At 64.9% G+C, this 56,321-nt stretch carries 60 protein-coding genes and 1 pseudogene (2 of these 61 cut by a window edge); 30 read left to right on the top strand and 31 right to left on the bottom strand.

Features of this window, described 5'->3' with window-relative positions; genetic code table 11:
• The 5 genes from OXG30_13140 to OXG30_13120 all read right to left on the bottom strand — a co-directional run.
• Positions 1-144, bottom strand: the 5' portion of a protein-coding gene (locus OXG30_13140) for a hypothetical protein (GenBank protein ID MCY4135837.1). 27 nt of this gene lie to the left of the window's left edge; 144 of the gene's 171 nt are visible here — the first part of the coding sequence; the start codon lies at positions 142-144; its stop codon lies off the left edge, out of view.
• A gap of 85 nt (positions 145-229) precedes the next feature.
• Positions 230-592, bottom strand: a complete 363-nt coding sequence (locus tag OXG30_13135) for a helix-turn-helix transcriptional regulator (protein ID MCY4135836.1) — start codon at positions 590-592, stop codon at positions 230-232.
• A 9-nt stretch (positions 593-601) separates the two neighbouring features.
• Positions 602-1,519, bottom strand: coding sequence for a 3-hydroxybutyryl-CoA dehydrogenase (locus tag OXG30_13130; GenBank protein ID MCY4135835.1), 918 nt, complete (start codon positions 1,517-1,519; stop codon positions 602-604).
• Positions 1,520-1,648: 129 nt separating this feature from the next.
• Positions 1,649-1,960, bottom strand: a complete 312-nt coding sequence (locus OXG30_13125) for a hypothetical protein (GenBank protein MCY4135834.1) — start codon at positions 1,958-1,960, stop codon at positions 1,649-1,651.
• 67 nt (positions 1,961-2,027) lie between these two features.
• Entirely contained in the window at positions 2,028-3,791 is a 1,764-nt protein-coding gene (locus tag OXG30_13120; GenBank protein MCY4135833.1) for an alpha/beta fold hydrolase, read from the bottom strand.
• A gap of 62 nt (positions 3,792-3,853) precedes the next feature.
• Here OXG30_13120 and OXG30_13115 point away from each other — a divergent pair, with 62 nt between their 5' ends.
• Positions 3,854-4,834 (top strand): LLM class F420-dependent oxidoreductase, encoded by a 981-nt coding sequence (locus OXG30_13115; GenBank protein ID MCY4135832.1) that lies wholly within the window; start codon positions 3,854-3,856, stop codon positions 4,832-4,834.
• On the opposite strand, the gene OXG30_13110 is transcribed toward OXG30_13115, so the two are convergent.
• The 9 genes from OXG30_13110 to OXG30_13070 form a co-directional block, all read right to left on the bottom strand.
• A complete protein-coding gene (locus OXG30_13110) occupies positions 4,797-5,891 on the bottom strand; it encodes a methyltransferase domain-containing protein (GenBank protein MCY4135831.1) in 1,095 nt (364 codons plus the stop codon). The genes OXG30_13115 and OXG30_13110 overlap by 38 nt on opposite strands.
• A 170-nt stretch (positions 5,892-6,061) precedes the next feature.
• A complete protein-coding gene (locus OXG30_13105; protein MCY4135830.1) occupies positions 6,062-6,742 on the bottom strand; it encodes a phosphatase PAP2 family protein in 681 nt (226 codons plus the stop codon).
• The gene (locus OXG30_13100) at positions 6,739-7,644 is read right to left on the bottom strand and encodes an SDR family oxidoreductase (GenBank protein ID MCY4135829.1); all 906 of its coding nucleotides are present in this window, start codon (positions 7,642-7,644) and stop codon (positions 6,739-6,741) included. The genes OXG30_13105 and OXG30_13100 overlap by 4 nt, the downstream gene beginning before the upstream one ends.
• A gap of 28 nt (positions 7,645-7,672) precedes the next feature.
• Positions 7,673-8,881: a geranylgeranyl reductase family protein gene (locus tag OXG30_13095; protein ID MCY4135828.1), complete on the bottom strand. Its 1,209-nt coding sequence runs from the start codon at positions 8,879-8,881 to the stop codon at positions 7,673-7,675.
• A 13-nt stretch (positions 8,882-8,894) separates the two neighbouring features.
• Positions 8,895-10,880, bottom strand: a complete 1,986-nt coding sequence (locus OXG30_13090; protein MCY4135827.1) for a VanW family protein — start codon at positions 10,878-10,880, stop codon at positions 8,895-8,897.
• A 61-nt stretch (positions 10,881-10,941) separates the two neighbouring features.
• Entirely contained in the window at positions 10,942-11,601 is a 660-nt protein-coding gene (nucS, locus tag OXG30_13085; protein MCY4135826.1) for an endonuclease NucS, read from the bottom strand.
• A gap of 96 nt (positions 11,602-11,697) precedes the next feature.
• A complete protein-coding gene (locus OXG30_13080; protein ID MCY4135825.1) occupies positions 11,698-12,426 on the bottom strand; it encodes a 3'(2'),5'-bisphosphate nucleotidase CysQ in 729 nt (242 codons plus the stop codon).
• Positions 12,423-13,208 (bottom strand): 3'(2'),5'-bisphosphate nucleotidase CysQ, encoded by a 786-nt coding sequence (locus OXG30_13075; GenBank protein MCY4135824.1) that lies wholly within the window; start codon positions 13,206-13,208, stop codon positions 12,423-12,425. The genes OXG30_13080 and OXG30_13075 overlap by 4 nt, the downstream gene beginning before the upstream one ends.
• Positions 13,209-13,259: 51 nt before the next feature.
• Entirely contained in the window at positions 13,260-14,987 is a 1,728-nt protein-coding gene (locus OXG30_13070; protein MCY4135823.1) for a bifunctional sulfate adenylyltransferase/adenylylsulfate kinase, read from the bottom strand.
• An 87-nt stretch (positions 14,988-15,074) separates the two neighbouring features.
• Here OXG30_13070 and OXG30_13065 point away from each other — a divergent pair, with 87 nt between their 5' ends.
• Positions 15,075-16,832, top strand: coding sequence for an SLC13 family permease (locus tag OXG30_13065; protein ID MCY4135822.1), 1,758 nt, complete (start codon positions 15,075-15,077; stop codon positions 16,830-16,832).
• A 10-nt stretch (positions 16,833-16,842) separates the two neighbouring features.
• On the opposite strand, the gene OXG30_13060 is transcribed toward OXG30_13065, so the two are convergent.
• A complete protein-coding gene (locus OXG30_13060) occupies positions 16,843-17,931 on the bottom strand; it encodes a phosphotransferase family protein (GenBank protein MCY4135821.1) in 1,089 nt (362 codons plus the stop codon).
• On the opposite strand from OXG30_13060, the gene OXG30_13055 reads away from it, so the two are divergent.
• Positions 17,930-18,496 carry a methylated-DNA--[protein]-cysteine S-methyltransferase gene (locus OXG30_13055; protein ID MCY4135820.1) on the top strand — a complete coding sequence of 189 codons (567 nt, stop codon included), beginning with the start codon at positions 17,930-17,932 and terminating at the stop codon, positions 18,494-18,496. The genes OXG30_13060 and OXG30_13055 overlap by 2 nt on opposite strands.
• Positions 18,496-19,275: an SDR family NAD(P)-dependent oxidoreductase gene (locus OXG30_13050; GenBank protein MCY4135819.1), complete on the top strand. Its 780-nt coding sequence runs from the start codon at positions 18,496-18,498 to the stop codon at positions 19,273-19,275. Before OXG30_13055 ends, OXG30_13050 begins: the two co-directional genes overlap by 1 nt.
• A 23-nt stretch (positions 19,276-19,298) precedes the next feature.
• Here the strand turns inward: OXG30_13050 and OXG30_13045 are convergent, their stop codons facing one another.
• Positions 19,299-19,565, bottom strand: coding sequence for a hypothetical protein (locus tag OXG30_13045; GenBank protein ID MCY4135818.1), 267 nt, complete (start codon positions 19,563-19,565; stop codon positions 19,299-19,301).
• 356 nt (positions 19,566-19,921) lie between these two features.
• On the opposite strand from OXG30_13045, the pseudogene OXG30_13040 reads away from it, so the two are divergent.
• The 5 genes and pseudogenes from OXG30_13040 (at position 19,922) to OXG30_13020 (ending at position 24,214) form a co-directional block, all read left to right on the top strand.
• Positions 19,922-20,122 (top strand): annotated as a pseudogene (locus tag OXG30_13040) (enoyl-CoA hydratase/isomerase family protein).
• Positions 20,123-20,132: 10 nt separating this feature from the next.
• Positions 20,133-20,906 carry an enoyl-CoA hydratase-related protein gene (locus OXG30_13035; GenBank protein MCY4135817.1) on the top strand — a complete coding sequence of 258 codons (774 nt, stop codon included), beginning with the start codon at positions 20,133-20,135 and terminating at the stop codon, positions 20,904-20,906.
• 120 nt (positions 20,907-21,026) lie between these two features.
• Entirely contained in the window at positions 21,027-22,592 is a 1,566-nt protein-coding gene (locus OXG30_13030) for an acyl-CoA synthetase (protein ID MCY4135816.1), read from the top strand.
• A 3-nt stretch (positions 22,593-22,595) separates the two neighbouring features.
• On the top strand, positions 22,596-22,760 hold the full coding sequence (locus tag OXG30_13025) for a hypothetical protein (protein ID MCY4135815.1): 165 nt from the start codon (positions 22,596-22,598) through the stop codon (positions 22,758-22,760).
• A complete protein-coding gene (locus OXG30_13020; GenBank protein MCY4135814.1) occupies positions 22,757-24,214 on the top strand; it encodes a cobyric acid synthase in 1,458 nt (485 codons plus the stop codon). Before OXG30_13025 ends, OXG30_13020 begins: the two co-directional genes overlap by 4 nt.
• 21 nt (positions 24,215-24,235) lie before the next feature.
• Here OXG30_13020 and OXG30_13015 read toward each other — a convergent pair whose 3' ends face one another.
• A complete protein-coding gene (locus OXG30_13015) occupies positions 24,236-25,195 on the bottom strand; it encodes a cyclase family protein (GenBank protein MCY4135813.1) in 960 nt (319 codons plus the stop codon).
• Positions 25,196-25,247: 52 nt separating this feature from the next.
• Here OXG30_13015 and OXG30_13010 point away from each other — a divergent pair, with 52 nt between their 5' ends.
• Entirely contained in the window at positions 25,248-25,994 is a 747-nt protein-coding gene (locus OXG30_13010) for an SDR family oxidoreductase (protein ID MCY4135812.1), read from the top strand.
• A gap of 5 nt (positions 25,995-25,999) precedes the next feature.
• A complete protein-coding gene (locus OXG30_13005) occupies positions 26,000-26,404 on the top strand; it encodes a VOC family protein (protein MCY4135811.1) in 405 nt (134 codons plus the stop codon).
• A 28-nt stretch (positions 26,405-26,432) separates the two neighbouring features.
• Here the strand turns inward: OXG30_13005 and OXG30_13000 are convergent, their stop codons facing one another.
• From OXG30_13000 to OXG30_12965, 8 genes are all read right to left on the bottom strand, one after another.
• Positions 26,433-26,828, bottom strand: coding sequence for a twitching motility protein PilT (locus OXG30_13000; GenBank protein MCY4135810.1), 396 nt, complete (start codon positions 26,826-26,828; stop codon positions 26,433-26,435).
• On the bottom strand, positions 26,825-27,058 hold the full coding sequence (locus tag OXG30_12995) for a hypothetical protein (protein ID MCY4135809.1): 234 nt from the start codon (positions 27,056-27,058) through the stop codon (positions 26,825-26,827). Before OXG30_12995 ends, OXG30_13000 begins: the two co-directional genes overlap by 4 nt.
• A gap of 24 nt (positions 27,059-27,082) precedes the next feature.
• A complete protein-coding gene (locus OXG30_12990) occupies positions 27,083-27,913 on the bottom strand; it encodes a hypothetical protein (GenBank protein MCY4135808.1) in 831 nt (276 codons plus the stop codon).
• 303 nt (positions 27,914-28,216) lie between these two features.
• Positions 28,217-28,747 carry a NotI family restriction endonuclease gene (locus tag OXG30_12985; GenBank protein MCY4135807.1) on the bottom strand — a complete coding sequence of 177 codons (531 nt, stop codon included), beginning with the start codon at positions 28,745-28,747 and terminating at the stop codon, positions 28,217-28,219.
• A 139-nt stretch (positions 28,748-28,886) separates the two neighbouring features.
• Positions 28,887-29,795: a DNA adenine methylase gene (locus tag OXG30_12980; protein ID MCY4135806.1), complete on the bottom strand. Its 909-nt coding sequence runs from the start codon at positions 29,793-29,795 to the stop codon at positions 28,887-28,889.
• A 214-nt stretch (positions 29,796-30,009) separates the two neighbouring features.
• A complete protein-coding gene (locus OXG30_12975; protein MCY4135805.1) occupies positions 30,010-30,831 on the bottom strand; it encodes a methyltransferase domain-containing protein in 822 nt (273 codons plus the stop codon).
• A gap of 12 nt (positions 30,832-30,843) precedes the next feature.
• Positions 30,844-31,440: a cytochrome P450 gene (locus OXG30_12970; protein ID MCY4135804.1), complete on the bottom strand. Its 597-nt coding sequence runs from the start codon at positions 31,438-31,440 to the stop codon at positions 30,844-30,846.
• A gap of 42 nt (positions 31,441-31,482) precedes the next feature.
• The gene (locus OXG30_12965) at positions 31,483-32,145 is read right to left on the bottom strand and encodes a methyltransferase domain-containing protein (protein MCY4135803.1); all 663 of its coding nucleotides are present in this window, start codon (positions 32,143-32,145) and stop codon (positions 31,483-31,485) included.
• A gap of 78 nt (positions 32,146-32,223) precedes the next feature.
• On the opposite strand from OXG30_12965, the gene OXG30_12960 reads away from it, so the two are divergent.
• The 3 genes from OXG30_12960 (at position 32,224) to OXG30_12950 (ending at position 34,506) form a co-directional block, all read left to right on the top strand.
• On the top strand, positions 32,224-32,517 hold the full coding sequence (locus tag OXG30_12960; protein ID MCY4135802.1) for an antitoxin: 294 nt from the start codon (positions 32,224-32,226) through the stop codon (positions 32,515-32,517).
• Positions 32,514-32,939, top strand: a complete 426-nt coding sequence (locus tag OXG30_12955) for a type II toxin-antitoxin system VapC family toxin (GenBank protein ID MCY4135801.1) — start codon at positions 32,514-32,516, stop codon at positions 32,937-32,939. Before OXG30_12960 ends, OXG30_12955 begins: the two co-directional genes overlap by 4 nt.
• An 85-nt stretch (positions 32,940-33,024) precedes the next feature.
• Entirely contained in the window at positions 33,025-34,506 is a 1,482-nt protein-coding gene (locus OXG30_12950) for a class I adenylate-forming enzyme family protein (protein ID MCY4135800.1), read from the top strand.
• A 114-nt stretch (positions 34,507-34,620) separates the two neighbouring features.
• On the opposite strand, the gene OXG30_12945 is transcribed toward OXG30_12950, so the two are convergent.
• Together OXG30_12945 and OXG30_12940 are read right to left on the bottom strand one after the other, a co-directional pair.
• Entirely contained in the window at positions 34,621-36,330 is a 1,710-nt protein-coding gene (locus OXG30_12945) for a hypothetical protein (protein ID MCY4135799.1), read from the bottom strand.
• A gap of 91 nt (positions 36,331-36,421) precedes the next feature.
• On the bottom strand, positions 36,422-37,342 hold the full coding sequence (locus tag OXG30_12940) for an NAD(P)-binding domain-containing protein (GenBank protein ID MCY4135798.1): 921 nt from the start codon (positions 37,340-37,342) through the stop codon (positions 36,422-36,424).
• Between the two features lie 146 nt (positions 37,343-37,488).
• On the opposite strand from OXG30_12940, the gene OXG30_12935 reads away from it, so the two are divergent.
• Genes OXG30_12935 through OXG30_12895 form a run of 9 tightly spaced genes read left to right on the top strand, consistent with a single transcriptional unit; the run spans position 37,489 to position 46,499 of the window.
• Complete coding sequence (locus tag OXG30_12935) at positions 37,489-39,207, top strand: DUF4143 domain-containing protein (protein MCY4135797.1); 1,719 nt, start codon at positions 37,489-37,491, stop codon at positions 39,205-39,207.
• Positions 39,204-40,433 carry a CoA transferase gene (locus OXG30_12930; GenBank protein ID MCY4135796.1) on the top strand — a complete coding sequence of 410 codons (1,230 nt, stop codon included), beginning with the start codon at positions 39,204-39,206 and terminating at the stop codon, positions 40,431-40,433. Before OXG30_12935 ends, OXG30_12930 begins: the two co-directional genes overlap by 4 nt.
• The gene (locus OXG30_12925) at positions 40,433-41,665 is read left to right on the top strand and encodes a CoA transferase (GenBank protein ID MCY4135795.1); all 1,233 of its coding nucleotides are present in this window, start codon (positions 40,433-40,435) and stop codon (positions 41,663-41,665) included. The genes OXG30_12930 and OXG30_12925 overlap by 1 nt, the downstream gene beginning before the upstream one ends.
• Before the next feature lie 9 nt (positions 41,666-41,674).
• On the top strand, positions 41,675-42,853 hold the full coding sequence (locus OXG30_12920) for an acetyl-CoA acetyltransferase (protein ID MCY4135794.1): 1,179 nt from the start codon (positions 41,675-41,677) through the stop codon (positions 42,851-42,853).
• Entirely contained in the window at positions 42,850-43,269 is a 420-nt protein-coding gene (locus OXG30_12915; GenBank protein ID MCY4135793.1) for a Zn-ribbon domain-containing OB-fold protein, read from the top strand. The genes OXG30_12920 and OXG30_12915 overlap by 4 nt, the downstream gene beginning before the upstream one ends.
• Positions 43,270-43,319: 50 nt before the next feature.
• Positions 43,320-44,120, top strand: coding sequence for an SDR family NAD(P)-dependent oxidoreductase (locus OXG30_12910; GenBank protein MCY4135792.1), 801 nt, complete (start codon positions 43,320-43,322; stop codon positions 44,118-44,120).
• A 20-nt stretch (positions 44,121-44,140) separates the two neighbouring features.
• Complete coding sequence (locus tag OXG30_12905) at positions 44,141-44,764, top strand: TlpA disulfide reductase family protein (protein MCY4135791.1); 624 nt, start codon at positions 44,141-44,143, stop codon at positions 44,762-44,764.
• An 11-nt stretch (positions 44,765-44,775) separates the two neighbouring features.
• Positions 44,776-45,681, top strand: coding sequence for an SDR family oxidoreductase (locus OXG30_12900; GenBank protein ID MCY4135790.1), 906 nt, complete (start codon positions 44,776-44,778; stop codon positions 45,679-45,681).
• 35 nt (positions 45,682-45,716) lie between these two features.
• Positions 45,717-46,499, top strand: coding sequence for an SDR family oxidoreductase (locus OXG30_12895; protein ID MCY4135789.1), 783 nt, complete (start codon positions 45,717-45,719; stop codon positions 46,497-46,499).
• A gap of 124 nt (positions 46,500-46,623) precedes the next feature.
• On the opposite strand, the gene OXG30_12890 is transcribed toward OXG30_12895, so the two are convergent.
• Entirely contained in the window at positions 46,624-47,142 is a 519-nt protein-coding gene (locus OXG30_12890; protein MCY4135788.1) for a hypothetical protein, read from the bottom strand.
• A 15-nt stretch (positions 47,143-47,157) separates the two neighbouring features.
• Positions 47,158-48,615, bottom strand: a complete 1,458-nt coding sequence (locus OXG30_12885) for an AAA family ATPase (GenBank protein ID MCY4135787.1) — start codon at positions 48,613-48,615, stop codon at positions 47,158-47,160.
• Between the two features lie 179 nt (positions 48,616-48,794).
• On the opposite strand from OXG30_12885, the gene OXG30_12880 reads away from it, so the two are divergent.
• The 3 genes from OXG30_12880 to OXG30_12870 are packed head-to-tail and all read left to right on the top strand — an operon-like array spanning position 48,795 to position 50,121.
• Complete coding sequence (locus OXG30_12880; GenBank protein MCY4135786.1) at positions 48,795-49,541, top strand: tyrosine-protein phosphatase; 747 nt, start codon at positions 48,795-48,797, stop codon at positions 49,539-49,541.
• 50 nt (positions 49,542-49,591) lie between these two features.
• A complete protein-coding gene (locus OXG30_12875; protein MCY4135785.1) occupies positions 49,592-49,894 on the top strand; it encodes a type II toxin-antitoxin system prevent-host-death family antitoxin in 303 nt (100 codons plus the stop codon).
• Positions 49,891-50,121: a hypothetical protein gene (locus OXG30_12870; GenBank protein ID MCY4135784.1), complete on the top strand. Its 231-nt coding sequence runs from the start codon at positions 49,891-49,893 to the stop codon at positions 50,119-50,121. Before OXG30_12875 ends, OXG30_12870 begins: the two co-directional genes overlap by 4 nt.
• Here OXG30_12870 and OXG30_12865 read toward each other — a convergent pair.
• Positions 50,096-50,914: an SDR family NAD(P)-dependent oxidoreductase gene (locus OXG30_12865; GenBank protein ID MCY4135783.1), complete on the bottom strand. Its 819-nt coding sequence runs from the start codon at positions 50,912-50,914 to the stop codon at positions 50,096-50,098. The two genes, OXG30_12870 and OXG30_12865, sit on opposite strands and share 26 nt — an antisense overlap.
• A gap of 50 nt (positions 50,915-50,964) precedes the next feature.
• On the opposite strand from OXG30_12865, the gene OXG30_12860 reads away from it, so the two are divergent.
• From OXG30_12860 to OXG30_12845, 4 genes are all read left to right on the top strand, one after another.
• A complete protein-coding gene (locus OXG30_12860) occupies positions 50,965-52,104 on the top strand; it encodes a CaiB/BaiF CoA-transferase family protein (protein ID MCY4135782.1) in 1,140 nt (379 codons plus the stop codon).
• A gap of 69 nt (positions 52,105-52,173) precedes the next feature.
• Entirely contained in the window at positions 52,174-53,277 is a 1,104-nt protein-coding gene (locus tag OXG30_12855; protein ID MCY4135781.1) for a peptidylprolyl isomerase, read from the top strand.
• Positions 53,278-53,292: 15 nt separating this feature from the next.
• Positions 53,293-53,988 carry a hypothetical protein gene (locus OXG30_12850; GenBank protein MCY4135780.1) on the top strand — a complete coding sequence of 232 codons (696 nt, stop codon included), beginning with the start codon at positions 53,293-53,295 and terminating at the stop codon, positions 53,986-53,988.
• 321 nt (positions 53,989-54,309) lie between these two features.
• Positions 54,310-55,239, top strand: coding sequence for a hypothetical protein (locus OXG30_12845; GenBank protein MCY4135779.1), 930 nt, complete (start codon positions 54,310-54,312; stop codon positions 55,237-55,239).
• A 164-nt stretch (positions 55,240-55,403) separates the two neighbouring features.
• Here OXG30_12845 and OXG30_12840 read toward each other — a convergent pair whose 3' ends face one another.
• Positions 55,404-56,321 carry the 3' portion of an ATP-binding protein gene (locus OXG30_12840; protein ID MCY4135778.1) on the bottom strand. It continues 243 nt past the right edge of the window, so only the last 918 of its 1,161 coding nucleotides appear in the window; its start codon lies off the right edge, out of view; its stop codon occupies positions 55,404-55,406.

The following is a 56,321-nucleotide window of genomic DNA, read 5'->3' as shown; positions in this document are numbered from 1 at the left end:
GGGGGAAGATGCGGGTTGGACGGCTGGGGAGTGGCGCTGCAAGGCGGCTCGGGCTTGGGCCAGACCTCGACGCCCGATTTCCTTGGTTCGCTCATCGATCCGCCATTCTGGTGGTGCCTCCAAGAGGGTGAGCTGTTGCTTCATGCTTCCAGTATCCCGATGGGAGTGACAGTTTGGGCCGGGAAGGGGAGGAAGTCTTCGGAAAGCTGCTCTGATGTGGGGAAAGACCCTACGAGTCTTGACTGCTGCCCCTCATGCTCCGGTACACCTCCAACAGGGCAGCCTTCTGCCCATCAGAGAGGTTGGCGTCGGCCCGAATGGTGGTTTCAGTATCGGAGATGCCCTCGGGATTCTCGCCGTTGGCGGCGTTGATGCCGGCGGCTTGGGCCAACAGGGTCTCAGCCGACAGGTTGAGTGCAGTGGCCAGCGACTTGATCACCCGCACCGATGGTTGGTGCAGACCCCTTTCCAGTTGGCTGAGGTAGGGGTTGGACACCTCGGCCAGATCAGACAGCTCCCGCAGAGTGAGTTGGGCCAGTTTGCGCTGGCTGCGCAGATAGTTCCCGAATGCCTCAACGGCGGCTTGGTCCATGATCCAGTCCTAGCTCTCGTACTCGTAGAAGCCCTTGCCGGTCTTGCGCCCCAGATGTCCGGCGGCCACCATGCGCCGCAACAGCGGGGGCGGGGCGTTGTGGGAGCCCTTGAACTCCTCGTAGAGCACGTCGGCCACCGCCTCGATGGTGTCCAGCCCGATGAGGTCGCACAGCGACAGCGGGCCCATGGGGTGGCCGCAGCCGTACATCATTCCGCTGTCGATGTCGGCCGCGCTCACCTTGCCCTGGTCGAACATTCGTATGGCCTCGAGCAGGTAGGGGACCAGCAGACGGTTCACCACGAACCCGGCCCGGTCGCGGCAGCGGATTACCCGCTTGTCCAGTACTTCCACTGCGAAGCGGTCGACCCGGTCGATGGTCTCCAAGGAGGTGCCCAGCGAGCGCACCAACTCCACCAAGGGCTGCACCGGGGCAGGATTGAAGAAGTGCATGCCCAGCACCATGTCCGACCGGCTGGTGATGGAGCCCAAGGTAATAACGGGAATCGACGAGGTGTTGGTGGCCAAGATGGCGTTGGGGGCCATCACCTTGTCCATGGCCCGGAATACCGAGAGTTTCTCCTCCAGCGACTCGATGACGGCCTCAATGGCCAGGTCTCGGTCGGCCAGATCGCCCAAGTCGGTGCTGAAGCTGAGCGAGTCCAAGGCCAACTCTCGGGTGGCGGCGGGCATCTTTTCTCGGGCCACCGCCTTTTCCATCGACTGCTCAATTTTCATGCGGGCGGCGTCGATGGCCCCCTTGTCCACCTCGACAACCAGGGTGTCCAAGCCGACCCGGGCACAGACTTCGGCGATGCCCGAACCCATGGTGCCCCCGCCGATCACTCCGATTCTGTTGATCGGCTCCAGCGACGACTCAAAATCCTGCGGCGGCTGTGCGCCGGAGGAGTCGGCACCCGTAGTCATGGCTTCCCTCCCGTCCACCGAATCCGGTGACCCCTACGTGGGTGTTTAGGATAGTACGCAAGCGATAGAAAAATAAAACGGGGCCGGTCAGCGACCGGCCCCGTTTGCAGGAAAGAGCTGAGGGGGGAATCAGCTCTTCTTGGAAACTGGCTGGGCCGGAGCTGCGCCGTTGGCGGTGGCTGCGGCCAGCAAGTTCTGGGCGAACTCCTTCTGGGTGTTGAGCAGTTCCTGGGCGAACCCGAAGCTGACGTTCATCAGCTCCTTGGGATCGGGAAGGGAGTCAAGGCCGGGCACGGAATCAAGCTTCAAGCTCTCGGGTGTGATGCTGCCGACCGTATCGGTGAGGGTGCGGACACCTTCGACGATGGCGGTCTGGCCCATCTTGAGGGCGCTCAGAACCTGTTCTTGCACGGCTTCGGTGATTTCTTTGACGTCGGTCATGTTGCATACTTTACTTAGCAGGAGCTTGATTGGCAATTCAATAGAGACTTTTTTCGGAGAAATTCGATCAGTCTGAGAATGCGTCATCGGAGCGCATTTTCACATAGAGGCCCGGGGCGTCCTCCATCGGCGTGTAGGCCTCGCTGCCGAGCTGCTTGGGGGCATCGACCTTGTCGCCAGCCCGTTCGCCGATCCATTCGGCCCAGTCCTCCCACCACGTTTCCTGGTGCTGTTCGGCGCCTTCCAACCACCCCTCGGGCGACTCTGGGATCTTGTCGTTGGTCCAGTGGCGGGCCTTGGGGCTGGGCGGGTTGACGATGCCGGCGATGTGGCCGGAGGTGCTGAGCACGAATCGGTTGTGGCCCCCTAGCAGGGTTGCGGTTCGGTAGGCCGCCGTCCACGGCACGATGTGGTCGTCGATGGCCGACAGCACGTAGGCGTCCTGTTTGATGTCGGCGGGGCGCAGAGAGGTGCCGTCGACCTCGAAAGTGTCGTTGGCGAACTCATTGTGGAGGTAGCAGCGGCGCAGGTAGCTGCTGTGCATGCGGGCCGGCATCCGGGTGCTGTCGTTGTTCCAGGCCAGCAGGTCGAACGCCGGCGGGTCCTCGCCCAACAGCCAGTTGTTCACCACGTACTGGAAGATCAGGTCGTTGGCCCGGATGGCGTCGAAGGTGCGGGCCATCTCGCTGGCCTCCAGATATCCCTGGTCGGCCATCTTGCGCTCGAGCCCGGCCACGGTGGGCTCGTCGGTGAACGCTCCCAGCACGCCGGGATCGGAGAAGTCGGTCAAAGTGTTCAAGAACGTGGCGGTGTGGATCGGCTGGTCGCCGGTGGCCGCTCCGTGGGCCATGGCGATGGCGCTGAGCGTGCCCCCCAGACACACGTTGACGGTGTTCACCTGCGTCTGCCCGGTTATCTCCTGCACCACCCGCAGGGCGTCGAGGGGTCCCTGGCGCAGATAGTCCTCGAAGCTGGTGTCGCGCATCGACCCGTCGGGGTTGCGATAGCTGATGGTGAAGCAGGTGTGGCCGTGCTGCACCGCCCATTCGATCAGGCTCTTCTGCGGGGCCAAGTCCATGATGTAGTACTTGTTGATCCACGGCGGGCAGAACAGCATCGGGATCTTGTAGACCTGTTCGGTCTGCGGCTCGTACTGCATGACCTCGATCAGGTCGCTGCGGTACACCACCTTGCCAGGAGTCAGGGCCATGTTCAGACCCGGCTCGAACCCCGAATCGTCCACCTTGGACGGCCACCCATCGTTGTGGCGCAGGTCGTGGAGCATGTTGGCCGCGCCCTTGACCACGCTGGCCCCGCCGGTGGCCGCGGCCTTGGCCAGGGCATCGGGGTTGGTGAGCAGCATGTTGGTGGGGGCCAGGGCGTCGAAGGCGAATGAGGCGGCGAATTTCGCTTTGCGGTCCTCGGCTTCATCCAGGTTGGCCGCGTCGATGAGGTCGTCGGCCAAGTTCCTGGTCAGCAGATAGGTCTGCTGGAGACCGAAGAAATATGGATTGTCCTGCCAGGCTGTGGAGGTCCAGCGGTGGTCCTTGGGTCGGGGCTGAATGGGCGCAGGGGCCTCGGGGTCGGCGGTGTTGGCCGCCTTGGCCATGGTGGCCGCTCCCACCTTCATCGCTCCGGCGGCCGCCTTGAGGAGGGCGGTACCCACCCCCACCGGATTGGCCGCGGCCTTCATGCCCGCGTTCACCAGGGTGCGGGCGAAGTAGACCGGGTCGAGCGTGTCGATGATCTGGTCGCCCACCCAGTTGGGGTCGAGGACATCGGACTCGCCGGCGGTGGCCCCAATTTTCCCTGCTTCGACCTCTTCACTCACGGTTGGGAACTTTATCAAGCAGAACTCCAAGACTCGTCACTCAGGAGCCATAGAGTTGCCGCATGGTTTCACGACGCGACGGGATGACGGTTCCCCTGTTCGGCCCCATCGACCAGCAGGCCGCTCAGATGGCTGAGCTGGTCGAATTGGGCTACACCGACGTGTGGTCGTCGGAGTCCAACTCCCACGACGCTTTCACCCCGCTGGTGCTGGCCTCGCAGTGGGCGCCGACGCTGCGCTTGGGCACCGCTATCGTCCCGGCCTATACCCGGGGTCCGGCCCTCGTGGCCCAGTCGGCGGCGACGCTGGCGTCGCTGGCGCCGGGGCGGTTCTTGCTGGGGGTGGGTAGCTCCTCGGACGTGATCGTGGAACGGTGGAACTCCATTCCGTTCGACGCCCCCTACCAGCGGGTGCGCGACTTGGTGCGCTTTTTGAAGCCCGCCCTGGCCGGCGAGAAGGTGAGCGGCGACTACGACACCTTCTCGGTTCAGGGCTTTCGGCTGGGAATGGTCCCACCCGAGCCGCCGCCGATCTTGGTGGCGGCGCTGCGATCCCAGATGCTGACGCTGGCCGGCAAAGAGGCCGACGGGGCCATCATCAACTGGCTGTCGGCCGACGACACCGCCCGGGTGAGCGAGATCGTCAATGCCCAGGGTCCCGACAAGGAGATCGTGGCCCGCATCTTCGTGTGCCCGAACCCCGACCGGGAGACGGTTATCGCCCAGGGGCGGCGGGCGGTGGCCGGCTACCTCAATGTGCCCGTCTACCGGGCGTTCCACCAGTGGCTAGGGCGTGGCGAGCTGCTGGCCGAGCACTGGGAGCGGTGGGCGGCCGGCGACCGGGCCGGATCGCTGGAGGCCATTCCCGAGCAGGTGGTGGACGACCTGATTGTGAACGGCACCCCCGAGGAGTGCCGCAAGCACATCGACCGATACTTCGATAACGGCGTCACCACCTCATCGCTCATGTTGATGCCTTTGGGCGGGATCGACCCTTGGGAGGCAGTCAGGTCGCTAGCGCCGCGGCCCGCTGGAGGTGGCTGACGTAGTCGGCCATCTGATAGCCGGCGGCTGCCCCGCTGGTGGAGGGCATGACATAGACCGGTCGACCGGCCAACCCTTGAGGTTGCGGCCCGGCCTTTGCCTTTCGGTCCACGGCGGCCCGCCAGCCGGCCAGCCCCACGAAGCACACCGCCGAGGGACTGAGCCACTCCGCTAGCCACTTCAGCCGGTCGAGGCCCCGGCGGTACTCGTCGGCGGTGAGCTCATCGGCCCGGGGGGTGGCCCGCTTGACTAGATCGGTCATGCCCACCCCGTGGTCGATCAGCGCCCGCCGGGGGTCGCGGTCGGCACTCACCAAGCCGGCGGCCAGCACCGCGGGCCAGAACCGGTTGCCCGGTCGGGCGAATCCCGCGCCGGCGTTGGCCGCATACACGCTGGGGTTCAGGCCGCAAATCAATAGCCGCATTTCTGGGCCCACGGTGTCGGGCAGCGTGCGGGCCCGGCGACCTTTGACGATGAGGGTGGCAACCTTGGGGGGCCGGTCCAACCGCTTCAGGGCGTCGAGCTCGAACCCGGCGCCCTCCATGAGGGGCGCAATCCACTCTTCGGGCCACTGGGAGAAGCGGCGGCCGGGGAAGTCGTCGTCGGAGAACGGCTCGAAATCGGCATCCCCCTCGAAGATGTGAAGTTCCACCGGCGCGCCAACAGCCAGAGCTCGGTGCAGGTCGGCCAGCGCCAGCGGTACATGGCGGCGGTCGAGGTGTACGTAGCTGCGCGATGCCCACGCCCCGGCCAGCGACCCGGTGGCCAAGGGCAGCGCGGCCAGATCAGCCCGGCAGCGCAGGGCATCGGGGGCGTGTTCGGGAACCATCTCCAGCATGGACCGGGCCGCGTCGATGGCCAGCGCGGGGCTGGGCAGGGCGGGGCCAGCCAGCGCGGCGGTGTGCCAGCCGGGGCCGCAGCCCAGATCGGCGGTGATTCCGTCAGGGCGATCTAGGGCGGCGAAAGCTTCGACCGCTGAAGTGGACTTGGGCTGGCGCTCAGCCCGCCATTCGGCCGCCCGGTCCTCGTAGACGCTGACGGTGTTGTGATCGGCCATGGTCCATTAGTGGTCCGTCTGTGAATTGGCTGGCGCGGATTGCGACGGCATCGGCGTTCCTCGCAAGGCGCACCGACGCAGCCATACCCGGAGCGTACGGCAAGGAGGAGCAACGCCGCGAGGGGCGTCGATGGCTAGCAGGACGCCCTGACCAATTTGCAGACGGACCACTAGCGAAGCGGCCAGATCTTCTTGAACAGCCGGGCGATCACTGCGCCCACCAGGGCGCCGACCACCACGTCGGAAGCGTGGTGGATGCGCACATGGACCCTGCTGGCCGCCACCACTGAGGCGGCCGCCCAGAACGGCCAGCGGCGGCGTCGGGACTCGGCCAAGAGCGCGGCGGCTACCACCGCGGCGCTGGCATGGCCGCTCGGAAAGCTGCTGGTGAGCGGCTGGCGCAGCCGGTGCGGATGGTCGCGCTCAGCCAGCGGCCGGGAGCGGTTGAAGGCTGATTTTATCGGTCCGTTGACCAGCGCTGACTCCACCGCCAAAGCTACAGACACCCGCAGGGCTCGGCGCCGACCCCGCTTGGAGGTCGCACCAGCCCAGGCCAGGGCGTGCCACAGGATGCTGAAGTTGCCCAGTTCTGAGGCGGTGTAGAACACCCGGTCGGCCATCGGATGGCCCCGGAGACGGTTGAAAAGCTGCTCGGCGGCCTCGTCGAATGCCTCCACAGCCGCCGACGTGCCTTCGGGGGTTTCGTCTTCGAACCCCTCCTCGTCTAGCGCCTCGTAGCCGGGCGCTTCGCCGAAGAACGCCACGTCCTGGATGTCCTCGTCGTCGAGGTCCTTTAGCAAGTCGGCCGCGTCAGAAGCGTCATCGGGGTGTTCGGCCATGTCAGCGGTCATTCCGGGGCAGCACGGATCATCTTGTAGGCCACGCCCACCTCGTGGTTGGCGTCGTTCAGAACCTTGTAGCCGGACTCGTCGCGAATCTGATCGAAATTCTCAGCCACGTCCTCCACGGTGAGATCGGGGTTGTAGTAGCCGGGGGTCCGGCCGATGAAGAAACGGGCCACCGTGCCGCCGGCCGCGGAGTACACCTCGCCCGAGACCGGACAGTCCTCATGGGCCAGAAAGCACACCACCGGAGTGACCAGCTCAGGATTCATGGTCTCTTTGACCTCCTCGCCGAGTATGGCCTCGGTCATGCGGGTGGTGGCCACCGGCGCGATGCAGTTGGCCTTGATGTTGTACTTGGCCCCCTCCAGAGCCAGCGTGTTGGTGAGCCCGACAAGGCCCATCTTGGCCGCGCTGTAGTTGGACTGGCCAAAGTTGCCCAGCACTCCTGCGTTGGATGTGGCGCAGACGATGCGGCCATAGCCCTGCTCGCGCATCTGGACGAAAGCCGGCCGGGTGACGTTGAACGCCCCCCGAAGATGGACGGCCAGTACCGGGTGGAGCTGATCGTCCTCCAGCTTGTGGAAGGTCTTGTCCCGCAGGATTCCGGCGTTGTTGATCACAATGTCCACCCGCCCGAACGCTTCCATCGCGGTGGCAGTAATGGCGGCCCCGCCCTCGGAGGTGGCCACCGAGTTGGTGTCGGCCATCGCCTCGCCGCCGCCGTCATTGATCTCGTTGGCCACCAACTGGGCCGGGCCCTCGCTGGCCCCGGTGCCATCAGCGGCCCCGCCCAAGTCGTTGATCACCAACCGGGCCCCCCGCCGGGCCAGCTCCAGGGCGTACAGTCGCCCCAGCCCGCCGCCGGCTCCCGTGACGATCGCAACCCTGTTGTCAAAACTCAATGCCATGACCGGAAGGTTACGGCTATTGAGTGCGCTAGCGGTAAGCGCCGGGGGTGGTGAGGGGTTTGTGGCGCCAGCGGCGGGGGGTGGTGATGATGGACCGGGGGTAGTCTTCGAAGAGCCAGCGGGCGAAGTTTCGCCGGGTCCAAGGGGTGAGCCCGGCGATGCGCACCGCTCCCCGGGCCCCGGGGCGGGTGGCCAAAACCCGGCCCAGACGGCGGGCCATGCGATGGTCGGCGAACAGCTCTTGGCGCACAAAACGGCGGTAGTGGGCCATCACCAGGTTGGCGTCACCGCCGCCGGTGAGCACGGCGTTGGCCGCACCAATACCGGTGATCAGGGCCTGGGCGATGCCCTCGCCGCTCATCGGGTCGGTGGCTGCCGCGGCGTCGCCGGTGAACATGGTTCGACGGGCAGTCAGGGAGATCTTGTCTATACGGGCGGGAATGGGCCAGGCCCGGTGAGACGTCTCAGGGGCGGCGCCATCGCCCAGCACGGCTCGGATGTGGTCTCGCTCCAGCAGGTCTCGCCACAGCTTGCCCATATCGCCCACCGCCACCGGGCCGTCCCGGCGCACGCCGAACCCCACGTTGGCCCGGCCGTCGGGCAGGGGAAACGACCAGACATAGCCAGGCAGGATCTCCTCCTCAAACCACACCCACAATGCCCGGCTGGCCTGAGTGTCCACCCCCGACCAGTACTGGCGGAACGCATGCCAGTCGCCCCGGTATCCGTCGTGGGCCAGCCCCAGGAACTTGCGGGTGGGCGACCACATCCCATCAGCAGCAATGGCGTAGCCAGCGGTCATCGTCCCTGTGCCCTCCAATTCCAGGGTCACTCGGCCGTCATCCTCGGAAAGCCCCTGGCAGGCGGCGCCCTCCGCCAAATCAACGCCCTCGGCCTTGGCCTTCTCCACCAGGGCGTTGTCCAACTCGGCCCGGGGGACAACCGCGGCGAATTGACCGCCCGATCGGGGAAGTGGAAACTCGACAGTGCGGCCTGAGGGCGATCGGATGTAGACGTCCTCCACTGGCATCCACGTGGAGATGGGGGCCGGGTCCAGCCCTAGGCCTTCCAGGATCCTCAGGGCGCCGGCAGTGAGTCCGTCGCCGCACGCTTTGGGACGGGGGAAGCGGGCCTTGTCCACCATCACCACCCGCTTTCCGGCCCGAGCCAAAGTGATGCCCGCCGCGCACCCGGCTGGCCCGGCTCCGATGACGGCCGCGTCCCAGTCGTCGTTCATCGATCTGACGGGCTCACGCGGCCTGGCCCGCCGCTTGCTGGGGATCTAAGGCCTGCGATTGCCCGGGTTGGGCGTCGGGATCTTGAGCGGGTGTCTCTCCGGGTTCCCCCTTTTCCTCGGGAGGAACAGCCTCCCCGGGCTCTACCTCTTCCTCAGGCGGGGCAATAGTGCAGAGATCGGCCCGATTGTCCTCGTTCACGTCAGCGGGGGCATGGGTTCCGGTGCAATCTTCGGGGTCGATGCACTCCTCGGGCAGCCCCGCTTCGTCCAGCTCCACCACGCCATCGCCGTCCGCGTCCATCGGCAGCACCGAAGACGTACACACTCCTTGGCAGTTGATGCCCTCTCGGGGCTGGTAGAGCGCGGAGACCGAGTCGCGCAAAACCGTGCCGTCGGAGTAGGTCCGGCTGCGCTCAGTGGTGCGCCGGGTGCAGTGCCCCCGCGGGGTGTCATAGCGGTTGGTCCACTCCACCTCGGTATAGGCGGTGGAGTAAACGCTCACGGTGACGCTGCCGCTGGTCACGGTGGGCCACAGCAGCACCGCATAGGGGTTGGGGTTTCGGAACTTGAAGTCGGGCTTGGGCCAGGAGATGGTGGCGTCCACACCATCGCGGTAGCGGGCGATGTCGATGCTGTGGGCCTGGTATTCGGGAAACTCCATTCCGGCGTTGAAGGTGGCGGTGAACAAGGTGGTGATGAATTGGGAGATGCCTCCCCCCACGTCATCGGTGTACACCCCGTCGTAGATCACCCCGGCATCCACGAACCCCTTCTCCTCGGTGCGCTCGCCCACGTATTCGTTGACCGAGAAAATCTCACCCGGATACACCACTGCCCCCTGGATCAACTCGGCGATGCGGTGGATGTTGGAGACCCGATCCTGGCCCGGCGTGTAGTGGGTGGTGAACCGCCCGGTCAGCTCCACGATCCCCCGTTCCTCCAGCCAGCTCTGGTCGTTGATCTCATCGGACTCCCGCAGCTCCAATTCCACCGCGGGCTGGGCGGTGTTCAGGGCGGCCAGCACCTCTTGAGACGCGCTCAGCTGGCAGCAGATGTAGGCCGGGACTTCGCTCACCAGCACCGGCACATCATCTTGAATGGTGAGGATCGGTTCGGATGCCACGGTGGCAACCTCGATGAAGAGCTCGGCCAGATCCCCTTTGATCCGCTGCTGGTCGATTCCGTAGGACCACTGGTCGTTCTCGGAATGGAGCGTGAGCCAGGAGCGGAGCTGGGCCGGCTGCACACGCTTGGTGACCTCCTGCACGGTCACCAGGATCCCCTGGGCAGTGCGCTGATTGACCCAGTCCACCGTTTGGAGCATCACCTCTTCGCCCCGCTCGGGGGGGATCAGGCTCACTTCGGCCTCGATCCTCAGGGGGTCGTCGCCCCGGACAGCTGCTTCCAGCAGTTGGGGGAGCGCTGGCGATAGATCGGCAACCTCGCCGGGCACGCCGGGGGCCACCTGGAATATGCCGTTTTCCAGCACTATGTGCGGATCGGCCGGGGCGCGGTGCAGTTCGGCCTCTAGGCGGGCGATCTTGCTTTCTTCGGCCGACAAAGTGAGCAACAGCTCTAACCGCGAGCTCTCGAAGAACGAGGCCGTCCAGCCGATGGGATTGCCCGTCCCACTGTCCAATTCCATGATCGCGTCCACAGTGCCCTCTACGTCCACCTCCAGCCCGGTGTCAGCGGCAGTCACGGTGATGGCTTGGCTGGGCGTTGCGATCTCCACCGGGGTCTGCTGGAAGCGCTCGGCCAGGTCGACAACCACCGCGGTCACGTCGTCCTCGCTCAATCCGCCGATGTCGATGCCGCTGTCGGAGATGATTGGGCTCTCGATCTTCAAGCCCCGGGGAGTCCTGTTGCCGCTGCCGGAGTAGTCGATCAGCCAGATCAACAGCCAAACCACCAGGATCAGCACCGGAACGAACATGAGGACCCACATCCAAAGCGGGCGGGGAGGCCGGCGCAGTTTGAGTGGCGGTTGGCGATCCATGGGGATTAGGGGATCGTAGTGGGAGCTTCCCGCCGGTCGGGTTCAGCAGGCATGGCGGGAGCTAAAACAGCTTGGCCTGGTCGGGCTCGATGCCCCGGAGCAGGTCGTAGTCGATCTCCACGCATTCGATGCCCCGGTCGGCCCCCAGGGCTCGGGCTTGGGGGCGGACGACCTGGGCGGCAAGCATGCCCTGCACCGGGGCCAGGGTCGGATCTTGGTTCAAGAATTGGAGGTAGCGGGTGAGCTGCTCCACCCCGGCAATCTCCCCCCGCCGCTTTATCTCCACCGCGATGGCGTTCCCGTCGGCGTCGCGGCACAGCAAATCCACCGGGCCGATGTCGGTGGGGTATTCCCGCCGCACCAGACGGAATCCGTCTCCCAGCACGTCGGGCGACGCGGCCAGCAGTTCCTGGAGGTGGGCCTCCACGCCGTCTTTGTCCAAGCCGGGGTCGTGGCCCAGATCGTGGTCGGTGTCGGAGATCAGCTCGTGAATGGTGATGGTCAACTTCTCGCCCGACGGGTTGACCACCGTCCACACGCCGTCTTCCTCCGACAGCCGGTTGGGGGCGTTCATCCAATTCAGCGGTTTGTAGGCGCCCCCGTCGGCGTGGATGGCCACACAGCCGTCAGCCTTGATCATGATGAGCCGCACCGCTTCGGGCAAGTGCGCGGCCAACCGGCCGTCGTAGTCCACCGAACACCTGGCAACTACCAGTCTCACAGGGTCATCCCGTCTGCGGAAGCAGCCTCGGAGGGCTTCATCGAGCAATCACCAGCCGCACAGTGGTTCAAATCTACGGGGACGAGGGGGCGGGGGTCATTTGGCCACTACGGCGGCGGCGAAGTCGGGATGGCAGATGACGAAGTCGGACATATAGGTGTCCGACTGGTTGAAGCTCAGCTCGTCGCCGTTGAGACGGGACACATGCAGGCCGGCGGCCGCCGCCACTGCCGCCGGAGCGCACAGGTCCCACTCGTGCAGTCCCGAGGCATGCGCGTACACCTCGGCTTCGCCGCAGACCACCGCGGCGGCCTTGGCTCCGGCCGAGCCCATTTGCACGATGGTGCCCCCGAGGTCGTCGGCGATGCGACGGGCCAGGCGACCGGGCCGACTCCGGCTGGTGATGACCCGAGGGCTGGCCGCGGCCACTGGTGTGGGGGGAGCGGGATCAGTGGCCAGGGTGATCCCCTGGGCGGGCAGCGCCACCGCCCCGGCGATGGGCTTGTCGTCGGCCACCAAGGCCACGTGGACGGCCCAGTCGGTGCGGCCCGGGATGGAGAACTCCCGGGTCCCGTCCAGCGGGTCCACGATCCATACCCGGCTGTGCTCTAGGCGACGGCGGTTGTCCACCGACTCCTCCGACAGCACCAAATCGTCGGGACGGTGCTGGAGGAGGGCTTTGGCGATGTAGTCGTGGGCCAGAGCATCGCCTCGGGCCCCGACGGCGAATGGAGACAACCGCTGAGCGCTCAGCTCGGCCCGCAACTCAACCAGCAGCTCACCCGCTTTCCAAGCCAAGTGAGCGGCGAGTTGGTGGTCGTTCACGGCCTCGGCGTTATCTCGAGCAGGTCCATGACCTGGTCGCACAGGCCGGGGGCAACGGCGATGAAGCCCTCCATCAGCGGGTCGGCCCGGTTGAACACCACATCGGCGCCGTCGGTTCCGAACACCCGTCCGCCGCCTGCTCTCACCAGCGCAGCCCCGCCGGCCACGTCCCACTCGTTCTTGGGCACCAGCGTCCAGGTGGCGTCGGCCAATCCGGCGCCCACCAGGCTGAGCTTGTAGGCCACCGAGCCCATGTTTCGCACCGCGATCGGCGTGGAGAAGAAGCGCTCCCACTCGCCCCGCTTCACCTCGCTGCGGGAGGCCAGCACCAGCGCGCCCCGAATGTCGGTGGTGTCTGTGGTGCCCGCAGGCTGGCCGTTGCACATCACGCCGGTGTCGTCCGACCCGATGATGAGGTTCCCGTTGGGCGGGCTCAGCACGCCTCCGGCCACCGGCACGCCGTCTTCCACCAGCCCTACGGAGACGCACCACTCGGGGATGCCGTCGATGAACTCGCGGGTCCCGTCGATGGGGTCCACTACCCATACCCGGCGCCGGTCAAGGCGCCCTCCGGCATCGGTGGTCTCCTCAGACAGCCAGCCCTCGTCGCCCCCCCGCAGAACCTTGGCCAGCACATCGTTCACCGCGGTGTCGGCCGCGGTCAGCGGGTCGCCGCCGTCTTTCAACTCCGATGCGATCTCTCCGGGCGTGAACCGCTTCAGCACTTCGTCGGCTGCCGATAGCGCCTCGGCAATGCGGTCCAGATCATCGGAGCGGGACATCTCAGCGGCTATCCAATCAGATTGTCGGGGAGAAGCGCCTCGACAACCGATCTATTCGAGGTACCCCTCGGCCACCAGGTGGTCGATGATGATTTGGGCTGCTTCATCAGGCGTCTGGTCCACGGTGGGCAGAACGACGTCGGCGTCGGCCGGTTCCTCGTAAGGGTCGGAGATGCCGGTGAACTCCTTGATGATTCCGGCCCGGGCCTTGGCGTACAGCCCTTTGCGGTCCCGCTCCTCGCACACCTCCAGCGGGGTGGACACATACACCAGCACGTAGCCGCCGTTGGCTGAGATGGCCTCCCGGTTCTTGTACCGGGGTCCGGCATAGGGGGCGATCGGCGCGCAAATGGCGATGCCGCCGTGCTTGGTGATCTCCGAGGCCACATAACCGATTCGGGTGATGTTGATGTCGCGGTGCTCCTTGGAGAAGCCCAGTTCCGACGACAGGTTGGTGCGCACCACATCGCCGTCCAGCAGGGTCACTGGCCGTCCGCCCCGCTCCAACAGCTTGGACATGAGCGCGTTGGCGATGGTGGATTTGCCCGAACCGCTGAGGCCGGTGAAGAACACGGTGAAGCCTTGCTTGGACTTCTGAGGATGGGTACGGCGCAACTCAGCCACCACTTCGGGATAGCTGAACCACTCGGGAATCTCGTCGCCCGATGCCAGGCGGTCCCGCAGCTCGGTGCCGCTGATGCTGAGGGTGGCCGTACCCTCGTCCACTTCGTCCACCGGGTGGTAGCTGTCGCTGTCGGGGACGTACACCATCATCTTGAACGGCACCATGGTCACGCCCAGCTCGTCGGTGTAGTCCTGCAACATGTCCTGGGCGTCGTAGGGGCCGTAGAAGGGGTTGCCCGACGCGTCGGAGCCCGGTCCGGCGTGGTCCCGGCCGACGATGAAGTGGGAAACGCCGTGGTTCTTGCGGATGATGGCGTGCCACACCGCCTCCCGGGGGCCGCCCATGCGCATGGCCAGCGGCAGCATGGCCAGCATGGCGGAATTCTCCGGGTAGCGCTTGATGATGTGTTGGTACACGCGGCCCCGGGTGTAGTGGTCCACATCACCGGGCTTGGTCATTCCCACCACAGGATGGATGAGTAGATTGGCGTCGGCCTCCACTGCGGCTCGTCGGGTGAGCTCCACGTGGGCCCGGTGCATCGGGTTGCGGGTTTGGAAGGCCACCACCCGGCTCCAGCCCGCCGCATCGAACGCGGCCCGCAGCTCGGCTGGGGTGCGCCGCAGCTCGGTGAAGTCGTAGTGGACTGGGAGTTGCAGGCCCTGCACCGACCCGCCCAGGTAGAACCGGGACGTGTTGTGAACCAGGTGGCCCACGCCGGGGTGGTCGGAATCCAAGCTGTCGAAAACCGACTCGGCCTCGGCCGCGGTGTCGGGTTCCCACACGTCGCCCACGGTGAGCACCGCCAACATGACCCCTTCCACGTCTCGCAGGGCCAGCTGGCCGGCAGCCTGGGCCGCCTCGGCGGTATCGCCGTCCACGTCCAAGGTGATGGGCATGGGCCACAGCGTCTCGTCGGCCAGCCGCATTTCGGAGCACACCCGCTCGTAGTCGGCTTGGCCCATGAAACCCCGCAGGGGGGAGAAGCCTCCGTTGAGCAGCAGCTCGAGATCGCACAGGTGGCGAGGCTGGAGGGTGAACGAAGGGAGGTCGCGCGACGCTGCCTTGAGATCTTCAGCGGTGGCGTCGTCGACCATCAGGTCGGTCAGCTCGCCACCGTGGGGTTGGATCAAGTTTGAAGCCACGAGACATTTCATATCGCAATTACCCGTCGGCTGAGTCATCGGAACCAGGGATGGTGGCCAAAGTCCTGTTTCCGTGCCGAGGCCGTAGCATTTCCCTGAATGGATGGCGATGCGGTGCTCACCATTGCGGTGTTGGCGGTTATGGGTGCCGGGCTCATCAGCAACCGGCTCTCGCCCGCCGCTGGGGTACTGGGTGCCACCGGCGGACTGTTTCTGCTGCGGGTGATTGACGCCGACCAGGCCTTCCGCGGTTTCGCCAACCCCGCCCCCATCACCATCGGCGCGTTGTACGTGGTGGCCGGCGCCGTGACCAAAACCAATGCCTTGCAGCCCATGGTGGCCAGAATGCTGGACCGGGGGTCTCGAACCAGGGTGTCGCTGCTCCGGCTTCTGACCCCGGCCAGTGCCGCCTCGGCCTTCTTGGCCAACACCCCCATCGTGGCCATGCTGGTGCCCGCAGTGCGGGGCTGGACCGAGCGCTACGGCCGAGCCGCCTCCCGGTATCTGATCCCGTTGTCGTACGCCACCATCTTGGGCGGGGCGATCACCGCCATCGGCACCAGCACCAATCTGGTATTGGGCGGCCTTTTGCAATCAGTGGGCCAAGACGAGTTGGAGATGTTCGAGCTGGCCCGTTTCGGTTTGCCGCTGGCCGGGGCCGGACTGGCTTTGATCGTTGTTGCCGGCCCCTGGCTGCTGCCCGAACGGCGCGACCCCGAATCTGCTGGGGAAGGTCGCTCCTATCTGGTGTCGATGGAGGTGGTGGATCAGGGGGCATTTGACGGGCAGTCGGTGGAGGCCGGAGGTTTGCGCCATCTTCAAGGGGTGTTCCTGGTTGAAGTGGAGCGGCAGGGCACGGTTATCGCCCCGGTGGCCCCCACTTTCGTGCTCCGAGGCGGCGACCGGCTCACGTTCGCCGGTCGGGTCGACCTGGTAGTCGACCTCCAGGCTATGTCCGGGCTGATCTCGGCTGAAGATCCCCATCTGGAGGCGGTGGACTCCGACGACCACACGTTCTTCGAGGCCGTAGTGGGGGCGGCTTCACCCCTCAGCGGACGGTCGCTGGCCGAGGCCGGATTCCGGGGCCGCTACCAGGCCGCGGTGGTGGGCATCCACCGTTCCGGTGCTCCGGTGGAGGCCAAGTTCGGCCAGGTTCGGTTGCGTATCGGCGACACCTTGCTGGTGCTGGCGGCCGATGGTTTCGACGAACGGTGGCGCAATCACAACGACTTCCTGTTGGTGTCTCGGCTGGGTGGTTCGCCGCCCCGGGTCAGTCGTCGGGCGCCGGTGGCGCTGGCCGCGGTAGTTGCCCTGGTCGTGCTGCCCGCCGCCGGGGTGCTGAGCGTGTTGGAAGCGGCATTGATCGCGGCTGGTGCAGTGGTTGTCGGCGGAGTGCTCACTCCCCGAGAGGCCCGAGAAGCGGTTGACTTCAGTGTGCTCATCACCATCGGAGCGGCATTCGGCTTGGGAGCGGCGCTCGACGAAGCGGGGTTGGCTGAGGACCTGGCCGACGGCATCGTCACCGGCTTCGACTTCCTGGGCGATGCCGGAGTGGTGCTGGGCATCGTGATTGCCACCATGCTGCTCACCGAGATGATCACCAACGTGGCTGCGGTGGCTCTGGTGTTCCCGGTGGCATTGGAGGCGGCCGCTCAATCCGGTTTGGATCCCCGCACCTTGGCATTGGGGGTGGCGGTGGCCGCCTCGGCGTCGTTTCTGACCCCTATCGGCTACCAGACCAACACCATGGTCTACGGTCCGGGCCGCTATCGCTTCACCGACTACCTGCGGTTGGGGGTGCCCATGTCGGTGCTTACCCTGGTGTTGCTCACTGCTCTGGTAGCCGCCGCGGCCTGAGCTCAGCGATCTACAGCACTCCAACGGCCATGTCGGCGGCGTGGTCCAGCATGGCGTCCACTCGGCGGGCGATGTCGTGGACGTCGCCGGTGGTGGCCATGCCCCCGCTCATGCCCTTCAGGCGGCGGGCGTATGCCCCCTCCACAATGCAGGCCTGCTTCCACCAGCTGAACACGGCGTAGTAGGGGAGGTCGGAAAGGTCGAAGCCCGATTGGGCGGCATAGCGGTCGGCCACTTCTTGTCGGCGCACAAAGCAGTCTTGAAGAGTGGGTGGGTCGGTGAGGAAGCTCATCTCGTCGTCGGGGTCGGCCCAGTACTGGAGCGACCAGGCGAAGTCGGCGATGGGGTTGCCGGTGGTGCAGAGTTCCCAGTCCAGAACCGCGGCGATCTTCCACTGGTCGTTGAGCACGGTGTTGTCGAAGCGGTAGTCGCCGTGGGCCAGGGCGGCGGGCGCCTTCTCGGGTGGCTTGGCCGCGCTCAACCGCTCGTGCAGCTCGATAAGCAGGGGCACTTCCCGCACCCCGGCGGCCTCCACTTGGCGGCGCCATCGCTTCAACTGGCGGCCCACGTAGTCTTCCCGGCGGCCCAGGTCGCCCAATCCGACGGCGTCTAGGTCGAGGGTGTGAAAGGCGATCTGAACATCGAGCAGGCTCTGGGTGGCGATCTCGGCCTGCTCGGAGGTCATGGCGGCTGCGGATTCCTGGTCGCGCAAGATCAGCCCCTCCACAAAGCTCATCACATAGAAGTCGGCCCCATTCACGGAGTGGTCGTGGCAGAAGGCCACCATCTCGGGCACCGGAACGTCGCTGGCCTCGCCTAGCGCGGCCATGATGCGCCATTCCCGCCCCATGTCGTGGGCGGTGGTCAGCGCCGATCCCACCGGTGGCCGCCGCAGCGCCCACTGTTGGCCTTCAGAATCAGCCAGCCGGAAGGTGAGATTCGATCCGCCTGCCGCGATCAGATCGAAGGTGAACGGGGGTTCGCTGTCGGCGATGTTGTCGTCGAGCCAGGCAGTAACCGGCGCGACGTCGACTCCCGGTATATCGGCGCTCGAGGACTCCACCGCCTCAGTCTGGTATTCCGCTACGGTCAGTGCCATGTCTCAAACTGCGCTGCTTTCCCGCTCCGACCCTGTTTCCCCTGAGGCCGATGGACTCGGCGTGGCCCTGGGTTCCGTGGACACGCCCATCGGAACGCTGCAATTGGCGGCAACTTCCCAGGGGTTGGTGAGGATCGGATTCGGCTACATGGAAACCAGAGATGACATGATGGCTGAACTCGCCGATCTGCCCTGCTCGATGGGCCAAGGCGACTCCGACTGGCTGGTCGAACCCATCACCCAGCTCCGCGAGTATTTCGACGGGAGCCGCCGCTGGTTCGAGGTGGCCTTGGACTGGCGCCTGAGCCATGGGTTCTATCGCCAGGTGCAAGATGCGCTGATGACGGTGGAGTACGGCACCACGGTGTCGTATGGGGAGTTGGCCCATATGGCCGGTTCGCCGGGCGCGGCCCGCGCCGTGGGAACGGCCATGTCCACCAACCCCATTCCCCTCATCGTGCCCTGTCACCGGGTGGTGCGAAGCGACGGGTCGGTGGGGGAGTTCGGAGGCCGCCCTGAGGTCAAGACCTGGCTCATCGACCACGAGCGCGCCCACCGGGATTGATGACTCGCCTCACCAAGTTGGACCGGTCGGTGGCCGGGCGAGTGGCGGTAGTATCCGGCGCGGCCTCAGGCATGGGCCGGGCCACTGCGTGGCTGTTGGCCGACGAGGGGGCCAAGGTGGCTGCGCTGGACGTCAATCGCACCGGGGTGGAGGAGACGGTGGCCGCCATCGTCGACGCCGGAGGCACGGCGCTGGCGGTGGTGTGCGACCTGGCTGATCCCGCCGTGGTGGAACCGGTCGTGGAGCAGGTGCGGGCCGAACTGGGCCCGGTGGACATCTTGATCAACAACGCGGGAGTGGCCGCGGGTGCCCCGGTGGAAGCAGCCAACTATGAGGATGTGTGGGCTGCCGCCTTGGAAGTGAACCTCACCGCGCAGATGCGCTTGGTGCGGGCCTGCCTGGACGACCTGAAGCGCAACGGCGATGGGCGCATCGTCAACGTGGCTTCCACGGAGGGGGTGATGGCCACTCCCAACACCTCGCCCTACACGGTGAGCAAGCACGGGGTGGTAGGGCTCACGCGGGCGCTGGCCGTTGAGTTAGGCCAATTCGGAGTGACTGCCAATGCGATCTGCCCCGGACCGATCCGCACCGCCATGACCGGCGACATCCCCGAGGAGGCCAAGCAGAAGTACGCCCGACGCCGAGTGCCGGCCCGACGCTACGGCGACCCCGAGGAGGTGGCCCAAGTCACCTTGTCGCTGGTGCTGCCCGCCGCCTCATTCATCAACGGCGCCGTGGTGCTGGTAGACGGCGGCCTTCACGCCAAGTCGAACTGAACCTGCCGCGAGGGCGGGGGGATTCAGGCGCTGCGGCGGCGCCTCTCGTTCCAGAAGACGGCTTGAAGTTCGAACTCGTCGAAGGCCTCGAGGGCTTCGTCTTCCTCGGTGTCCCAGAAGGAGTGGGTCTCCACGAAGGCGGTGAATTCGGACAATTGCTTGGGCTCGGGCAGGTCTGGAACGTTGCGGAATCGGCCGAACAGGTCTTGAGCCACCCCGGACGCGCGCAGCAAGTAGACGCCGAGCAAATGCACGACGAGATAGGCCCCTACTGCAATGCCCAAAGTCATGCCAGAACCGGCACTATAGATATGATCTGCTCTGTCCACAACTGGTTCACAGGGAAATCCGCAATCTGGGCGTGCCCGTTGCTTATAATTCTTGCCCTGTTCAAGGGATTCCCGCTTGTACCAATGCTGCTACCAGGCATTTTGCCCCCACGAAAGAGACTGTATCGCGAGCACAGCAGAACGCAACTCTGGTTGCGTCGCGACCGAGTTCTAGTGTGAGCCCCGTGACTGATGCATCCACCGTCGCGGTCGATTCGCTCGAACCGGGCATCACCCAGATCACGATGTCCCGCCCTGAGCGGCTCAACGCCTTGAGCCCTGAGCTCATCACCGACATGCACGAAACCCTCGAAGCGGCCCGGCTGATCGCAGCCAACAACGAGTACGGGGTATGGATGACCAAACTTGGCGCCAACGCCACCCCCGACACCCCCAGCCTGCGCCATGCCATGGAACTGGAGAACCGCACCCAGGTGTTGGGCACGTTCACCGGGAATATGTCCGAGGCGTCGCAGGCCTTCCGCGACAGCCGCGAACCCCGCTGGAATCCGCTGTAGAAGGAAGTCAATGCTTGAAATCGAAGACCAAGGCCGGGTGCGGCTGCTCACCCTCAACCGTCCCGACGCCCTGAACGCGTTTAGCGAGGCCCTGTACGACGCCACTGCTCAAGCCCTGATCGATGCGGCCGCCGACCCCGATGTGGCCGTTGTGGTGTTGACAGGGGCCGGACGGGCGTTCTGCGCCGGCACCGACTTGGTGGAGATGGGGGCCCGCAATCCCGGCGGAGCTGGCGTCGAGCCCGGCGTCCACGGGTTTCCCGGGCTGATCGACCAGATGGACTCCTTTCCCAAGCCGTTCATCGTCGCGGTGAACGGACTGGCCCTCGGAGTGGGGGCCACCATGCTGGGCTTTGCCGATCTGGCCTTCATGTCGTCGGAAGCCCGGCTGCGGTGCCCATTCTCCAGCCTGGGCGTCGCCCCCGAGGCCGCCAGCAGCTACACCTTCCCGCTGTTGCTGGGCCGCCAGCAGGCCATGTGGACCCTGCTCAGCGCGGAGTGGGTCAGCGCCGAGGAGGCCGAGGACATGGGCCTGGTGTGGAAAGTGTGCCCTCCCGAAGAGCTAATGGACACGACGATGGCCCACGCCCAGAAACTGGCCGCACTGCCGGTGTCGTCGCTGATGGAGTCGAAGGTGCTCATAACTCACGGCTGGCATGACGGAGTGGCCGCCGCCCGAGAGCGGGAGAACGCCGCCTTCTCCCGCTTGATGGGAGCGCCAGCCAACGTCGAGGCCATCGCCGCCTTCATGGAGAAGCGCCCTCCCGACTTCACCGGCATGTAGGCACGGTTTCGGCGATTGATCAGGCTGCGCCTACCATCCTCCAAGCGCGCACGCCGACGGGAGGACAAATGGACATGGCTGATGCTGTCATGACGAAGTTGGCTGCAAAAGGGAGAGCAAATGGCTGAGACCGACGTGCTGGGACTCTGGAAGATCGCCGAGGCCGATCCCGAGCGCCTCGCGGTGGTGGACCCCGCCTACAACGAGATCACCTACCGGGAACTGGCCGAGCTGACCAACCGCATCGTGTACGGACTGCGGGCTGCCGGTCTGGGGGTAGGCGATCAGGTGACCACCGTGCTGCCCAACGGCATCGAGCAAACGGCGGTCTCCTTGGCCGCCTACCAGGGGGGCTTCTACCTCACCACCGTGAACTGGCACCTAGCCGGCCCGGAGATCGCCTACATCGTCAACGACAGCGAGACCAAGGCGTTCATCGTCCATGAAGACTTTGCCGAACAGGCCACCAGGGTGTTGGTGGAAAGCGATGTGCCTGCCGCCAACCGGTTCTCGGTGGGCAGCATCGACGGCTTCCGCCCGCTGTCTGAGCTGATCGACCCCCAGCCGTCCAGCAGGCCCGACGACCTCACCACCGGCTCATTCATGTTCTACACCTCAGGCACCACCGGTCGGCCCAAAGGCGTGCGGCGGGCCTTGCCCGGCGTCCACCCCGACGAGGCCGCGGCGGGCTCCGGCGGACTGTTCATGCTGCTGGGCATCATGCCCCACGCCGACAATGTCCACATCACCCAGGCCCCGCTCTACCACACCGCGGTCAACATCTGGACCACCACCTCGCTGCACATGGGGCATCCCGCGGTGCTCATGGGCCGCTGGACCGCCGAGGGGGCGCTGGAGCGCATCGACCGCTACAAGGTCACCCAGAGCCACATGGTCCCCACCATGTTCCACCGCCTGCTCCAACTCCCCGATGAGGTGAAGGAGCGCTACGACGTGTCGTCGTTGCGGCGCATGATCCATGCCGCCGCCCCCTGTCCGGTGGAAACCAAGCAGAAGATGCTCGACTGGTGGGGCGACTGCATCTGGGAGTACTACGCGGCCACTGAGGGCGGCGGCACCTACATCCCGCCCGACGAGTGGCGCCAGTATCCCGGAACGGTGGGCCGCCCCTGGCCGGGGTCGGAGGTCATCGTGGTGGACGAGGACGGAAACCGCTTGCCCCCCGACGCCAGCGGGACCATCTACATGAAGATGCCCGACGGAGCCACCTTCGAGTACTACAAGGACAAGGAGAAGACCGACAAGGCCCGCTTGGGCACCGAGTTCTTCACCGTGGGCGACGTGGGCTACTTCAACGAGGACGGCTATCTGTTCCTCAACGACCGCTCCAACGACATGATCATCGTGGGCGGGATGAACATCTACCCTGCCGAGATCGAGGGGGCGCTGCTCCAGAGCCCGCTGGTAGGCGACGCCGCGGTATTCGGCATACCCAACGAGGACACCGGCGAGGAGATCAAAGCGGTGATCGAACCCGCCTCCGGGGTGGCCCCCGACGACGACACCAGGGGAGCCATCATGGCGTTCCTCAGGGATAAGATCGCCAAGCAGAAGTGGCCCCGCTCCATCGACTTCACCGACGAGATGCCCCGCGACCCCAACGGCAAGTTATACAAACGCCGCTTGCGGGATCCCTACTGGGAGGGCAAGACCCGCGCCATCTAGGCGGTGGACGGGGTAAGCGCAGGGCTTGTTGAGATGATGGCCCGCCTGTTCAATCCCGAGTTGGCCACAGCTTTGGACCGGCAGATCCCGCTGCGCCAGGAAATCCGCTCCGAAGAGGGGCGCGCCGAGGCCGCCGCTCTCCGGGAGTCGCCATCTCCGACGCCATGACCAATGCGCTGATGATCCAGGGGACGGCTTCGGGCATCGGCAAGTCCCTGATGGTTGCGGGGTTGTGTCGTCTGCTGGCCCGCTCCGGGGTCAGTGTCGCCCCGTTCAAGCCGCAAAACATGAGCAACGCTTCGGCCGCTTGCCCCTCTGGGGGCGAAATCGGAAGGGCCCAGGCGCTGCAAGCGTTCGCATGCGGATTGGAGCCTACGGTCGATATGAATCCGGTATTGCTCAAGCCCGAAGGCGATCGTAGGGCCCAACTCGTGGTCTCAGGACAGGTCCGGGGAACGCTGCTGGCCAATCGATTCCGCCAAGACCGGGAAGGACTGTTGCCCGAAGTGCTGGCCGCCTTCCACCGATTGGGCCAGGCATACGAATTCGTACTGATCGAAGGAGCGGGTTCGCCGGCAGAGCCCAACTTGAGGCAAGGCGACATTGCCAACATGGGCTTCGCCCAGCCCGCGAATGTGCCGGTATGGCTGATGGGCGATATCGACCGAGGAGGCGTGTTCGCTTCCCTGCTCGGCACAGTGGACGCGCTCGATGAGCCGGATCGTCGACTGGTGGAGGCTCTGGTTGTCAATCGTTTCCGAGGAGATCCGTCACTGCTCGGGGATGCCTGCGAATGGCTGGAAAAGCGGGTCCAGCGACCGCTGCTGGGTTTCGTGCCCTACATCTTCGATCTGGCGTTGCCCGAAGAAGACGCGCCGTATTCGTTTCGAGAGGGTCGCGGCAGAAGGCAGCAGGAAGGTGGTCCCGCTGAGCTGCGGGTAGGAGGCATCCACTATCCCCGGGCCAGCAACACCGCTGATCTGGATCCGATTGCCGCCGATCCGAGAATTGACTTTTGCTGGTTGGTTGATCCCGGCTCTCTTACCGGGCTCGACCTGGTGGTGCTGCCCGGGTCCAAAGCAGTGGCTGCCGATTTGTCATGGCTCCGCCAACGCGGCTGGGTTGAGGCTCTGGAACGCCATGTGCGCTACGGCGGCCGCGTGCTCGGACTGTGCGGGGGGCTGCAAATGCTCGGCGAGCGCATCCTCGATCCCCTTGGAATCGAGGGGCCGGTGGAGACCCCAGGGCTAGGCTGGCTGCCGGTGGAAGCCGAGCTCAAGCCGGAGAAGATGGTCCGCACCATCGCCGGGCGAGCTCGGTGGCCGAGTGAGCTGGATTTTTCCGGCTATGAGATCCGCCACGGCGAGAGTCCGCAGGATCCGATGCTCTATCCCTTTATTGCCCGGTCGGCAGACGGTCGGGTGATGGGCACATATGTGCATGGGCTGTTCGATCAGGCTGAATACCGCCACTCGGTGCTGGAGGAGTGGTTGGGGTGGAAAGCGGATCCGGGCGAGGATTTGCAGGAACGCTGGCAGAAAGATCTCGATCGGCTGGCCGACGCCCTTCGCGACAACCTCGATCTGTCTTTGCTCGAAGAACGGGTTGGCACGCTGGCCTGAGCCTGCCGCCCGGATCTCCTGCTATTTGATGGCCACTGGGTTGACCGGTGACCCCAGGCCGCCAACGAACGGCTGGGGAGAGGCTTCCAGGAAGAAGTCGTACTGGCCGTCGGCCGCGCAGTCGGCGGCAAGCTCCTCCAAGTCCCAGTTCTGTCCCTGGGTGAGGCCCATGTCCACCAGGTTGAGGCAGTGAATGGCGATGATCGCCCCCTCGAAGGCCGGGTCGTAGGGCAGCACCTCGAACACGATGTTGTCGGTGGCCACCGCGGCGATGTTGTGGTCGTAGAACCACTCGCAGGCGGTCACACCGATGCCGGCAGAGCGCACCACTCCCAACTCGGGGATGGGCTCGCCGTAGTAGCTGTCCAGGTCGCCGGCTTTGGCGTAGGCGAAAAGCCCGGTGCGCACCAGGATGATGTCGCCGGTGCGGATCTCGACGCCTTGGGCCTCAGCCGCGTTGGTCAGGTCGTCGTAGCCGATGGCGTGGCCCGGCTCCAGCACGTCCACTCCGTGGAGCTTGGCTATGTCGAGCAGCACCCCTCGTCCCGTGAGGCTCTTGACCTGCTCGATTCCGCACACCGACGCACCCCATTCGGTGATGGTGGAGGCGTCGTGGCCGTTGTAGAGCTTGCCCCGGTACATGGCATGGCAGAGCCCATCCCAGTGGGTGGCGCATTGCAAGCCCATGGTGCCCACGTCGTCGCTGGTGTGGAACATGTCGGGGTCGCCCATCATGCCGTGATTGAGCGACACCATCGTCTTCAGCGGGTTGACCCGGCCGGGGATGACTCCGGTCTGGAGGCCGTCTTTGTGCAGGGGATAGGCCAGCGAGATGCGCTTGCCGGTGCGGATGCACTGGGCCGCCTCTTTCACCACCTCGTCGGTGAGGAAGTTGAGCGTGCCGATCTGGTCGTCTTCGCCCCAGCGTCCCCAATTGTTGATGCGGGCGGCGATATCCAAGACTGCTTGTGGGTATGGCATGGCCGTGAACACTACTCTTAGCCATCGCTGTCTGATCGACTAGAACTTCGCCATGGGATGTCTCGATGGACGGGTAGCGATCGTGACCGGGGCGGCCCGGGGACAAGGCGAGGCCGAGGCCCGGAAGTTTGTCGCCGAAGGCGCGTTCGTGGTGATGGGCGATGTGCTCGACGAGGCGGGGGAGGCAGTGGCCGCCGAGTTGGGCGAACATACCGTGTATCTCCACCACGACGTGTCCTCGCCCGAGGATTGGGCCCGGGTAGTGGCCGCCGCGGTGGAGCAGGGGCCGCTGCGGGCGCTGGTGAACAACGCCGCCATTCACTGGACCGCCCCCATTGCCGACGAGACCCCCGAGAGCCTGCGTCGCATTTGGGAGGTGAACTACCTGGGCACGTTCCTGGGCATCCAGAGCGTGGCCGACCCCATGGCCGAGGCCGGCGGCGGGGGGATCGTCAACATTTCGTCTATTGCTGGCATGGAGGGAATCGCCCACCACTCGGCCTACGGGGGCACCAAGTGGGCGGTGCGGGGATTGACCAAGGTGGCGGCTATCGAATTGGGACCCAGGGGAATCAGGGTGAACTCAATCCATCCCGGCCCGATAGAGACCGCCATGTTGTCGGCCGACCGCCACGGCCGACCCGAGCTGTTCGGCCATGTGCCGTTGCGCCGGGCCGGGGTGGCCTCCGAGGTAGCCGATCTGGCCTGCTATCTGGTGTCGGAAGCATCGTCGTACCAGACTGGCCACGAGTACATCATTGACGGGGGCTCCACTGCGGGCATCCCGATGCGAGGGTAGGCATCATGACCGTTGAGGGATTCGACCACTTGGCCATCACCGTGGCCGACGTGGAGGCCACCGTGGCCTTCTATGGAGAAGTGCTGGGGGCTGAGCCCATGTATCTGGAGGAGTTCCGGGCCGGCAAGATGCCGATCGTGATGATGCAGGTGGGGGCCAACCGCATCAACGTTCATCCCGGTGCCGCCCCCGCCTCTCCCCATGCCCGCCTGCCCACCCCAGGGTCGGTAGACCTGTGCTTCCGCTGGGGCGACACCATCGCCGCCGCCCAGGCCCATCTAGCCGAACACGGCATCGAGGTTGTCGAGGGTCCCGCCCCCCGCCCGGCTAGCAACGGAGAACGAGGCCAATCCGTCTACTTCAGCGACCCCGACGGCAACCTCCTAGAGCTCCTTACCATCAAGGGCTGAAGGGCTTCCATCACTGGCAGCGGAGGCCTCATCTACGAGACTCGTGTTGCCAGTGATGGATCTTCGGTGCATCAGAACCGAGGTGGCCGACGAGTACGGCGAAATCGTGAGCATCAGAAGTGATGATGCCGTCGCCAATCTGGACGGCGAGAACCACCAGGTGTGCGTCTACGACATCTGCGGTACCCGAATTGCTTAATATCTTCCCGACTGCACCTGCGTCGGCGCGGTCGAATGGGTGGATATCCAACGTTGCGAGAAACTGCGCCAGTCGAGCCTGCCGTCGTCCATCACGCCAGACTTGCGCCACAACTGGTGCGGTCGTCCGCAGGACTTCATCTGTTCTGACAGCCGCAGCAAGAAAGGAGCGCGCGGCACGTTCTTCACGGTCGACCGCGATCAGCAGCCCAGCGTCGAGGATCACTGCTTGAAATAGCGATTCAGCATCGACGAGATTTCCCTCTCGTCAAGGGGGCCAGCCTCTTCATCCCATGCTTCGACAAAAGACCGAAGCGCTTGACGTCGCTGGCTTTCACGGGCGAGCAGACGAATGCCCTGTCGGATTGCGCTCGATCGCCCTCCGAACTCTGGAGCGAGTTCCGCGAGCAGCTGCGTATCGTCGTCGCTGAGGCGAACCGTGGTTGTTCTGCTCACGTTCACCAACGTAGCACGGCAGTGCTACAGAGTGGAAGGACGATTGAGGGACCACCCGGTGCTGGCAATCTCTCGCAAAGAGGCCACATCTAACTTTCGGTCGTGACACCACCACCATGCGTAGCTGCGGCAGGCGGCATCGACTAGGTCGTAAGCGTCGGTGGCTTGCCTGAGATGATGGACAGAGAGAAATGCCTCGGAGTGGGCGTAGACGATCACTCCGAGATCCCAGCGGTCTTGATCGGTGCTGGCCCATTCCCATGCATGGGCGTAGGTGGCCGCTGCGAGACCCCTCGCCGCCGGAATGACAGTCTCGTTCCAGTCGCGCAGCGCCGCAGCCACTTGATCGGTCTCGGCAAGGGTCGGATCGGGCAGATTTGGGTTGTCACGTGCGGCGAGGTAGGCGTGCAGATTGGCGGTGTATTCGTCCTGGTTCAACAGCGCAGTCTCAAGGGCAGTGCACAAGTTGCCCCGGGCCGAGGCCAGGGCAGGGGGAGCGTCAGGAGGCGGCCATACCACCGGGACTGGTGCAGCATGGGCCAATCCGAGGCCAGTAGAGCTGTATGCGGAGGCATGGTGGGCGAATTCCATCACTGCGTGGCTGGCGTAGTGCATCCCTGATGGCCAGGGCGGTCCGCTTTTGCAGGCTTCTGACAGCGGGACGCTGTGATTGTACAGAATCTGATCTGGCGCTTCCGGCATGTCAGGGTCGTTGGCACACTCGTCAAGGGCCATGTCCCAAAGAATTGGATAGGCACTGCGACACATCTCGTCGTGTTCAAAAGAGAATGACAATCTGCCGACCATCTCTCCTAGCAGTTCGCCGGCCAAGGCCACGCTGAGATTGTCGCCCATCGATCCAGACTCGAGGGGGAGGGAAGCCTTCGGGTCGCAGACCGGAGGAAGACAGTCAGACCCTTGACTTGTGAGTGTCAGCATCTTGTCGCAGGCATCGGCGATTTTGTCGGGCCATTCGGTTCGGCTGTAGTCGGCGAATGAAGCTGAGGCTGCATCCTTCGTAGCCTCGACCAACCACTTGGGCCGAGATGGCGAGTCAAACGTCGGGAGGATTCTCGGTGCGGACTTGATCATGCCCTCACCCTAAACAGGGGGTGTGACAGTTTCAGTTAGAGCAGCCTCAGCAGCCACCCCACCGTCTCACAGGGGTCGCAGCCGCGATCTCAAGGCTATTTCGAAGTTCTCCCTGCTGACGGTTTCGGCTGCTTGGAGGCGTTTGTTGGAGTCCTCCAGAGTGAGAACTTCCCAGTGGGCTTGGGCTAGCTCAAGAGTTCCAGCGTAAGCGCGTTCTAGACGGGCGACTAACCAGATGATGTCGCCCTCGTTGAGATCGTGGCTGGGTTGGGGGCTAGGACCGCCAACGGCATCGAAGAATGGTCGATCTACAGCTACGGCAAGTTTGGCCCCCCATCGTCGGACTGTCGGGGCCTTGATCTGGAGTTGCGGCATGAGGCGTTTGGCGCTGGAGGATCGCCAGTCGGGTCGACGGTTGGCTGAAGGGAACGGAGGGGGCTCCTGGAGGTCGTCGCGTAGGGCTTTGAATTCGGTCTCCATCCCCTGACCTGAGAAATAGACGGCTTGAATTTCTAGGCCATGCCATCTCAGATTGTCTCCCTGTTGATGGGCGACAATCATGTCTATCTTGCCGGCTGGTCTGGCTGGAACGGACAAACTGGATGTTCAGCTTCAGATTCGCCCAGCGCGTGCTCGGCGTAAGTCTTTCTCTGCCTTGCATTGAGTGATGTGAACTCCTGTCCATACCACTCTGCAATGCCGTATCGCGTCCTGGCGTTGTCGGGCATCTTGTTGGCTAGACGAAGACAGCTCGTCGGGTGATGACGAGTTCGGAGATGTGGGCGTGGTGGGTGTTCTTCATGACAACTTCGACGGCGTGGAATCCGTACTCTGCAATGAGTTCAGCGATCTCTGGTGAGCGGTCGTAGGTCATCAGAAAGTCGACCGGGGTTTGCGCCAGGATCTTGAAGAGTCGTCGGTGGTCTATCTGGTTGTGGCTGTAGAGACGCCTGCCGGCTCGTTTACCGCCAGCAGTGTAGGGAGGGTCAATGAAGGCGACCGTACCGGTAATCTCGGCAATGACCTCTAGGAGGTCGAGCCCATCAGCTTCACAGAAGTTGATCTGTTGCGCGTGGGCCTCGATGTTCCGCAATCGGTGGATGATGGTGTCGGGATACCAACGAGAGGCAAGTCCCTTGTTGTTCTCACCCGACTTTGTTAGGGCAGCCCCGGGGGCGAGGATGCCGCCGCGCCGGGTCCGGTTGAGGACCAAGGTGCGGAATCCATGCTCGAGCAGGCTTCGGGGGGCTTGGTCAGCCAGAGCAGAAACAGACTCGCGTGTCGGTTCGAACTCAGAGACGAGGTGAGACAACTCGGCGTTGTGGCGTAGCGCCGCGTGCCAGAACGCAGCCACATCGTGGTCTAGTTCGGCCATAAAGCACTGCTCGACCAGGTCTTCACACACTGCCGTGAGAGCCACTATGCCTCCGCCGCAGAATGGCTCAATGAGCCTTCTTGGTCTGGGTTGCATGGGCGCGAGCCAGGCCCGGATATGGGGAATGAGCCAGGTCTTGCCGCCTGGGTATCGCAGTGGTGAGCGCTGAGGAACCGAGGCGACGTTGACTGCCGGGATGGGGGAGACAGGGAAGTCTGGGCCGAAGTCAGGCACGGACGATTTGGTCTCAGTCGGCTCTCTTTGCGCCATCATGGCGTTCGCGGCCTTGGATGAGTCGCCCTTCGCCTTTGCACTGCTAACCAGCATGTCACGAGCGCGATCCTCGTCGGTGGACCTATCAGCGGCGGCGAGCGCAAGGCCACGACGCTTTGGCGTCATCGCTGGAATCTGCATTTGCCCGATCCTCGGTTTCTCGTTCATCACCTGAGAGTAAGGATGGGTGTGACAGTTTCTGGACAGCTCGTCAGTCGGGCGGGCAGACCCCGATGACCTCGCCGTTCACCCAGGCCCAGAAGCCATCGGGTTCAGTGGACCACTGGGAGAAGGCTGCGGAGATTTCCTTGAGTTCATCGCGGGTGGCGAATCCGTGACCTACCGCGTGGTCGGCGAAATCGCTTTCGATCACCCGTACCGCCCACATCTCGCCCCACACCGTTCGTCCCTCTTGGTCAGCGTGGGCGGTGGTGCTGGCGGTGGCCTCGATATCGGTGAAGCCGGCTTCTATTGCCCAAGACAGCAGATAGCGTCCGGCGTCAGCTTCCCCGCCGTTGGCCGAGGCCACTTGGTGGTAGAGGCGTCGCCAGCGCTCGATGGCCGGGAACACCGGGGCATGCATCATGGTCTCGTAATCGGAATCCCGCACCGCCACCAGCCCGCCGGGCCGCAGCACCCGCCGGGCCTCCCGCAGCGCCCCCACCGGATCGGAGAGGTGCTGGAGCACCTGATGGGCGTACACCACATCGAAGCTGGCATCGTCCCACGGCAACTCGTAGACCGAGCCGACCTCGAACGATGCGTTGGTCAGGCCACAGTCGTCAGCGTGGGCCCGGGCCGCGTCCACCACGTCGGCCGACAGGTCCAGGCCCACCACCCGGCCAGCGCGGCGAGCCAGGCCAGCAGTGATGGTGCCCGATCCGCACCCGATGTCGAGCACTTCGGCATCGGGCCGCAGTCGTGGCAGCAAGAAGGCGGCACATGACTCCGCGGTGCGCCGGGAGTGCCATCCCACGATTACCTGATGGTAACCGTGGGTGTAAGTCTCGCCCTCGGGCTGTTGCTCAGCCAACGGGTTCGGGAGTCAAGAACGCGTCAAGGCGGTCGGGTCCATTGGCCCAGAACACCGGGGTCTTCTTGCGGACGCTGCCGGGGGCCAGCTCCGCGGTTGCCACCCGCTCCAAGAACACCTCCAAGGCCACCCGGCCCTCGAGGCGGGCCAAGCTGGCTCCGGGGCAGATGTGGGGCCGCCGCCGAAGGCAATGTGGTCTTTGGGGCGCTCCCGGTCAAGCCGGAACTCGTCGGGATCGTCGAAGTAGTCCTCATCCCGGTTGGCCGACGACACGCCGAACACGATCTTGTCGCCGCGGCTCATGGGAGCGCCGAACACATCGGTGTCGGCGGTGCAGTCCCGGATGAGCATGTGGGCAGGGGAGTCGATGCGGAGCGACTCCTCTTCGGGAACCACCACGCCGGGGTCGCGGAAGCTGGACACAAAGGTCTCGACGTCTCTGGTGGCGGCCAGCACATGGTCGAACTTGGTGAGATACCACCCGGTGGGGGTGCGGGCCACCGGGCACTCGGACCGCAACTCGGCCAGTTCGTCGATGGGCACCTCCTCAGGATAGGCGAACGGGTCAAACGCCGTGTCCTCTTCGGTGCTGGCAGACGTCAAGCTCATAGCTCCAATGGTGCCACGTTGCCGCTCGTTGTGCGGCTTCGCTCACGCGGCGGCAAACACCGCGATGCGGGTCCACTGGTCGGGATCGGCCTCGTCTGCCTCCTCGTAAATCGGCCGCAAGTCGAATCTCAGCCCGGTGATGAGCCCCTCCGACTGTCGCTCCTCGAGCCAGTCGCCAAAACCGGCTTCGTCAAAGTGGGCCGAGTTGATCCCGAGTGCGAAGCGGGCTCCGGGCCGGGCCACCCGCAGCAATTCAGAGATCGTCTCAGAACCGAAGATCCCATGGGTGAACGCTCCCGCGCTCACGATGCCGGCGTAGGCGTGGTCGACCAGCTCCGTTGAATCGGTGAGGTCGGCCTCAAAGAGCAGTCGGTATAGGGGGCGGCCACCATGGGTCTTGGCTTTGGCTTCGGCCAGCATCTCCGGCGAGAGATCGATGCCGTCGATGAATGCCACCCCCGCCTCGGCCAACTGGGCGCCCACGAGCCCGGTTCCGCAGCCCACATCAAGGACCGGCTGGTCGAGCTGGGCGAAGCCGCCGCAGAAGACCTCGGCCACCTGCTGGGGATACACGTATCTGCTGTCGACGACGAATTCAGATTCGTAGGTCTCAGCCCAATCCGCGTACAGCTCGCGATTGGCCTCCGGCCCCTTGGTCGCATAGGCCTTTTCGAGCGCGAGCTCTGTGGACGACTTTCTGCTCACGGCTCCCATGGTGTCACGTAGGCCATGCAGCATTGGTAACACCTTGACATCAACAAAAGCAGACATCAAGATGTACACATGAGGACGACGCTGACCCTAGACGATGACGTGGCCGATGCGCTAAAGGAGCGGGCCCGGCTGCTCGAACAGCCGTTCAAGCAGGTGGTCAACGAGATTCTGAGGAAAGGACTGGGGCCTGAGAGAGCGACGCCGTCTGAGCCGTTCCGGGTTCAACCGCTCAATTGCGGGTTGCAGCCGGGCGTTGATCCCCTCCGGCTCAACCAGCTCAACGACGAGCTCGAAGCAGAGGCTTTCCTGCAGAAGGAAGCCCGTGTGGAGAGCCAAGGGCGTCAAGTGGCGTCTGACCGGTGATCGTCCCCGACGTCAACCTGCTGGTCTACGCCTACAACGAGGATGCGCCATTCCACCAGGAGGCCCGCGACTGGTGGGAGGAAATGGCCAACGGGACTGAGCGAGTCGGGCTTCCTTGGGTGGTGGCTGCGGGATTCGTTCGGATCGTCACCCAACACCGAACGGCGATTCGACCGGTCTCCCCAGAACGGGCGGTCGATTTGGTTGGGGAATGGTTCAGCTTGCCCCAAGTAACCCCGCTTAACCCCGGTGCCCAGCATCTGGCCATATTCCGCCAGCTCGTTGTGGCTGCCGGTGTCGGAGGAAACCTCGTCACCGACGCCCACATTGCCGCACTCGCCATCGAGCATCAGGCCGAGGTTCATTCCAACGATTCCGACTTCGCCAGGTTCCCCGGACTGCGCTGGCGGAATCCGCTGTAAGGAGGGGCCCGGTGTCGAGGCGGTCGCAAGCGACGGAGTTCCCGCCGCGGATACTCCGGCCCCTGCCCCGGTAGTGTGCCCGGCGATGGAGTTGGTGATTGGCTCGGTGTTCGACAACGCGGCGGCGACGGTGCCGTCCCGCCCCGCGGTGACGCGGGGGGAGAAGTCGCTCACCTATGGGGAGCTGCACCGACAGGCCAACCAGATGGGCCACGTGCTGGCCGGGCTCGGCGTGGGTCGAGGCGACCGGGTGGTCACCTGGAGCGACAACAACCTGGAATCAGTAGCCCTGTTTGTGGCATTGGCCCGAGCCGGGACGGTGTTCGCCCCGGCCAACGCCCGGCTGTCGCCCGATGAGGCGACCGAGATGGTGGGGCTGGCCCGGCCCCGGCTGCTGGTGGCCGATTCCGGCCATGCCGAGGCCGGCCAGTCGGTGGCCGAGGCGATGGGAGTCCCATTGCTCCGCCTGGGCGGGACCGGGCCGGGGCTTGATTTGGTTACAGAAGCTGCCTCCGCATCGGAATCGGCGCTGCCCTCGGCAGGCGTGGAGGAAACCGACCATCATGTGGTGTTCTTCACCAGCGGGAGCACCGGGCGCTCCAAGGGCGTGGTGCTGTCGCACCGGTGCAATTGGCTCCGCACCCGCACTCCGGCGCTGCTCGAGCCCCGCGACGCCACGGTGTGCATGTTCCCGATGTTCCACATGGGGGCGTGGACCATCGCCCTTCAGGCCTGGCAGGCCCGCGGGCTGGTGGTGTTCACCGACCGGGCCGACGCCGATGTGCTGATCGACGCAGTCCAGGTTCACCAAGCGGCCTACATGAACTGCATCCCCGCGGTGTGGCGCCGGGTGCTGGACGCTGATCGGCACGAAGGTCTCTCCTCGCTGCGGTTCGCCACCTCGGGAACCTCGGCCACCCCGCCCGAGCTGCTGGCCGACTTGAAGGCTGCGTTCCCCAATGCCCATCGACGGGTGTTCTACGGCTCCACCGAAGCCGGGTCGGTCACCATGCTGGACGATGTCGACATGGAGTTCCGGCCGGGAAGCTGTGGCCAGGCCCACACCGGGGCCGAGGTGCGCCTCGATCAGGGAGAGCTCCAGACCCGTTCACCGTTCATGTTCGACGGCTACTTCGACAATCCCGAAGCCACCGCCGAGGCGTTCACCGACGATGGTTGGTTCCGCACTGGCGATCTGGCCGAGGTGGATGCCGATGGCTTCTATTCCATCGTCGGGCGGGTGAAGGACGTGGTCCGTACTGGCGGGGAAACGGTGTCGCCTGCCGAGGTGGAGGGCCACCTGGCCGATTTCCCTGGGGCGGCTGAAGTCGCAGTGGTGGGAATCCCCGACGACCGCTGGGGCGAGGTGGTGTGCGCCGTGTTCGTGCTGGCTCCAGGCGCTGCCCTGCCCAGCACCGATGCGGTACACGCCCATCTGAACGACCGGCTGGCCCGGTTCAAGCACCCCCGCCGGATCGAGGCCATGGACGCCATCCCCCGTACCCCCGCCACCGGCCAAGTCCGCCGCCGCGAGGTGCTGGAGGCGATTTTGTCTGCTGGCAGTTAGTGGCTTTCGGAACTGACGGCGGTGCTGGCCGAGAGCAGTGCTACGATGAGTGTTGCCTTTTGGTGCTGTTCCAAGAGGAAGTCAGGCGCTCCGGTGTGCGGCTGTGGGGTGGTGTCAGTTGCGGCAGGTTTGGAGCCGGTCGAGTTCGGCGTAGACGGCCTGCCAGAGCGTGTTGGGGCCGCTGCCCTGCCAGTTGGGGGTTTGGCGGTCGGGCCGGGCTTTGATCTGCGCGACGGTGTAGTCGTCCTCGCCCAGCATGGTCCGGTACGCGCGGGTGAACGTCTCCAGCAGGTCGGGGCGGCCGCCGTTCCACTGGTCCTGGGTCTTGGAGCGGACCTTGGCGAGCAGATCGGTGTCGTCGGTGGCGCACGCCGTAGCGCCGCCGCCGAGGCTGCCTCCCTCCCGGCCGTTGTCGCCCGGCCCCAGCGCGCCGCCGCTGTCGGTGGCGTCGGTGTCGTCGGTGGCGTAGGTGTCGTCGCTGGCTTCGGTGTCGTCGGTGGCGTAGGTGTCGTCGCTGTCGAGCACGTCGTGCGGGTCGAACACCCGGCCGGTCACGTCGAACCTGGGGATCGAGGACCACAGCGTTCCGGCCCGCTCGTAGGCGGCGATGTAGGGGTCGGAGAAGCCGCGGCTGAACCAGTGCCGTATCACGAACCAGTCGCCGGGCTGCGCGTCGTCCGACGCGGTGACGGTGATGGTGTGGGTCTGGTCCCAGTTGGCCCGGGTGATGTCGAGCCGGGCCGGCTCGACGGCGACCGAGCCGGCCACCTCGGCGCGCTCGACGCCGATCCACACCGTCAGGGTCTGGCCCTCAGCGGGCCGCTGCGGCACGGTGATGGTGTAGGTGTCTCCCGACGGGTCGCCGCCCACCGGCGCCAACGTGCGCGCCTTCGGCGTCCATGAGACGTGCTTGTGCAACGCCGCCCCGTCGTGGTTGTGGTCGCTGTGGGTGTGGGCGGCGTGGGCGCCTGTGGCGTGGGTGTGGGTCATCGGCAGCGTTACGTTGCTGGACGTGTGGGTGTGGGTGCCGTGGCCGTCGTGGGCGTGGGTCACCGGCAGTTCCACGCCGCCGCCCGTGCCGTGGGTGTGGGTGCCGTGGCCGTCGTGGGCGTGGGTCACTGGCAGGGTGATGCTGCCGGTGCTGCCGTGGGTGTGGACGCCCGTGCCGCTGTGACTGTGAGAGTGGCTGTTGTCGCTGCCCAGGTGGGTGTGGGTGCCGTAGTTGTTGTGGTTGTGGGTGTGCGGGTAGGTGAACGACACGCCGGCGCTGCCGTTGCTGTAGGTGTGGGTATGGCTGCCCAAGTCGCCGTGGTCGTGAGTGCCCGTGTGCCCGGCCCGGTTCGCTATCGGGTGGCTGCTGTGGAGCCCGAACCCATCGTGTTCGTGGGTCGTGGTCACGGCGTTGTGGCTGTGGCTGTGGCCGTGGGTGTGGAGCGTCTGTACGTGGGTCAGCCTGTGCCCGATAAACGCGTTGTGGTGGGCGCCGCTGTGCGTGAGAGCGCCGTCGCCCGCGTGGTGGTGGTGGCCGTCGTCGGCGGCGGGGTGCGAGTGGTCGTGGTGGGTGCGTATATCACCCCACTTTCCGTGGTGGGTGTGCTCCTCGTCGGCGGCAGGGTGCGAGTGGTTCTGCCGCGTCCTGTGGTTGTGGCTGTCGCGGGGGTGGTTGTGGGGGCCGCGGTCGTTGTGGTCCCACTGGTGCTGGTGCCACAGCTCATGCACCACCACCTCGTCGGCGTTCATCGCCCCCGCGGACACATCAACCCGATCAGACGAGAACGCCCCCGCCCCAGCCGCCACCGCGATGCCCAGCCCCAACGTCGCCACCGCAGCCACAATACGAAAACCTGTTTTTTGCACGCGGGCATTCTAAAGATGTGGGGGGGGGGGGGGGCAAGCCCCAGGTCGCAGCCCTGAGCTAGTACTCTTCGTTGGGATTGACGATTCCCTCGAGGGGCTGGCCGGCCAGGCGGCGTTGGAGGTTTTCGGCGAAGGGGGCGATCAGCAGATCCCAGGATTCGGGCATGCACCAGGACACGTGGGCACTGAGCCGGACCCTGGGATGGTCATAGAGCCAATGGCCTTCGGGCAGGGGTTCGGGCTCCACCGTGTCCAGTGATGCTCGGGCGATGTGACCGCTGTCCAGCGCGGCCCGCAGGGCACCCTGGTCGATGAGGTCGCCTCGGGCGATGTTGATGATATGGACCCCTGGCTTGGTGGCGGCCAGGGCATCAGCATCCAGCAGATGGCGAGTGGCCGCGGTGGCCGGCGCGGCCACCACGAGATGGTCGGAGCGGCCCAGCAATTCAGCCAGCGAGTTGACGATCTCAATCCCCTCCAATGGGGCAGGTGCCGCGGTGCGGCGAATAGCGAGCACTGTCATGTCGAAGGCCAGGGCCCGGCGGGCCACTGCGGTGCCGATCCCGCCCAGACCTATGAGACCCAGCGTCTTTCCGTAGAGGGCGCCCAGATCGGCGGTGAACCACTGCTCGGGCGGACTGCTAAGCCACACGTTGGGCAGGTCCTTCTCAAAGGCCAGCATCATGGCCAGGCACCATTCAGAGATGGCGATGGCCCCGGCTCCCCGCGAGCAGGTCATCACCCGGTCGCCCAGCAGCTCCAAAGGAAACCCGTCGATCCCGGTGCTGGTCACATGAACCCACTCCACGCCCCGGTCCAGCAGCCCAGCCAGGTTGGGGTAGTCCCGGGGGATGGTCAACAGCGCCTCGCCGGAGGCATCCTCGGGAATGTCGCCTTGGCGGGGCACGTACACGAATTCGACGTCTTGGAACTGGGCGATGATCGGGTCGAGCCGCCCGCCTTCCATGTGGTGTAGCACTCGCAAGGTGCGCAGCCTAGTGGTGTATCGCAGAGATGGCGACGGCTGAACGGATGCGGAATGGCGATGAGAAGATGCCTGAAGGTGGCCCTGTAATTCGAAATCTAAAGTTCCGAATTGCAGGGTTTAGGGATTAGAATCTGGTAATGATCCTACGCGAGATTGCTGGCCTCCTTCCGAAGTTGTTTCGGCAGTACCCGTTCGTGTCTGTGACCGGGCCGCGCCAATCAGGCAAGACGACGCTGTGCAAGGCCGTCTTTACCGATCCAGGGGTCAAATACGTCAGCTTGGACGGGTTGGATGTCCGCGATCGGGCTGAGGACGACCCTAGGGGCTTTTTGCGCGACATCGGCACTCCGGCAATCATCGACGAAGTGCAGCACGTGCCGTCCTTGTTCCCGTATCTCAAGGAATCAGCCGACTCCAGTGGTGCCAACGGCCAGTACGTGCTGAGCGGCAGCGAGAACTTCGATCTCAACGAGGCCGTTAGCGAGTCGCTTGCCGGTCGCGTCGCCCAGTTGCGGCTGCTGCCGTTCTCGCTCGAAGAACGCCGCAGAGCGGGTGGGGCCGCCTCGTTCCCCGACATTGCCTACGGAGGCTTCTACCCGCGAATCATCGATCAGCAGCTCGAGCCTCGCCAGGCGCTCGCCGATTATTTCGAGACCTATGTTGAGCGCGATGTGCGCCGGATGGGCGGCGTTGGCGATCTGCCGGCATTCAGGCAGTTCGCTGCGCTTTGCGCTGGCCGTGTTGGCAGCCTGCTGGACTTCACGTCGATTGGCGACGATGTCGGCGTGAGCCGCACGACCGTCCGGAACTGGCTCGCCGTGCTTGAGCGCAGCTACATCGTTTTTCTGCTCCAACCGTTCCACGCGAACATGCGCAAGCGGCTGGTGAAGACGCCAAAGATCTACTTCTACGATGTCGGACTCGCCAGCTATCTCCTGGGAATTCAGGAAGCCGACCAGATCGCGACCCATCCCCTTCGCGGCCAGCTGTTCGAGAACATCGTTGTCGCCGAGGCCGTGAAGCACTGCTGGAACAACGGCCGCCAGCCTCGGCTTAGCTTTTACCGGGAGTCTGGTGGGCTTGAGTGCGACCTCTTCTACGAAAGCGGGCGCGGCATCAACGCCATCGAGGCCAAGTCGGGCGCCACGGTTGCCTCTGGCTGGATGCGGCCGCTGAGCCGAGTCGCCGCCACTGTTCCCGCGATTACCGAGCGAACTGTCGTCTATGGCGGCAACCAAGCGCAGTCGCGGTCCGATGTCGAGGTTGTCCCGCTCAGCAGGTTCCCCGCAGCCCTGCGGCGGTTCGACACAGAGTCGGCTGTGCTGGTCGTCTGCGAGGGCGCTCCGGTCGTCGGTGCGGCCGTGCTCGCACTGTTCCCCAACGGCACGCGGCGCGCTGCTGCGACCGACCCCGGCGGAGTGGCTCGCCTCGAACTGCACTCCGACGATCAGCCGATGACCGTGTTCATCGCCGGACCGGGCCTCGGGGCCCACATTTCGACAGACTGGATCCCGGCATCGGGCGCGTTGAGGGCCGATCTGGAACCGCTCGGCGAGGGAGGGTCGGTGATCTTCGAAGACCAGACCGGCAACTTGCCTGGGATCGAAGGCCGGCTCAACCCCATTCTCGATGAGCAGGGGCGGACCTATCTGTACACGACCAACATCGCCGTCAACGGCAATCTCAGCTCCGGCGCCGTCCACTTTGCAATCGGCGGTGAGCCGCTTCGCCTCGAAGACGCCAACGGCAAGAGACGCGACCTGTGCATCGTCGCCATGCGCGGCCAATCGTCGCTGCTCGAGTACCGGACACCCGTCGAGGAAGACCGAGCGACACCGCGTAAGGTCGGGCCGTGAAATCTGAGGCTTTGTCCCACATTCGCATCTGCGACTTCACCGGACAGTTGGCCGGAGCGGGGGCCACCCGGTGGATGGCCGCATTCGGCGCCGAGATCATCCGGGTTGAAGACCCGGCGCGCCTCGGCAAGTGGGACGTGCTCCGGGGAACGTCCCCGTTCGTGGATGAGCGCCGGGGCCACGAGTTCGGCGGGTGCTTCAACAACCACAACGTGGAGAAGCTGGGCATCACCCTGAACCTCCGCACCGACAAGGGCAAGGAGCTCCTGACCCAGCTGATCGCCGAGTGCGACGCAGTCACCGAGAACTTCGCCGCCGGGGTGCTGGAGCGCCTCGGCTTCGGCTACGACCGCCTGCGGGAGATCAAGCCCGACATCCTGTACGTGTCCAACTGCGGATTCGGCCACGCCGGCCCCTATCGCAGGTACAAGACGTGGGGGCCGATCGTGCAGGCCTGTTGCGGCCTCACCTTCACCTCCGGGTTGCCCGACATGCCCTCGGCCGGTTGGGGCTACTCCTACATGGACCACCACGGAGGGAACTTCATGGCTATGGCCATCATGGCCGGGCTGATCCACCGCAGCCGCACCGGCGAGGGCCAGTGGATCGACATGTCCTGTACCGATGCCGGGGCCACCATGCTCGGCCCGGCGGTGTTGGACTACACCGTGAACGGGCGGCCACTGCGGCGCGACGGCATGCCCTATTCCAACCGCAGCCAGTTCCCGGCCATGGCCCCCCACGGCATCTACGAGGCCGATGGGCACGACGCCTGGCTGGCCCTGGCCGCCCGAGACGAGCGCGACTGGCATGCCATCGCCGAGCTCATGGGCATCGACGACCGTCGGTTCGACGACCTAGCTGGCCGGCTGGCCCATGAGGACGATCTGGACGACGCGGTGCGGGCTTGGACCTCGGGTCGGGATCGATTCGAGGCCGCCGCCGAGCTCCAAGCCGTCGGGGTGCCCGCCGCCGGGGTGGCCAAGCCGGCCGACCGGGTGGACAACGACCCCAACACCGAGGTCTGGGGTTTGTGGCCCACCGTCACCCACGGCGAGATGGGCCGGGTGCGGGTCGACGGCATCCCCGCCCACTTCTCTGAAACCGACTGGGTGCTGGAGCGCGGCGGCCCACTGTTGGGCCAGCACAACCGCCAGATCCTCGTAGGCCTGCTCGGCTATTCGGACGCCGATCTGGCCGACTTGGCGGCCGAGGGGGTGATCTGATGGCGGGCAACGATCTTCCCGGCGCGCTGGCCGGAATCCGAGTGGTGGAACTGGCCGGCGAGGCCTCGGCCTATGCCGGGCTGATGTTGGCCGGCATGGGGGCCGAGGTGATCGTAGTGGAGCCCCCCGAAGGCCATCACTCCAGAGGCTTCGAGCCGTTCTTGGATGACGAGGCCGGGCCGGAGCGCAGCCTGTGGTGGTGGCACTACAACGCCTCCAAGCTGGGCGTGACCCTGGATCTTGGAGAAGGAGGCGACCGGGACCGGCTCCGGTCGCTGGCCGGCACTGCCGACGTGGTGCTGGAGTCGGAACGACCGGGACGGCTCGCCGACCTGGGCATCGACCACGACACGTTGCGGGCCGATCATCCCGAGTTGATCTGGGTGTCGCTAACCCCGTTCGGCCGCACCGGGCCGCGATCTCACGAGGAGAGCATCGATCTGACCGTGCTGGCCGCCGGCGGACCGGTGTGGAGCTGCGGTTACGACGACCACGCCATCGCGCCCCAGCGGGGCGGGGGCAACCAGGGGTACCAGACCGGGTCGGTGTTTGCGGTTCTCTCGGCTCAGACCGCGCTGTTGGCCCGAGATCACACCGGCCAAGGCCAGTTCGTGGACGTGAGCCTGCACGCGGCGGCCAACGTGACCACCGAGTTCGGTTCGGTGCAGTGGCTGGTGGCCGGTGACGAAGTGCAGCGCCAGACCGGGCGCCACGCCGCCGTTGAGCCCACCACGTTCACCCGGGCGCTGTCGGTGGACAATATCGACGTCAACACCGGCTTTCCGCCCCGCTCGGCCCGCGACTTCTCCGTGGTGGTGGAGTGGATGGAGACCCTGGGACTGAAGGACCAATTCGGAGAGTTCTTCTTCTTGGAGATGGGCACCCAGCTCGAAGAGGACCTGCACCTATCGCAGATCGGCCAGGATCCCGAGGTGACCGCCATGTTCGGCGCCGCCCGAGAGGCTGTGCGGTTCATCGCCCAGAACATCACCGCCTATGAGTTCTTCATCGGCGCCCAAGAGCGGGGACTGGCGGTGGGCATCATCTACTCGCCCGAAGAGGTGCTGGCCGATCCTCACTTCCAGGAGCGGGGCTTTCCCGTCGAGGTAGAGCACGAGGACTTGGGCCGCAGCTTCACCTATGTGGGCGCGCCCTATATCGCCCCCAAATCGCCCTACCGAGTCCGCCATCGGGCCCCCCATATCGGCGAGCACAACCACCTGCTCGCCTAAGCTGCCCCAGTGCCATCCCGTCATCCGGTCATCTGTGGCATCGGTCTGAGCGACTATCCAGTGGTGCCCCATCTGAACTCGGTGCAGCACCACGCCCTGGCCGCCCGCCGGGCTATCGCCGACTGCGGCATCGCCAAAACGGCTATCGACGGCTATGTCAGCACCAGCGGCGGGGGACCAGGAGCGGGTGACGACGCTGTGTCCATGGCTGAGTACCTGGGGGTGAACCACCGCTACATCGACGGGACCATGGTGGGGGGATCGTCATTCGAGTTCCACGTTCAGCACGCCGCCGCCGCCATCCGAGAGGGGTTGTGCGACACCGTCCTGGTGACCTACGGCTCCGACCAGCTCACCCGCATGGGCCGGGTGCTGGGCACCGGCGGTTTTCAGCGCGACGCCCAGCCGGTGGCCGGGGCCATGCAGATGGCCACTCCCTACGGATTGCCCCTGGTGGGGGCCTATGCCTTGGCCGCCCACCGTCATATGCACGAATTCGGCACCACCTCTGAGCAGTTAGCCGAGATCGCGGTTGGGGTTCGGGAGTTCGCCGGGCTCAACCCCGACGCCCGCTACCGAGACCCCATCACGGTGGACGACGTGGTGAACAGCCGCATGATCGCCGATCCGCTGCACAAGCTGGACTGCTGTGTGATCACCGACGGGGGCGGGGCGCTGGTGATGACCACCGAGGAGATCGCCCGGGACCTGCGCCAGCCTCCGATCTACGTGCTGGGGGCAGCCGGCACTCAGACCCACTGGAACATCCACCAGATGCCCGACTTCACCGAGATGGGCGCCGCGGTGTGCGGACCAGAGGCGTTCGCCCAAGCGGGAGTGACACCGGCCGACATCGACACCGCCCAGCTTTATGACAGCTTCACCATCACCGTGATGCTCATGCTGGAGGGCTTGGGCTTCTGCGGTCGGGGAGAGGGCGGTGCCTATGTGGAAGAGGGCCATCTGCGCCGGGGCGGCTCAATGCCCACCAACACCGACGGCGGAGGCCTGTCGTCCAACCATCCCGGCATGCGGGGCATCTTCTTGTTGATCGAGGCGGTTCGCCAGCTTCGGGGCCACGGAGGCGAAGCCCAGGTGCCCGACGCCGAGGTGGCCTTGGCCTGTGGCTCCGGCGGCTGGCTGTCGGCCATCGCCACCGTCATCTTGGGAAAGGACCGCCCCTCATGAGGGTCGTCCGTGATCTTGAGTGGCAGGGGCCGGTCCCCGCCGGTGAGGGGGAGTACGGCGAGTTCTTCGCGGCCGCCGCCGAGGGCCGCTTGCTCATCCAGCAGTGCCCACAGTGCGGCCATCGCCAGCACTACCCCCGAGCAATTTGCACCGCCTGCGCGGCCGTGCCCGAGTGGATGGAGGCCGCCGGCGCTGGCACCGTCCACACCTACACCATCGTCCGCCAGTACGGAGTGCCCGCCTTCGCCGAACTGCCCTATGTCCTGGCCATGGTCGACCTCCCCGAGGGAGTGCGGATGTTCGGCGGCCTCACCGGCATCGACCCCGAAGCGGTCGAGGTCGGCATGGCTGTCACTGCCTATGCCCGCACCTACGACGACGACCACGCCATGGTCTTCTGGGAGCCGAGCCAGTAGACCCCCATCACGGTTCCTGATCCCAATTCGGCGCGGGCCATGATGGGGCCATGCATGACGACATCATGGCTGCGTTTGACATTTCCGACCGGGTGGCGGTGGTCACCGGGGCGGCGTCGGGGATCGGCCGGGGGACGGCGGTGACGCTGGCCAAGGCCGGGGCATCGGTGGTGCTGGGCGACGTCGACGCCGACGGAATGGGGGAGACCGGCGGCGAGCTGGATGCGCTGGGCGCCTCGTGGTCGGCGGTGCCCACCGACGTGAGCGACAAGTCGGCGGTGGACGCACTGGTGGCCGATGCGGTGAACCGGCATGGCCGGCTCGACATCATGGTGAACAACGCCGGGATCATCACCGACAGCCTCATTGTGGACACCACCCCCGAGCAGCTTGAGCGGGTGATGAACGTGAATATCAAGGGCGTCTATTGGGGCACCGCGGCGGCCGGTCGGGTCATGGCCGACCAGAAGTCGGGTTCGATCGTCAACTTGTCGTCGGCCGGAGCCGACATGCCCGCCCCGATGATCTCGATCTACGCCCTCACCAAGGCGGCGGTGAAGATGATTACCCGCACCGCGGCGTTGGAGATGGCCCCCATCCGGGTGAACGCAGTGGCTCCAGGCTCCATCGAGACCCCCATCTACGACCGCCACTTTCTCGATGACGACGGCAAAGTCGACCCCGCGCGCCAGAGAAACCACTTCGACACCATCGCCCAGATGAACCCCCTGGGCTTTGTGGGCGATCCCACCGACATCGCCTACGCCATCTTGTACTTGTGCTCGGACGCCGGACGGTTCGTGACTGGCCAGACGGTGCGGCCCAACGGCGGCGTGGTGATGCCGCTGTAGCCAGCCCATAGCCTGTGTTCATGGATTCGAAGCGCAGTACTCGTCGAGCAGTAGCCCTCGCGGCAGCCGTGTTGCTGCTGGCCGCTGCCTGCGGCGGAAATGACGACGATGCCACTTCCGAGGCGGTCGAGGTTGCCCCGGTGCAGATCTCTGGTGATCCGCTTGGACCCATTGGGGAATCACCAGAAGCTGACCCCGCATTTGGCCAACCGGTGCCTGGTCTCTCCGGTACTTCCATGGATGGCTCGCCGCTGGCATGGACTCCAGGGGAACGGCCCGCGGCCATCGTGTTTTTGGCTCACTGGTGCCCGGCGTGCCAGGCCGAGGTTGCTGAGATGAACGACTGGCTGGCCGCAGGCAACAAACTGCCTGATGGGGTGGACCTTCTCAGCGTGGTCACATTGGTCGACTCCGACAGGGACAACTACCCGCCCAGCCAATGGCTCGCCGATGAGGGTTGGCCATTTCCTGTTCTGGTGGACAGCTCCGACAACGAGATTGCGGTCGCCTTCGGCCAGGCGGGCACCCCGTTCTGGGTTTTTGTGTTCGGGGACGGGACGCTGGCGCTCAGGGGAAGCGGCCGAATTCCCCCCGAGGGGCTGGCTCAGCTCTTCGACCAACTGTTGGCTCCAGGCGACGGGTAGGGTTTTCGCCCGTGACCGGATATCTCGAAGGCAAGAACATCGTCGTCACCGGGGCGGGCAACGGTATCGGCCGGGCCATCGCCATGGGCTGCGCTGCGGAGGGCGCCAACGTAGTGGTTGCCGACTACGGCGTGTCGCTGGACGGCTCCGACCCGTCGTCGGAGGTGGCCGAAGCGGTAGTGACGGAGATCGAAGCGGCAGGCGGAACTGCCCTGGCCTTGGCCTCCGACATCAGCACCATGGAAGGCGGCGCGGCAGCGGTACAAGCCGCGGTGGACACCTGGGGATCGATCGACGGAGCGGTGTGCGTGGCCGGCATCCTGCGGGAGCGGATGATCTTCAACATGACCGAAGAAGAGTTCGACGACGTGATCCGGGTACACCTCAAAGGCCACTTCACGGTGTACAAGCATGCCTCGGCCATCATGCGCAAGCAGGAGTCGGGCGGATCACTGGTGGGAATCACCTCGGGGGCGTTCACTGGCTCCACCTCCCAGTGCAACTACGCGGCGGCCAAGGGGGGCATCATCTCCCTCACCAAGAGCGCGGCGCTGGCCCTGAAGCGATATGGCATCAACGCCAACTGCATCGCTCCCAGCGCCAAGACCCGCATGTCGGAGAACGTGCCGTTTGAGATCGAGGCCGGTGCTCCAGAAGATGTCGCGCCATTGGCCGTGTACTTGCTCAGCGACGCAGCCCGGGACATCACCGCCCAGGTGTACACCGTGGTCGGCCCCCGCATTTCCGTGTGGGCCCAGTTTGGCGAGGTCCGCTCGATGTATGCCCCCGACAGCAGTTGGACCCCAGAGGGCATCGAGGAGGCGCTGCCCCGCACTATCGGCGAGGAAGAACATCCCACCATGGCCCTGTTGGCCGCACAGGCTGCCCAACGCCAGGCCGCTCCGGGAAGCAGCTGATGTCCGGCGGCGCGCTCGAGGGGCGAGGTGCCGCTGTGAGCCGGGAAGTGCCCGCCGAGCCGCCGGGTAGAGGGCTGCTGGAGGGCAAGACCGTGGTGGTGACCGCCGCGGCGGGTACCGGCCTCGGCTTTGCCGCTGCTCGGCGGTGTTTGGCCGAGGGCGCCCAGGTGCTTATCAGCGATATCCACGAGCGCCGTCTGCGCGAGGCCGCTGACCGCCTGGCCGAGGAATTCGGTGGGCGCCCCGCCACCCAGATGTGCAATGTCACGGTCGAGGATGAGGTCCAAGCCCTGTTCGACGCCGCGGTGGCTGAACTTGGCCATGTGGACGTGATGATCAACAATGCCGGACTGGGAGGCACCGCCGACCTGGTGGACATGACCGACCAGCAGTGGCACGTGGTGATCGACGTCACCCTCAACGGCACCATGCGCACCACCCGGGCAGCGCTGCGCCACATGATGCCCAGAGGCACCGGGGTCATCGTCAACAACGCCTCGGTGATGGGGTGGCGGGCCCAGGCCGGCCAGTGCCACTACGCCGCGGCCAAAGCCGGGGTGATGGCCCTTACCCGCTGCGCGGCCATGGAGGCCGCCGAGGCCGGGGTGCGGGTCAACTGTGTGGCCCCCAGCCTGGCTATGCACCCTTTTCTGGCCAAGGTGTCCAGCCAGGAGTTCCTCGACGACCTGATTTCGCTGGAGGCGTTCGACCGGGCCGCCGAGCCGTGGGAGGTGGCCAACGTGATGGTGTTTCTGGCCAGCGACTACTCCACCTACATGACCGGCGAGATCGTCTCAGTCAGCTCCCAGCACCCCTAGCCCACCAGACTCTGGGCCTCTTCAAGTATTACGCGGTCTCCGTTCGTTGGGAGGATGAAGCAATGTCAATGCGAAGAGGGCCGAGGTTCAATTGCAATCCCCCATAAGCATTTCTACTGACTGATCACAAGTGAAGCACTGTTCCGCATTCTAGAATGTGCAGCAGGACCACCTCGGAACCGAACCTCAAACTTGTCAGCTTGTCTCGCAGAGAGAAACTGAGTTTTTCCACTTCTCTGCCCACTACCCAGTAAGCTTCGGGGCGAGCCACTAGGCCGTTCTCTTGAAAGTATTCGTGCAGGACGCGCAATCCTTCGGCAAGCTGCTCAATCTGGTCGGAATAAGCGACTCCACTTTTCAACTCTACGACAATCAATTGTGCAGCGTTGCCCAGAACGGCAACGACAGAAAAGTCACACATCCTGGTGTCTTTGCCTTTTGAGATTCTCCGATATGCGGCACCTTGTATGTCAAGGCGCAGTCCATGAATGCAGCTATGGTTGGCACTCGTACGCACATATATGTGGCATTCATTCTCCCAGAGATCAGACCAAGAGACGCTTTCAGCCCCGTCTTCGATCAACCGCAAGTTGAGACTGCAAATCTGGCATTCGTCATTAGAGCAACTCACGATTTCTGCCACGGACAGTTATGGTGGTCAAGTGCGATTGGCTTCTAGCAAGCCGTTGACAAGTCTGGCAGTCTCATCGTATTGAGACCTCATCACGTCGGTGAAGGTAGATTCGTCAATACCGTCGATCGAGTCGGCCAATGATTCGCGGGCGAGACACCAGCCGTTCTCGCGCGAAAAGCGCAATGCCTGCACTTTGGAACGGTCTAGGGTTGGTAAATTGGAAGATAACGTGATGTCCGACCTCTCAGACAATTCATGGTGTCTCATCATGTTGTTGAACTGGGAGACGAAGAAGTCCGAGTGCGTGGTGAGCACGATCTGCATTCCCTCGTTCACCAACTTCGCCAAGAAGGAAGCGACCCGTACTTGCATCTCTGGGTGCAGGTGTGCCTCGGGTTCGTCGATTGTCAGGTGGTCGACATTGAGAGGGGATTTCAAGAGCAGGAGCAGAGGGGCGAGTTCCGACAGCATCGACGATGCGCGTGCCATGGGGAATCGGCCCTCGGAAGTCACCGCCATGATCGCGTCGAGACCATCCGACCTTTGGTCAACCGCTATTTCGGCTCGCATCTCCTGCTCGAACTTGCGTACGAGTGCAGCGAACTTGGGCTGCTGGTTACCCGCGATGGGCAAAGTCTCGGGGATTTCGAGAATGAGTGATAGGAAGTCGGCAGAGGTGCCGGGCAGAGTCTCTATTTCGATCGGCCGGATCCCCGCCGTTGCGGACTGCCGCACAGCTGCTCCTGCTAAGACGTTGTGGCTTTGCATTATTCCTGTGCGGTCAGCAGGCAGATGGAAGGCTCTGCGTGGCCATGACGCGAAGACTCCTGCCAGAGCGCTAGAGGGGACTCTTCCCGGATATAATCCCAAAATATCGCTCATCCATAGCGACGAAGGGCGACGCAGATGTGAGAACGGTCGGATCAATCGCTGTATATGCTCGGGGCTCTGAATTGATTTGAGCCATTCTTCAGCGTCGGGAGGCTCAACAGTTATGCCTTCGGAGTCAAATCGAATCTCCAGTCGCCAATCGGGTATCGAGCTGGATATCCGCAGATAGCAGTCAGCAGCGTGACGGCTAGGTGTTCGCCGTCTCAGGCGGGAAGACTCAGCGCCGAAGGCGTAGGCAATAGAGTGGCGAACGCTGGCACCATAATCCCTCAGCGCTTGGCTTGTGATTGCCCTCGCCCAAGTGATGGTGGCCTTGCTGGGCGCAAATCCAATGCCGTCCAATGCCGACGGGTCTTCCCTCTGAGCATCCAATACGCTCGTGATCCAGTCTTCGACTTCCGATGGCACGTCTTCCTCGCGTCTGTGTCGCCACGCCGGCCAGAATGGCGCGGGGTTGAGAACACGGTGCAGCACGGTGGCGAAAAAGGTCTTGCCTGTGTTGTTATCGCCGATCAGCAGCGTGAGGTCGGCTAGCTCCAGTTCGGCCGCTCGAAGGGGTCCGAGATTGGACAGCTCTACCGAGACGCTCACCCAGCCAGACTAGCCCCCCACGACCATCATCCGGTCAGCGAGCCATGCCCCTGACCGCTTGGTCAAGGCGGACCTGAGCCTGCCCGCGGGCGAGAAGCGTGCCTCACAGTCCGTTCCGTCCATGGCTCCATCCGTTTTAGAACTAGATTGCGGGCCGGAGGGAGACGGGAATACAAGCAATGAATCATCTGCGGCGCATTCCGCTGGAGGGGTGCGTGAACTTCCGCGACTTAGGGGGTTACGCCAGCTCAATTGGCGGTACTACCAAGTGGGGTGTGCTATTTCGAGCCGACTCGCTGCACCGCCTCAGCCCGGCTGACGGCGAGGTGGTCGCCGGTCAATTGGATATCCGCACCGCCGTGGATCTGCGGGCAGACGACGAACGAGAGCGGGTTGGGGTGCTCGATCCGGCCCTCGGCATTGTCGAGCACCACGTGGGCACCACCGACCGGAACATGCACTCCTATGAGCGTCCCGACCCCGACTGGAAGAGCCGATCCTTCGCCCAGATCTACGAGAGCATGATCAGCAGTGGGGGAGAGCGGTTTGCCGCCGCCATCGAGGTGGTGGCCGATCCCAAGAATTGGCCGACCGCCTTCTTCTGCATGGCCGGCAAGGACCGCACCGGATGTCTGGCTGCGTTGATCCTGGGCCTGGTCGGGGTAGACCGACAAGACATCGTGGCCGACTATGCGGCCACCGCTCCTGCCGTTCCCTACATCCGGGAGCGGTCCCTGTCCGAGCTGCCCGACTTGGCCCAGGTCTGGGAGCGGCTGCCCGACGACATCACCACTGCCCCGACGAGTGCCATGACCGAATTGTTGGAGATCATTGAAGATCGGTGGGACGGTACCGAGGGCTTCGCCTTGTCCTATGGCGTCAAGCCCCAGACCATCGAACGCCTGCGAGAGTCGTTCTTGGCCTGAGTCACAAAATCTATCAACCATAGTCATATGAATATGACAATAATGGGGGAATGGAAACACCAGCGGGGACCCAGTCAGCAGGGCGCTTCGTGCCGGCTGGGGAGTTCAAGACCAACTGCTTACGGCTGATGGACGAAGTGCAGGAGACTGGCGCGGAGATCGTGGTCACGAAGCACCGCCGACCGGTTGTGCGGGTCAGCCCGTTTCGTGAGGACCAGCCCAAGTTGGTGGGATCGTGCGTTGGCCAGCTTCGGATTTTGTCTGACATCGATGCCGAGCCAGCTATCCCCTTGGATGACTGGGATGTTGTCGCCCGTCCTGAACGGATCCTCAATCCTGAGGGCGGAGCGTGACCATTTTGCTGGACACCAACATTTTGCTGAGGTTGGTTGCCGACAGTTCAAGAATCAGCAAGTCGTTCAAAGCACAAGTGGAGTCTGTGTTGGGTGATGGCGGCGTAGCCGTCTCGTCGGCCACCTTCATGGAGGCCACGCGCCTTCACCTCCAAGAGCGCATCGACTTGGGCTGCCATCCCTCTGTGTGGCGCACCGCCCTCACGCCGACAGGCCCTGCTTCTTGAACTCGCTCTGAGCGTACACGATGCCTCCCAAGTGCTCGTCGGCATCAGGAGAAGTGGCCAGCCAGGCCACCACCGCTCCGATGGTGGCGGGCTCCCCGCCGGGATAGGGGAACGATCCGGCGGTATTGCGGGCCCGGGCGGCCTCGGTGATCACGTAGCCGGGGTCGATGCTGAAGCACCGGATTCCGTCGGGGCCGTGTTCCACGTGGATGTGCGGGGTCATGCGGGTGAAGGCCCCTTTGCTCATGGCGTAGGCCATGCCCCAGCCCCCTTTGCCGATGGGGCCGGGCGGGTCGGTGTAGGCCGAGGCCGAGATCATGTTCACGATGGTGCCCGAGCCCCGCTCCACCATCGCGGCCAGCACCCGCTCGGTGATCGCCATCTGGGCGAACACGTTGCCCTCGAACAATTTGTGAACCTCAGGCTCCTCCATCTCCATGATCGGGGTCATGCTCACTTTGCCCTGGTAGATGGCGTTGTTCACCAGCACATCCAGATGGCCGAAGTGCTCCAACGCTCCATCAATGCACGCTGTCACGCTTTCCCGGTCCAGCAAGTCCATGGCAAGGGCGAGTCCCTGCTGGCCCTCGGCTTCGATGGCGGCCACGGTGGTGTCGAGGCCGCCAGGGATGGCCAGGTCGGGGTTGTACATGTCTCGGCCCGCGCCGTCCACCAGAGTGCGGGCCGACACGGCCACGTCGAATCCGGCTCGGGCCAGGGCGATGGCGCTGGCCTTTCCGATGCCCCTGCTGGCTCCGGTGACCAGGGCGGTCTTTGGTCCGGTGGCGCTCATCTGGTTCTCTGCCTTTCGGTTGCTCCGTCTCGCGGGCATACCGTAGGGCCATGGGTCCGCTGAAGGGAATGCGCATCGTCGAGTTGGCCGGGATCGGGCCGACCCCGTTCGCCGGCATGATGCTGTCGGACATGGGCGCCGAGGTGATCCGGGTCGACCGGGTGGGCGGGTCGGGCAATCCGGTGGCCTCGCAGTCAGGACCCATGGAGCGGGGCAAGCGAACCGTGGCCTTCAATCTCAAGCAGCCCGAAGGCGTCGAGGCGGTGCTCCAACTGGTCGAGGCGTCCGACGGGTTGTTCGAGGGATTTCGGGCGGGGGTGGCCGAGCGTCTCGGGGTCGGCCCCGACGCCTGTTTGGCCCGCAACCCCAAGCTGGTCTACGGGCGGATGACCGGTTGGGGGCAAACCGGCCCATTGGCCGACCGGGCCGGTCACGACATCAACTACATCTCCTTGGCCGGCCCGTTGGCCCACATCGGCCGGACGGGCCAGCCCCCCTCGGTGCCGCTCAACCTCATCGGCGACTTCGGCGGCGGCTCGGTGTTCCTGGTGCTGGGCATGGTGGCGGCCCTGCTGGAGGTGGCCCGTGGCGGTGACGGCCAAGTGGTGGACGCCGCCATGGTGGACGGGGCCGCCTATCTGCTGTCGCCGCTGTACGCGGCCCACGCCAGCGGCTTCTGGACCGACGACTATGGGGCCAACTTCTTGGACTCCGGGGCCTACTTCTACGAGGTGTACGGCACCGCCGACGGCAAGTGGCTGGCGGTGGGGGCCATCGAGCCCCAGTTCCACGCCGAGTTCATGGCCGGGATCGATCTGGCCGACGCCGACGACCTGCCCGATCAGATGGACCGGGACCGGTGGCCGGAGATGAAGCAGCGGGTGGGGGAGATCATCGCCGCCCGCACTCTCGACGAGTGGACTGAAGTGTTCGACGGGACCGACGCCTGTGTTTCCCCGGTGCTGACCATGGGGCAAACCCCGGCCCACCCCCACGCCCAAGCCCGCGATTCGTTCTTCGGCTTTGACGGGATGACCCAGCCCCGGCCCGCCCCTCGCTTCGAAGGCACCCCTTCAGAGCCGGCGAAGTCATCGCAACCCCCAGGGGCCGACACCGACGCAGTTCTGGCCGAGCTGGGCTATTCCGCCGGGGAGGTGGAGGCGCTCCGGTCGTCAGGTGCAGTGGCCTGAGGGATTCAGATCGGCAAAGCCGCCAATTCTGTTGGAACTGCTCGTAGCGTTAGAGCGTCGTATTGGAAAGTGGGTGCCATCGTGCGCTTCTTGAAACTGGTCTTGCCCTTAGCCCTGGTCTGCTTGATTGCCGCAGGCTGCTCAGGCGGCGATGACGACGACGGCTCGTCCGGGGGTGCGGAGCTGGTGCCTCAGGCAGAAACCGAGTCTCCAGGAGGCGCATCGGATGCCGAGCCTACCCCTGCCCCTGAGGCCACTCAGGGGGCAGATGCCCTCCAAGAAGCAGAGTCTGGTTCGGAGTCCTCATCGGGTGTCGACCCAAGCCAAACCGACTTCCGGGGGCTCGTCTACCGGAGTTTGGTCCAAGAAGCCGGGATTTCCGAGTCGAGCGCACAGTGCGTGGTCGACAACATCACAGACGAAATGGTTGACGCATACGTCGAGTTCGCCGAGTCAGAGCCCACCGAGGAGCCGCCGCAGGTCATTGCCGACCTCTTCCGGATACAGACCATGTGCCTGACCCAGCAAGAACAGGAGATGATGGGGTTCACCCCCGCAGATCCCGCGCCACCAATGGAGACAGGCTCCCAGCCATGTCCGCCCGCTGACGGATCGGGGCCCCAGGTTCTCGATTTCGACGGTCCCCAGCCGATGTGCTTGGACCAGTCCAGCCAGCACACCGCGGTGTTCGACACCACGGCGGGGGAGATGAGGATTGACCTGGACATGGTGAACACGCCGATCACGGCCAACAACTTCGCGGTGCTGGCGCGGTACCACTACTACGACGGCACGCTGCTGTTCCGCACCGATCCCAGCATCGGCATCATCCAGGGCGGGGCGCCCCACACCAACTCACCGTCTGATCCGGGGCCGGGCTACACCATTCCCGACGAAGGCGCCGGGTTCACCTATGAGCCGGGCCAGATCGTGATGGCCCGTACTGCGGCGCCCGACAGCGCCAGCGCCCAGTTCTTCTTCGCGGTGAACGAGAACACCGCTCTGCTCAACAGCCAGGGCACCTACGTGGTGTTCGGCCAGATGGACGATGCGAGCCTGGCGGTGGCCGAGGCCATATTGGCCAGTCACGTCGACCAGCCCGACAATCCGTTGGGCGGCGGTCCCGAGCCTCCTGTGTACGTTAATTCCGTCACCATTGAAGAAACCGGCTAAGACAAGAACCCTCCTATGCGTCGCGGCTGGTTCATCCCGATAGTCGTGGCAGCCCTTTTGGCCGCGGCTTGTTCGAGCGATAGCGAGGACAGCGCGCCGACAGTGCCGGCCACCCAGGCTCCTGCTGTCCAACCCACTGAGGCGGTAGAAGCCCCCAGTCCGCCGTCTACCGTCGCCGCTGGCTCCGACAATGGCGAGCAGGTCGAAGACGGCCGCCCACCCCCAACCGACAGGCAGCAGTTGGCTGACACGTTTTCGGAGCTGGTCTTGGCGGACGAACTGGTCACCACCTTCATGACGCAACAGGAGATCAACTGCCTGGCCGAGGGGGCATTTGACACTTTCACCGACGAGCGGCTGGGCGAACTGGGCCTCAACCCCGACTCGTTTGCTGAGGCATATCGGCAGCCGGGACTGTTTGTTTTCGGGGCTTGGTTCGACATTTCTGACCGGGAGGCGTTCGATCTCGAGAATCTGGCTTTGGGCTGTGTCGATTGGCGGAACTTCGTGGTCCAGGTCTTGGTCTCAGAGGGCGAGCCGGTAGATCGAGCCCAATGCATCGCCTCCCAGATCTCGGTTGACGGGCTACGAGACGTTGTGAGGGACGCCATGGTGGTCGACACCGGAGAAGGCTTCGGGGCGGCACAAGACGAGGTGGCGGCAGCCCTTACCGCCTGCTACTTGGACGCGTCTCCGGTGACGGTCTCGTAGTTGATTTGTTTGGTGTCGGGTGACTGGTAAAACTCAATCCAAAGTTTCTTGAGGTTCTGCCACAAGCGAGCTACAGTTGCCTATGGTACTGGTTCCGCCCTCTGATCGCCGTAGATGCCCGATGATGTGCGTGTGCCGGGTGTGCCTCTCGAAGTTGGGGGTCGTGGCGCTTGTGACGGCGACTGCGGTGTTCTTGGCGATGCTGGCCGCGACCGACAGTGGCAAAGCGCAAGCGCAGGACTCGCTGAACGTGGCCCCTGTCGCCATCGACAGTGCACGCGACGCGTTTGGGGGGGGGGGGGGTTAGAGAACGTCAGCTGGTTGTGCCGCACTGGCAACCTCTCCGCCGCTGACGGCCGGCGCTTCCCCTACGTCCACCACGGTGCCGCGGACTGGTTCCTGCTCTGCTCGTTCGCCACCGCAGGCGACACTATCCCTACCCGTTTGACGATCTCTACGAGGGGCGACGCCGCGAAATTCGGGGACGGCACATTAGCTGGACCGTTCAACTACGGCGCCTCTTCGAACAACGACAACCCAGTCCTCTGCACCAACACGGAAGGGGGCGCCCCGCCGACCGACGTGGCCAATCTGAACTGCGAGCCGATCACGCTCACCGCACCCGAGGGCAACCTCTCCTACCCGAACTTCGGCGGCGGCGGCCAGATCCTGCGACTCACCCCCAGCGAGCAGCGCTCAGTAGGCCTCCCCCATCAGCACAGGGGCATATTCACATGCACCCACGACCTGATCGACCAGTACTTCTCAGGCATGGATGTGGGCTGCTCCGGCGACGACGGCGTACCCGCCAGCCCTGCCGGCTCGTGGTGGCTGCGGGCATGCTCGTCGGGCGACCTGGCCCGGGCCGGGATAGACGACGAATGGGTGTGCGACCGGTCAGGGCTGTTCCGGGGGTATCCCTCCAGCAAGCCGGCGTTGCTCGCTATCCCGCTCTACACCGCGACGGTGCAGGACATCAACGTGTCTATCTACGTGGATTGGCAGCAAAGCGGACCCCGCAAGTCGTACCGCATCGACCTCACCGTCCCGGTCGTGCAGCGGCTAGTCGACGAGTCGGCGTCGGCGAAGCGGGCGGCGAAGGTGAAGGCGTGCGAACTGCTGGGCTCTGTGTGGGCGCGCGACGAGGCCGCGAAGCTCGACGGGTGCGCGGTCCCAAGCCAGACGGCGGCGCTGCAAGAGGCATCCGCCGTGCTCACCCGCGCCGGACTGTCGGTCCCGTGGACGCAGTGACCGCTGCTGAGCGCCACACATCCCCGACGTCCGATCACCAGCAGCCTTCACCCGCTGCATCGTCCCCTCGCTCAACAGTGGCCACTTCCGATTCGCAAGCATCCGTTGAGCCGTGCTCAGCAGAACCAGTCTGGAGCATTGGAGGCTCATAGAAGCGGGCGAGCCTATTTTTTAGACCTGTGACCGCCCTTGTGGCCCCGGGCGAGCACACATTTTGCCCTTACCCGAGGCATATAAGCATTACAGGTTCCGGTGCTCTCATTTGGGGAGAGCGAAGCAGGATCGATGTTGCTGAGATCGTAGTCAGCCTCGCTGGCGGCGAAGCCTTGGATCGCCTCGGCTGTGAGTGGTCCTGCCAATTGCACGTTGCCTCCGTCTGTGCGATGCACATGGCCTGCGGCAGTGAGCCGGCGCTCAGCTCGGGCCAGGCTGCGGCCCGTCAAGCCTGGGAGTCTGTGAGAGATGTCGCGAGGCGCACCTGTTCCCCCGCACGCCGACAATGCCTTCAGGAAGGACTGATCGGTTTCCCCAAGGTCGTGCCACATCGGAGAAATGACCTTCTCAGCCATGTCTTGATCTGCCAACTCAATCGCCATCTCCGCGACTCTGGCATCGATGGGCCTTTCTGGCGACCCTGACAATTCCCAGGCGTGATGTCCGATGCTCTGGAGCTTGTAAGGCAGCCCGTCAGCGGCGGCGGACGCCATCAGCCGGAGTGCATCGTCGTTGATCTCGCCGTCGGACTCTTCCACCGTGAGGCGCAAACACCGCCAAGCGTCATCGTGGCTGATCGACGGCATTCCGTTTCGCAAACACCTGTGGAAAAACGTCATCTTCTTGTCTTCCAAGATGGTGTGGGCCATCTCAGGAAGACCAGCACCCACAAATCCCAGAGGGAGTTCCTTGATCTTGGTGATGTCTTGGATGTCGGAGGCCAGACGACGCAGTTCCCCCCTGTCGCCAGCGTGCATCTCATCCACTGTGAGCAGCACGGCAGATTCCTGGTCGGCAGCCCATGAGCTCAAGGTCTCCAAGTAGTACCCGAGGCTCCATCGGGGACGCTGCTCCGGCATGTCCTGCCA

This window comes from bacterium (genome assembly GCA_026708015.1).
Classification (GTDB): Bacteria; Actinomycetota; Acidimicrobiia; order Acidimicrobiales; family Bin134; genus Poriferisocius.
The sequence above is the reverse complement of the archived record's forward strand: the minus strand, read 5'-3'. Positions and strand labels throughout refer to the sequence as shown.

Coding starts and splice junctions, on each gene's coding strand:
- OXG30_13065 (MCY4135822.1), top strand. CDS start 15,075: ATGGATGGCGATGCGGTGCTCACCATTGCGGTGTTGGCGGTTATGGGT.
- OXG30_12935 (MCY4135797.1), top strand. CDS start 37,489: ATGATCCTACGCGAGATTGCTGGCCTCCTTCCGAAGTTGTTTCGGCAG.
- OXG30_12960 (MCY4135802.1), top strand. CDS start 32,224: ATGAGGACGACGCTGACCCTAGACGATGACGTGGCCGATGCGCTAAAG.
- OXG30_13055 (MCY4135820.1), top strand. CDS start 17,930: ATGTCTCAAACTGCGCTGCTTTCCCGCTCCGACCCTGTTTCCCCTGAG.
- OXG30_13070 (MCY4135823.1), bottom strand. CDS start 14,987: ATGAAATGTCTCGTGGCTTCAAACTTGATCCAACCCCACGGTGGCGAG.
- OXG30_12970 (MCY4135804.1), bottom strand. CDS start 31,440: ATGAGCTTGACGTCTGCCAGCACCGAAGAGGACACGGCGTTTGACCCG.
- OXG30_13045 (MCY4135818.1), bottom strand. CDS start 19,565: ATGACTTTGGGCATTGCAGTAGGGGCCTATCTCGTCGTGCATTTGCTC.
- OXG30_12875 (MCY4135785.1), top strand. CDS start 49,592: ATGGAAACACCAGCGGGGACCCAGTCAGCAGGGCGCTTCGTGCCGGCT.
- OXG30_13110 (MCY4135831.1), bottom strand. CDS start 5,891: ATGGCCGATCACAACACCGTCAGCGTCTACGAGGACCGGGCGGCCGAA.
- OXG30_13050 (MCY4135819.1), top strand. CDS start 18,496: ATGACTCGCCTCACCAAGTTGGACCGGTCGGTGGCCGGGCGAGTGGCG.
- OXG30_13075 (MCY4135824.1), bottom strand. CDS start 13,208: ATGTCCCGCTCCGATGATCTGGACCGCATTGCCGAGGCGCTATCGGCA.
- OXG30_13115 (MCY4135832.1), top strand. CDS start 3,854: ATGGTTTCACGACGCGACGGGATGACGGTTCCCCTGTTCGGCCCCATC.
- OXG30_12915 (MCY4135793.1), top strand. CDS start 42,850: ATGAGGGTCGTCCGTGATCTTGAGTGGCAGGGGCCGGTCCCCGCCGGT.
- OXG30_12950 (MCY4135800.1), top strand. CDS start 33,025: ATGGAGTTGGTGATTGGCTCGGTGTTCGACAACGCGGCGGCGACGGTG.
- OXG30_13100 (MCY4135829.1), bottom strand. CDS start 7,644: ATGGCATTGAGTTTTGACAACAGGGTTGCGATCGTCACGGGAGCCGGC.
- OXG30_13130 (MCY4135835.1), bottom strand. CDS start 1,519: ATGACTACGGGTGCCGACTCCTCCGGCGCACAGCCGCCGCAGGATTTT.
- OXG30_13010 (MCY4135812.1), top strand. CDS start 25,248: ATGGGATGTCTCGATGGACGGGTAGCGATCGTGACCGGGGCGGCCCGG.
- OXG30_12865 (MCY4135783.1), bottom strand. CDS start 50,914: ATGAGCGCCACCGGACCAAAGACCGCCCTGGTCACCGGAGCCAGCAGG.
- OXG30_13135 (MCY4135836.1), bottom strand. CDS start 592: ATGGACCAAGCCGCCGTTGAGGCATTCGGGAACTATCTGCGCAGCCAG.
- OXG30_13125 (MCY4135834.1), bottom strand. CDS start 1,960: ATGACCGACGTCAAAGAAATCACCGAAGCCGTGCAAGAACAGGTTCTG.
- OXG30_13105 (MCY4135830.1), bottom strand. CDS start 6,742: ATGACCGCTGACATGGCCGAACACCCCGATGACGCTTCTGACGCGGCC.
- OXG30_13090 (MCY4135827.1), bottom strand. CDS start 10,880: ATGGATCGCCAACCGCCACTCAAACTGCGCCGGCCTCCCCGCCCGCTT.
- OXG30_13015 (MCY4135813.1), bottom strand. CDS start 25,195: ATGCCATACCCACAAGCAGTCTTGGATATCGCCGCCCGCATCAACAAT.
- OXG30_13095 (MCY4135828.1), bottom strand. CDS start 8,881: ATGAACGACGACTGGGACGCGGCCGTCATCGGAGCCGGGCCAGCCGGG.
- OXG30_13020 (MCY4135814.1), top strand. CDS start 22,757: ATGACCAATGCGCTGATGATCCAGGGGACGGCTTCGGGCATCGGCAAG.
- OXG30_12980 (MCY4135806.1), bottom strand. CDS start 29,795: ATGGCGCAAAGAGAGCCGACTGAGACCAAATCGTCCGTGCCTGACTTC.
- OXG30_13060 (MCY4135821.1), bottom strand. CDS start 17,931: ATGGCACTGACCGTAGCGGAATACCAGACTGAGGCGGTGGAGTCCTCG.
- OXG30_12910 (MCY4135792.1), top strand. CDS start 43,320: ATGCATGACGACATCATGGCTGCGTTTGACATTTCCGACCGGGTGGCG.
- OXG30_12990 (MCY4135808.1), bottom strand. CDS start 27,913: ATGGGCGACAATCTCAGCGTGGCCTTGGCCGGCGAACTGCTAGGAGAG.
- OXG30_13005 (MCY4135811.1), top strand. CDS start 26,000: ATGACCGTTGAGGGATTCGACCACTTGGCCATCACCGTGGCCGACGTG.
- OXG30_12905 (MCY4135791.1), top strand. CDS start 44,141: ATGGATTCGAAGCGCAGTACTCGTCGAGCAGTAGCCCTCGCGGCAGCC.
- OXG30_13030 (MCY4135816.1), top strand. CDS start 21,027: ATGGCTGAGACCGACGTGCTGGGACTCTGGAAGATCGCCGAGGCCGAT.
- OXG30_12860 (MCY4135782.1), top strand. CDS start 50,965: ATGGGTCCGCTGAAGGGAATGCGCATCGTCGAGTTGGCCGGGATCGGG.
- OXG30_13035 (MCY4135817.1), top strand. CDS start 20,133: ATGCTTGAAATCGAAGACCAAGGCCGGGTGCGGCTGCTCACCCTCAAC.
- OXG30_12925 (MCY4135795.1), top strand. CDS start 40,433: ATGGCGGGCAACGATCTTCCCGGCGCGCTGGCCGGAATCCGAGTGGTG.
- OXG30_12880 (MCY4135786.1), top strand. CDS start 48,795: ATGAATCATCTGCGGCGCATTCCGCTGGAGGGGTGCGTGAACTTCCGC.
- OXG30_12850 (MCY4135780.1), top strand. CDS start 53,293: ATGCGTCGCGGCTGGTTCATCCCGATAGTCGTGGCAGCCCTTTTGGCC.